Origin of the sequence: Elioraea sp. (genome assembly GCF_022842375.1) — a bacterium.
Classification (GTDB): Bacteria; Pseudomonadota; Alphaproteobacteria; order Acetobacterales; family Acetobacteraceae; genus Elioraea_A.
On the sequence record NZ_JALHPR010000005.1, the window covers coordinates 1 to 56,380 of the forward strand.

The following is a 56,380-nucleotide window of genomic DNA, read 5'->3' on the forward strand; positions in this document are numbered from 1 at the left end:
CGCGCTGGCCGCCGCCGCCGCGGCGCGGGCTGGGGCGTCACCCGCCACGCTGCTCGCCGGCACGATGCCGGCCGGCGGCGCTCTGCCGCCTGCCTTCGGCGCGACGACGGGGCTCTCGGTGGTTGACCGGGACGGACAGGCGGTGACCTGCGCCTTCACCATGAACAACCTCTTCGGCACGGGGCGGATCGCACCGACCTTCGGCCTCGTCCTAGCCGCTGCCCCGGGCATTGGCCAGGTGCCGCCCGCCATGCCCGCCGTGGTGATGGTGACGAACCCGAATGTCCGCGCCTTCCGCCTGGCCGGCACGGCCTCGGGCGGCGAGGTCGCGCCTGTTGCCCTCGGCCGTGCCGCCGCACGCGCGATGGGCGGCGAGGCCGCGCAGGCCGCCGTCGCCGCGCCGCGCACCTTCCGCGGGGGTGAGGACCGCACCGGCCGCGTGAACCTCGTCCACTGCGCCCGCTACCTGCCCGGCAACAACGGCGCCTGTTCCTGGGGCACCGACCCGCGCGGCTTCGGCCTCGCTGTTGGGGCCGATTGAGCGTGCTGAAGGTCGGGCGTGGGGCGGAGGCGCCGCCCTTCATCGTGATGGACGTGATTGCCGCGGCCAACGCGCGCGCCGCCTCCCTTGCGCCCGGCGATCCGCGCGTCATCCGCATGGAGGTGGGCCAGCCCTCGACCGGCGCCCCGGCCGGCGCGGTCGCCGCCGTGACTGCGGCGATGCAGGCGGGCGAGACGCTCGGCTACACCGAGGCCTTCGGCATCCGGCCGTTGCGCGAGCGGATCGCTTCCCTCTATGCGGAACGATACGGGCTCGCACTCGATGCGCGGCGCATCGCCATCACCGTCGGTGCCTCCGGTGCCTTCCCGCTCGCCTTCCTCGCCGCCTTCGACCGGGGTGACCACGTCGCGCTCGCCAGCCCGTTCTACCCGCCCTACGTGAACATCCTCACCGCGCTCGGCCTTCAACCCATCGTCATGGAAGCGGGCGCGGAAAGCCGCTTCCAGCCGACGGTCGCGATGCTCGAACGGCTCGATCCGCGCCCCGCGGGGCTGATCGTTGCAAGCCCGTGCAACCCGGCCGGAACGATGCTGCACCGTGACGAGCTCGCCGCACTTGCCGCGTGGTGCGAGGCCAACGGCGTGCGGCTGATCTCCGACGAGATCTATCACGGCCTCACCTATGGCGAGGCGGCGTCCACCGCCGCCGCGGTGTCATCGTCGGCGATCGTCATCAACAGCTTCTCGAAATACTGGTCGATGACCGGCTGGCGCATCGGCTGGATGGTGCTGCCCGACGATCTCGTCCGCCCGGTCGAGCGGCTGGCGCAGAACATGTTCATTTCCGCCCCCGGCATCGCGCAGGTCGCGGCGCTTGCGGCGATCGACTGCACCGAGGAGCTCGATCGCCACGTCGCGCGGTATCGTGCCAACCGCGTGCTGCTGCTCGAGGCGCTCCCGAAGGCGGGCCTCGACAGGCTCGCCCCTGCCGAGGGCGCGTTCTACCTCTATGCCGATGTCGGCCACCTGACGAACGACAGCGCCGCGTTCTGCACGCGCATGCTTGCGGAGATCGGCGTTGCCGCCACGCCGGGGGTGGATTTCGACCGCACCCGCGGCGCGCGCAGCATCCGCTTCAGCTTCTGCGGCGCGACCGAGGACATGGCCGAGGCCGCCGATCGCCTGACGCGCTGGCTCGCGCGTCAGTAGATCGTCTTCACCGGCAGGCCGAGCGCCATCGCCCCCGCATAGCGCGCCTGCGGCCCCTGGCGCAGCACGTGGAACCGCGCTCCCTGGACATCGCGGAACAGACGCTCGAGTCCCGCCTGCCGCTGGAACGCGACGCCACCCGCCAGTTCCATCGCGAGCTCGACCGTCCTGATCGCATGGTCCGCCACCAGCGTGCGGCCGGTCATGACGTCGTTCACGCTCTCGTCGGAAGGGTCGTTGCGCTCGGCTGCCGCGATCATCCAGCCATGCGCGAGCCGGGCGGCGCGCAGCGCGGTGTCCATCCGCCCGGCGAGGTTCAACGTGTCCTCGCTCGCCGCGCGCCGTTTCGCGAGCGTGATGGCGAGATCGCGCGCCCGTTCCGCCACGCCGAGATAGACGGCGTAGACGAGCGGGAAGGCGATGGTCGCGATGATCTGGAACACCGGGTGCCACTCGCCGGCGCGGCGCTTGAAGGCCACCTGGGCGTCGGGCACGAACAGGTTCTCGATCAGGATGTCGTTCGAACCGGTGCCGCGCATGCCGAGCGCGCGCCAGTTGTCGAGCACCCGCACCTCCGGCGCGTGCATCGGCGCACCGAAATGGATGACGCTGTCGCCCTCCGCCTCGTGCAGGATCGCCCCCGTCATCAGGATGTCGCCGACAGGCGAGCCGGAGGAGAACACCTTCCTCCCGCTGACGCGGTAGCCACCCTCGACGCGCACCGCCTCACCCGATCCGTCGAGCCAGTCTGACCCACCGCTCGAGAGGATGATGATGCGGTCATCGGCGACGCGCCGCAGCAGTTTCTCCGCAGCCTGCACATTGCGGTGCCTCCAGCGCCAGGCAGGCACGGCGACCTGGTGTGTGTGCATCGAGAAGGCGAGCGCGGTCGACGGGCAGCCATGCGCGAGCACGCGCAGCATGCCGGCCAGCGCGCGGATCTCCGCGCCGCCGCCGCCGAGCTCTCGCGGGACGCCCGCCTCGACGAGGCCCGCCTGCTTCAGCAGCGCGTAGTTGTCGCCCACGAAACGATCGGATGCGTCGAACCCGTCGGCACTCCCCGCCAGCGCGGGAACCAGCGCGGTGGCGCTGGCGATGATGTCGGGCAGCGTGGCCTCGCCGGCCGGGGCCGTGGTGACTGCGTCGGGCATGGTGCGTCCCTCCTTCGTTGATCGTTGGGGGAACACTGCTCGCGCGATGGTGCGTGGCGATAGTTCACGATCTGTACTGCGAACGGAACGGTATCGGCGCTATGGTGGGAGATCGGCGATCATCGGCACGACCGGCAGGACCGGGGGAGGGCGCGATGGATGACCGTGGATACGGCCAGTTCTGCCCGGTGGCGATGGCCTCCGAGATCCTCTGCTCGCGCTGGACCGTTCTCGTCCTGCGCGAGTTGCTGGCGGGAACGACGCGGTTCAACGAGCTTCGCCGCGGCGTGCCGCGCATGTCGCCCGCCCTGCTGTCGAAGCGGCTGAAGGAGCTCGAGCGCGCCGGCGTGGTGATCGCGGCCCCGGGGCCCAAGGGCGTTGTCGAGTATCGCCTCTCACAGGCGGGCGAAGATCTTCACCCGATCGTGATGGGAATGGGGATGTGGGGGCAGCGCTGGATCGAGAGCCAGCTGTCGCTCAAGAATCTCGACCCGTCGCTGCTGATGTGGGACATCCGGCGCAACATCGATCCGACGCCGCTGCCGCCGCGCCGATGCACGATTCAGTTTCAGTACCCCGAGCTTCCGCCCGTCAGGCAGAACTGGTGGCTCGTGGTCGATCATGGTGATGTCGATCTCTGCTCGGTCGACCCCGGGTTCGAGGTCGATCTCTTCGTGGTCGGTGCGCTCCGCAGCATGACGGCGGTGTGGATGGGGATCGCGGCGATCGGCCGCGAGGTGGAGGCGGGGCGGCTCGAACTCATCGGCGATGCTGCGGTGGCGCGCAGCATCCAGCAGTGGCTTTGCCTCAGCCCCTTCGCGCGCGAGACGCGGCGCGTACCGTGACGCCTAAGCAGCGCGGCGCAGCAGCTGGTCCATCGCGCGTGCGATCAGCAGCGTATCGGTCTGCTGCGCGAGCGCGGAGATCAGCCCGTCCCGCAGCTGCCACACATGCACGAAGGGTGCGTCGACAGGCGCGCCCGAGGCACGCAGCCTGCCCTCGTAGCGGCCAAGCACCACCACGGCGTCCTCCGCCGCGATCACCTGCTCGGGGATCGCCGACCAGGCCGCGAACAGAGCCTCCATCCGCGGCCACCACAGGCCGAGTACGGCGCGCTTGCCGAGATAGCGCCCGCCGACAGGGAAGCTGCGAGCGAGCGACCAATTGACCGCTTCGTCGAGGAGGGACGGGTCACGCGTCGCGTACCAGCGGCGGATGACGGCACGGTTGCGGTCGGCGATCAATCGCTGCGCTGACTTCCTCGGCATAGAGATGCGGCTCGATCGCCGCGACCACGTTGGCGGTGATCTCGTCCTGCACGGCGAAGATGTCGTCGAGTGACCGGTCGTACTTCTCGGCCCAGATGTGCTTGCCCGTCTCCGCGTCGACCAGATGGCCGGTGATGCGGATGCGCGAACCTGCCGTGCGCACGCTGCCCTCGAGCACGTAGCGAACCCCGAGCTCGCGCGCGACCTGCCGCACATCGACCGCGCGGTCGCGATAGGTGAAGGCCGAGTTGCGCGCGATCACGAAGAGCCAGCGCAAGCGCGACAGGGCGGTGGTGATGTCCTCCACCAGCCCATCGGCGATGAAGCCGCGATCCGGCTCGGCGCTCATCGTCGTGAACGGCAGCACGGCGATCGACGGGCCAGGCGAGGCGGCAGCCTCCGTCGATGCTGCGCGCAGTGCGAGGCCCGTGTGCGCCTCGACGATCGCGAGTGTGCGGTCGGAGTAGAGGCCGACGAAGAGCTTGTCGACCGTCGAGCGGCCGAGCTTTGTCTCGTGCGCGAACCGATCACGCGAGATCCGCTCCCGCGCCAGATGGTCACGCACGAGGCCTGCGATCCGTCTCTTCCCGTCGGTCATCCGGCACGTTCCCGCGCCAGTCTGCCGCAATCCGACCCCCCGCGTCAGGCCCCGATCGCCTGGTCGAAGCCAGCCGCCACCGCCTCCTCCGGCGGGGCGGTGCCGGAAAAGAGGGCAAACCCGTCCACCCCTTGGGCGACCGACATCGCGCGGCCCGGCACGACGCGCGCGCCGGCTGCCTGGGCCGCCGCAAGGAGCGGCGTCAGCGGCGGGTGATACACGGCATCGGCGACAAACATGCCAGGGCGGATCAGCTCAGCTGGTACCGGTGAGCGCGTGTCCGGCAGCATGCCGACGGGCGAGGCGTTGACGATGCCGGCGGCACCGTCCACCGCATCCTCCACGCGCGGAACGATCCGCACGCGATCCGTGCCAAGTGCGGCGGCCAGGGCAGCGCAGCGGGACGGGTCGGGGTCGAACACCGCGAGCGAGGGCGCACCGGCCTCGAGCAGCCCCCAGCCCATCGCCCGCCCCGCCCCGCCGGCACCGATCAACGCCACGGGCCCTGACGCGAGGCGGTTGCCGAGCGAAGCGGCGACGCGGCGAAACCCCGTCGCGTCCGTGTTGTGGCCCGAGAGCCTGCCATCGGCGCCGACGAGGATGACGTTCACCGCCCTGAGCGCCGCAGCTCCCTCCGACAGCGTGTCGATGAAGGGCAGCACCGCCTCCTTGTAGGGGAAGGTGACGTTGATGCCGGCAAAGCCGGTGAGCCTGATCGCGTCGATCATGCGGCCGAGCGTGGCCTGGTCGGCGTTCTCGACCGGCAGCAGCTGGTAGTGGACGCGGATGCCGAGGGCGGCACCTGCGCTCTCCATCATCGCCGGTGCGGCGGAATGCGCGATCGGGTAGCCGAGCAGGCCCAGCAGCAGCGTCCGGCCCGGCCTTGCGTATGGCATCACCCTGTCCTTTGCATTGCGTCGAAGCATTCGCGCGGATGCTGGCCTAGGCTCGCCCGATGTCAACGCCCGCAGCCCTCGCCCGCCTCGCCTCCCTGCTGGCCGATCCTGCCCGCGCGGCGATGGCGCAGGCGCTGATGGCGGGCGAGGCGCTGACGGCGGGAGAGCTTGCCCGCGCCGCCTCCATCACGCCGCCGACGGCTACCGCGCACCTGGCCAGGCTCGTCGATGGCGGGCTCGTGGCGGTGCATGCAGAGGGCCGGCACCGCTTCTTCCGCATCGCCGATGCCGCCGCCGCGGCCGCGCTCGAGGGCATGATGGTCGCGGCCCACAGCCCGCGCGCCGCGTGGCCCCACGGGCGGGGCCTGCGCGATGCGCGCACCTGCTGGGATCATCTCGCCGGCCGCCTCGGTGTCGCGCTGCACGCGGCCCTGGTCGGCCAGGGGGTGATCCGCCCGAGCGCCGGCGGCTGGGAGGCGACGGAGGCGGGAGAAGCACGCCTCGTGGCGCTTGGCGTCGACCTTGCGGGGGCGCGTCGCTCGCCACGCTTCGCGGCCGACTGCATGGACTGGTCCGAGCGTGTCCCGCATCTCGGTGGCGGGCTGGCGCGCGCGCTCTGCGCCCATTGCGTTGCCAAGGGCTGGGTCAGGCGCGGCGGCGGGGAGGGGCTTGCGCGCAGGCTCGCCACCGTCACGCCGGAAGGTGCGCGGGCACTGCGCGAGTCCCTCGGCGTCGCCTGGCCTTTCGAGACGGCCCTGCCTACCTGACGTCGGTGCGGTAGGTCTTGGTCACGATCCGCCAGCCGCCAAAGCCGGCGAGGCCGTCGAAGCGGCAGAGCGTCAGGTAGTCGGTGAAGAACTGCGGCGGGACGGCGCACTCGACCTTGGCGAGCGCCGTCTCCGGCCCCGAGAAATCGACCGTGACGATCCTGTCGTGCCGCGCGGCACCCAGGCTTTTCGGGCTCTGTCGTGCGCGCATCCGGCCGAACACGTCGGCCAGCGGCTCCGAGACTGGCCTGTCGGGACGGTTGGTGTGGAAGCGGCATTCCGGGTGGAACACCGCCTCCCACGCGGCGACATCGCCTTCGTAGAGCCCGTCGAAATAGCGGCCGAGCAGCGCCTCGATGTCTGCCAGCGCCGTCATCGCCTGCTGCTCATCGGCGCCACCAGCCGCGCTTCTTCGGTGCGTCGGAGGCTGGCTCATCGACCACGACCGGCTTGATCTCCATCGAGGCGATCGGGCCGGGTTCGGGAGCAGGAGCCTCGGGTGCTGGGGCCTCGGCAACGGCCGCCGGGACAGGCGGTGGCTCCGGTGCGGCCGGCACTGGTGCGGCCGGCTCTGGCGGGGCTGCTACGGCGCGCGGCTCCACCATCGCCTGCGGCGCCTCGTCGATTGCCTGCGGCAGCGGGGGCTGGGGCTCGGCCGGGGGCTGCGGCACGGTGGCGGCGAGGTCCTGCTCGAGCGCGTCGAAGAGGTCGAAGCTCGCATCATCGCCGAACGGGTTGGCCGGGGTGGCGCCCTGGAACAGCGGGCGTGGCACCGGGGCGGCCACTGGCGTCACCTCCGGGCTTGCTGCCGCTGCCGGCTCCTCCTCGCGGCGGCGGCGGCGGCCACCACGGCGGCCACGGCGGCGGCGGGCGCCGGCCTCCTCCTCGGTCTCGGCCGCACCCTTGGATGACGGTGCCCCGTCGTCGCCCTGTTCGTCGCCCTGTTCTGCCGCGATCGGGGTTGCCGTGGGGGCTGCCGTCGGGGTCATCACGGGGGCAGCGTCGCCGGGCAGTGCGCTGTCGGTGGTAAGGTCGGGTTGGTCGCCGATCCCGGCGGGGTTGGAGCCAGGCGCCGGTGCAACACCATCCTCGCGGCGGCCGCCACGGCGGCGGCGGCGGCGGCGGCGACGACGGTCACCCTCGCTCTCGGGCCCTTCGGCCTTGGCCGCACCCTCCGGTCGCGACTCGGATCTGGTCTCTGACCTTGCCTCCTGCCTTGCCTCCTGCCTCGCCTCTGGGCGCGGCTGACGCTCGCCACGCACGGCGCGCTGCGGCGGGGCCGCGGCTTCCTCCTCGTCCTCGTCCTCGAGGTCGGGGATGTCCTCCTCGTCGTCCTCCTCGACCGGCATGGGCGGGGGCAGCGAGGCGGGGGCGGCCATGGGTGCAGCCACGAGGGATGGTGGCTTGGTCCGCTCGATCTTCAGCGCCGGCGGCAGCAGCGTGTCATCGGCCGCGAACAGGATTCGCATCGCGAAGGCGGTCTCGAGCTCGATGAGGCGATAGCGCTTCATGTTCAGCAGGTAGAGGGCGACCGCCCCGGCGCAGCGGACCACGATCTCGCCCGCGCGGCGCTTGGCCGCCTCATCCTCGATCGCGCGCAGAACCTGCACCGCCGCACTCTCGGTCGAGCGGACGAGGCCCGTGCCGGCGCAGTGCGGGCAGGTGATGAAGGCCGTCTCGGTCAGGCTGGGGCGAAGCCGCTGGCGGCTCATTTCCATCAGGCCGAAATGGCTGATCCGCCCGACCTGGATGCGGGCGCGGTCGTTCTTCAGCGCCTCCTTCAGCCTACGCTCGACGGCGGCGTTGTTGCGCGCCGTCTCCATGTCGATGAAGTCGATCACGATCAGGCCGGCGAGGTCGCGCAGGCGAAGCTGGCGTGCGATCTCGTCAGCTGCCTCGCAATTGGTCTTGAGCGCCGTTTCCTCGATGTTGCGCTCGCGCGTCGCGCGGCCCGAGTTCACGTCGATCGCGACCAGCGCCTCGGTCTGGTTGATCACGATCGACCCGCCGGAGCGGAGCTCGACGCGCGCGTTGTGCATGGCATCGAGCTGCGCCTCGACGCCGGCGCGCGCGAACAGCGGCACGCCCCCGTCGCGGTAGAGCTGGACCTTCTTCGCATGCGAGGGAATCAGCATGCGCATGAAGTCCTTGGTCGTGCGGTAGGCGTCCTCGCCGTCGACCAGCACCTCGTCCACGTCACGCGAGTAGACGTCGCGGATCGCGCGCTTGATGAGGTTCGCTTCCTCATAGATCAGCGAGGGTGCAACGGAGGCGAGCGTGGTCTCGCGGATACTGTCCCACAGCCTGAGGAGGTACTCGCAGTCCCGCTTGATCTCGGCTTTCGGGCGGGCCGCGCCAGCGGTGCGGACGATGATGCCCATGCCCTTCGGCAGGGCGAGCTCCGTCATGACCTCGCGGAGGCGCTTGCGGTCGGTGGCAGAGGAGATCTTGCGGCTGATGCCGCCGCCGCGCGGGGTGTTGGGCATCAGCACGCTGTAGCGGCCGGCGAGCGAGAGATAGGTGGTCAGCGCCGCACCCTTCGTGCCGCGCTCCTCCTTCACCACCTGCACCAGCAGGATCTGCCGGCGCTTGATGACCTCCTGGATCTTGTAGTTGCGCAGGAAGCGCGGGTTGATCCGGCGCGGGCGATCCTCCTCGCCCTGCTCGCCCCCGCCGATCGTCTCCGGCGCGACAGGCTCGGCGACCACTTCGCCGATCTCGGTGGCGGTGCGGGCCGGCACCTCGTCATGGGCATTGTCGGCAACCTCGCCGTCCAGCGCGGCATCGGCCGGCGGGGGCAGCGTGTCAGGGTCCGCCGAGACAGTGTCGGCGTCCATGCGCGCGGGCTGGGCAGTCGGCGGCTTCGTCGTGGGTGTTGCCTCGGTGCCGTCCTCGGCCGGGGGCAGCGGCGGGAGATCGGGCAACGCCTCGGCGCGCGGCGGCTCGGGTGCGTCGAACGGGGGGATGTCGAGCGGGGGGATGTCGAGCGGCGTCGTCGGAAAGGCCTCTGCCTCGGCGGGGGCACCGGCCGCGACCGCGGGCTCGTCGGCCGCGGCCTGGGCGGCAATGGACGGCGCGTCCTCGTCCTCCTCGTCCTCCTCGTCCTCGGCGGCCTCTTCCTCTGCCAGCGCGAGCAGGCGCTGCCGGTCGGCGACGGGGATCTGGTAGTAGTCGGGGTGGATTTCGCCGAAGGCGAGGAAGCCGTGGCGGTTGCCGCCGAACTCGACGAACGCGGCCTGGAGGCTTGGTTCGACCCTCACCACCCGGGCGAGGTAGATGTTCCCCTTGAGGGTCTGCTTGGTTGACGTCTCGACGTCGAATTCCTCGAGACGGTTGCCGTCAAGAACGACGACACGGGTTTCCTCCGGGTGCGTCGCGTCGATCAGCATGCGCTTGGTCATGGATGGGATGTCTCCGCACCACGGCGGCAACAGGGCGCGAGGCCGCTGCCATGCCGTGGCGGCAAGGTGATGGGAGGGGGCCACCGGCGATCGCGGCGGTCCGGAGAGTCTGGGCGGCGCGGCAGTCGCGTCCGGTCATCGTTCCGTTCCGGCGGGCGCTGGTCACGCCCGGTGGCAAGGGCCCGGCGGAACGGGCGGCCCTGGTGCAGGTGCAGCGCGGAACGAAGCCACACGCGGAACCATTCCGGGCGCGGCGTCAGGCGCGGCACCCGCGGGCCACAGCGCCAGCCACGACCCGGTACCCGACATGACATAACCCGACATGAGGGACCAAGCGATGCGGCGGCGCGGCGAAGTCTCCGCGCGGGTGGCGCACAATGGCGCATGCCGGTCGCGATCACAAGAGCCGCGTCTCCTGCCGCAAGACTTCAGCAAAGCGTGGCAAGTCAATGAAATCCCTGATATGCTTTGGCGCTGGTCCGATCCACATGACGAAAGGTCGGCGATGCGGCTCGGTCTCGGGCGCCGCTTTCTGGTTACCGCGGGGCTTCGCGCAACGCTGGTGCTCCCCGCCGGCGTGCTCGCCTCGCGTGTCGCTGCCGCGTCCTCGGCGACCGGAGGTGCGATCGCGCTTGTCGAGGGGGAGACCGTGCTCACCCTCGCCACCAGCCATGCGCCCGCCTACTCCATCTTCACCCTTGGCACCCCGCCGCGCCTGGTGATCGACCTGCCAGGCATCATCTGGTCGGGCGGCACGCCGCCTTCCGGCGCGGGGCTCGTGCGTGGCATGCGCGTCGGCCTCAACCGCCCCGGTGTCACGCGCGTCGTGCTCGACCTCGCCGGCCCGGCAGCGCTCGGGCGTGTCGAGGTCGTGGCGCAGGGCGGCGGCAAGGCGCTGCTGGTCTCGCTCGCGCCGGCCTCGGAGCAGGTATTCCTTCGCCAGACCGCCAGCAGCGTCACGCCGGGGGCTCCAGCGCAACGCGACGAGTTGGCCCAGGCGCCGCCCGCCCGCAAGCCGATGGTGATGCTCGATCCTGGCCATGGCGGCCGCGATCCTGGCGCGATCGGGCCGGGGCGGACGCAGGAGAAGCACATCACGCTCTCAGCCGCGGCGGAACTGCGTCGCGCGCTCGAGCGTGGCGACAAGGTGCGCGTGGCGATGACGCGCACGCGCGACGTATTCGTCCCGCTGCCTGACCGGGTGCGTGCCGCGCAGCGTGCCGGGGCCGACCTGTTCGTCTCGATCCACGCCGATGCGCTCGATGACCGCTCCGTCCGCGGCGCGTCCGTCTACACCCTCTCCGAGCGCGCCTCCGACCCGCTGGCCGAACGTATCGCGCGGAACGAGAACGGGGCTGACCGTTTCGCCGGCCCCGCCTTCACGGGGGTGAGCCCAGAGGCCGCGCGCATCCTCATCGCGCTCGTGCGTCGCGACGCGCTGAACGGCGCTGCACGGATGGCGAAGCTCACGGTCACGAGCCTGTCGCAGGAGGTGGCGATGCTCCCGAACAGCCACCGCTTCGCCGGCTTCGTGGTGTTGAAGGCGCCGGACATTCCCTCGGTGCTGGTCGAGATGGGATTTCTCTCGAACCGGCAGGACGAGCTTCTGCTGCGCCGGCCGGAACATCGCCGCCTTCTCGCCGCGGCAATGGCGCGGTCAATCGAAGGCTGGTTCGGCGAAGTGGGGGCGATCCAGACCGCAGGTTGACCGAATCAACCTCAGGTAGCAATTGGTCGCATGCAGTGGCGCGACGCGCGGGTTTGTGCATCTGCCCTGCTGCCCTTGCCGCTGCCGAACCGGCGCACGACGTGTTATTCGAGCAGCATGCACGCCGACAAACCCCTCGCCGCGCGATCGGGCGGTACGCCGCCCCAGGGAGCGCCGCACGACGCTGCGCCCGAGGGCACCGCGCCGCCTCGCAAGGGCCGCAAGCGACCCCGCCGTGGCCTGTTCGCGCGCTTCGTCTCGGCCGTTCTATGGCTCGGCGTGATCGGCGTCGTCGTGGGCGGTGTCGGTGCCGTCGCTCTCTGGCAGCATTTCTCGCGGGACCTGCCTGACCATGCACGCCTGGCCGATTACGAGCCGCCGGTGATGAGCCGCGTCTACGCCGGCGATTCGCGGCTGCTGGCCGAGCTCGCGTCCGAGCGTCGCGTGTTCGTGCCGATCGTCGCCATCCCCAAGCTCGTACAGGACGGGTTCATCTCGGCCGAGGACCAGAATTTCTGGACCCACCCCGGCATCGACGTGCTGGCCATTGCCCGCGCGGCCGTGACCAACCTCCAGCAGATCGGCCAGGGCCGCCGCCCCGTGGGTGCCTCGACCATCACGCAGCAGGTCGCCAAGAACATGCTGCTGGGCAACGAGGTGAGCATCGAGCGCAAGGCGCGGGAGGCGATCCTCGCGCTCAGGATCGAGCAGGTGCTGCCGAAGGAGCGCATCCTTGAGCTCTACCTCAACGAGATCTTCCTTGGGCAGAGCGCCTATGGGGTGGCTGCTGCCTCGATGGCCTATTTCGGCAAGGCGCTCGATGAGCTGACGGTGGCCGAGGTGGCGTTTCTCGCCGCACTGCCGAAGGCCCCGAACAACTACAATCCCTTCCGCTTTCCCGAGGCCGCGAAGGGCCGCCGCGACTGGGTGATCGAGCGCATGGCCGAGGATGGCGCGATCACCGCCACCGCTGCCGCCAGCGCCAGGGCAGAGCCGATCACCGTCCGCCCCGCCCGCTTCGCCGAACGCGTGCCGGCCGAGTACTTCGCCGAGGAGGTGCGCCGCCAGCTGATCGACCGGTTCGGCCAGGAGGTGACGACGCAGGGTGGGCTGACCGTGCGCACCAGCCTCGATCCCGTGATGCAGGAGGCGGCCGACCGGGCGCTACGCGACGGGCTGATCGCGTATGACCGCCGCCGCGGCGGCTGGCGCGGCCCGGTCGCGCGGGTCGAGATGCCGCCCGAACGGCTTCGCACGGCCTGGACGGAAGCGCTCGCGGCCCAGGCGCGACCGGCCGGTGCGCTTGCCGGCTGGCGCCCCGCGGTGGTGCTCGAGCTCGGCGACCAGGAGGCGCGCGTCGGCCTTCTCGAGCGCGGTGCGCGCCCTGGCGTGCCGCCGCAGCCACGCATCCTCGCGCTGCCGATGTCGGAGATGGCCTGGGCCCGAAGGGCGCTGCCCGAGAACCGCCTCGGCCCCGTGCCGCGCAGGCCAGCCGACGTGCTGAGCCCAGGCGACATCGTGCTGGTCGAGCTGCTTGAGGCCGAGCCGGCCGTTGCCGCCGCGCGCGGGCGGCCGGCGCGCGCCGCGCTGCCCGAGCGCCTCGCCCTGCGCCAGATGCCTGAGGCCGAAGGAGCCCTCGTCGCGCTCGACCCCAACACGGGGCGCGTCCTCGCTCTCGCCGGCGGCTGGAACTTCGAGCGCAGCTGGTTCAACCGCGTGACGCAGGCGAGCCGCCAGCCAGGCTCGAGCTTCAAGCCCTTCGTCTATCTCGCTGCCCTCGAGCGCGGCATGTCGCCGGTGCAGAAGATCCTCGATGCCCCCTTCGTGGTGGACCAGGGACCGGGGCTCGGGCGCTGGCGGCCGACCAACTACACGGCCGGTGAGTTCGGGGGGCCGACGCCGATGCGCGTCGGCATGGAGAAATCGAAGAACCTGATGACGATCAGGCTTGCCGAGATGGTCGGGCTTGGCGCAGTGGCCGACGTCTCCGCACGCACCGGCGTGATCCCGAACCTGCAGCGCAACTACTCCATGGCGCTCGGTGCCGGCGAGACGACGGTCCTGCGCATGGCAGCGGGCTATGCTGCGTTCGTCAATGGCGGCCGGCAGGTGGCGCCGACGCTGATCGACACGGTGCAGGACCGCCAGGGCCGCGTGATCTACCGCGCCGATGGGCGTGAGTGCGCCGGCTGCGTCGCGGATGCACCGGGCGGCGCCCCGCCGGAGGCACCCGACAACCGCCCCCGCGCGACCGACCCCGGCAGCGCGTTCCAGATGGTCTCGATGCTCCAGGGCGTGATCCAGCGCGGCACCGGCGGGCGTGCGGCGATCGACCGCCCGGCGGCCGGCAAGACCGGCACCACCAACGACTTCCTCGATGCCTGGTTCGTCGGCTTCACCCCCGATCTCGTGACGGCGGTGTGGATCGGCTTCGACGAGCCACGCCCGCTCGGCGACAACGAGACGGGCGGCCTGGTCGCTGCCCCCGTGTTCAGCGCCTTCATGCGCGAGGCCCTGCGTGGGCGCCCCGCCCTGCCGTTCCGCACCCCGCCAGGGCTGCGCATGGTGCGTGTGAACGCGGAGACCGGCGAGCCCGCAGGCCCGGGCGAGCGCAACGTGCTGATGGAGGCGTTCAAGCCCGGCACGGAGCCAGGCTCCGCTGGTGCGGCCACCGGCGTGCTTGGCGGCGGGGCGCAGGCCGAGGCAGAGGGTGCGACCACCTCGCGCCGCCCGGCCGCGGCGCTGGACGCCGGCCTCGGCGGGTTGTACTGACGCGACCCGTTTCGTTGATCGTCGGGAGACGCTGAACCATGCGCGCCGAGATTGCCGCGCTGAATGAGCAGATCGCCGCTTCGGTGGGTCTGCTGAGGAGGCATCTTTGACTGGGATGCCGCACTCGTCCGCCTCGAGGAGCTGAACGCCCGCGCCGAGGATCCGGCGCTGTGGGAGAAGCCCGACGTCGCGCAGAAGCTGATGCGCGAGCGCAACCGCCTTGCCGCCGCGATCGAGGGCGTGCAGGCACTCGAGCGCGATGTCGCCGACACGATCGAGCTGATCGAGCTTGCCGACGCCGAGGATGACAGGGCAACCGCTGCGGCGGCAGAGGCCGACCTCAAGCGCCTGGTGGACGAGGCGCGCCGGCGCGAGATCGAGAGCCTGCTGTCGGGCGAGGCGGACGGCAACGATTGCTATGTCGAGATCAACGCCGGTGCGGGCGGCGTCGATGCGCAGGACTGGGCCGAGATGCTCGCGCGCATGTATACGCGCTGGGCCGGCCAGCGCGGCTTCAAGGTCGACGTGATCGAGCGGTCGGACGGCGAGCAGGCGGGCATCAAGTCGATGACGCTGAGGGTGGCCGGCCCGAACGCCTATGGCTGGCTCAAGACCGAGAGCGGCGTGCATCGCCTCGTGCGCATCAGCCCGTTCGACTCGAACGCGCGCCGGCAGACGAGCTTTGCGTCGGTCGGCGTCTCCCCCGTCGTCGACGAGACGATCGCGATCGAGATCCGTGATGCCGACCTCGAGGTCGAGACGATGCGGTCGTCCGGCGCGGGCGGGCAGAACGTGAACAAGGTCGAGAGCAAGGTGCGGATCAAGCACGTGCCCAGCGGCATCGTGATCGAGAGCAGCCAGGAGCGGAGCCAGCACCAGAACCGCGCGATCGCGATGGAAATGCTGCGGGGCCGCCTCTACGAGCTCGAACTGCAGAAGCGCGAGCAGGCGGCGCTGGCCGCCGCGCCGGTCAAGACCGAGATCGGCTGGGGGCACCAGATCCGCAGCTATGTTCTGCAACCGTACCAGATGGTCAAGGACCTGCGCACCGGCGTCGAGAAGGGCACGCCCGATGCGGTGCTCGACGGCGAGATCGACGAGTTCATGTCGGCCGCGCTGGCGCAGCGCGTGAACAGCACACGCTCCGAAGCGAGCGCGCAAGCGGAACGCTGACCCTTACTTTCACGTGTGGTCGCTTCGGTGTGACACTCTCTTTACGAGTGTCGCGCAACAGTCTCCGGTGGTGGGATTGATCCTCTCCGACAAGGGGAAGAAAGTTCCGCCGGCTTCGTTATTCAGCCGGAGGTTCCCCGATGATTCGCCCCGAAGACGATGCCCGCTCCGGGGCGGTGCCGGAGACGCTTGCTGCCTCGCTCGGCCAGGGCATCAACATCCAGGGCTGGTCGCTCTGGGGCGAGAAGGTGTTCTCGCCAGCCGAGATGCAGCGCCTGAAGGCCGATGGCTTCGATCATGTGCGCCTCTACTTCGACGCGCGCTTGACCGACGGCGATCCTGCCTACCCGACCGCGATGGACAAGGACTGGGTGATCGCGAAGGCCGACCAGACCATCGCCAACGCGATGGCGGCGGGGCTGACCGTCGTGATCAACCCGACGCCAGGCATCGCGCCAGAGGACAGCCCGGCCGCGATCGATGCCCATGTCGCCTTCCTCGGCGCCTACACGGCACGGCTCGCCGGCCGTTTCGACATGAGCCGGCTGGTCATCGAGACGACGAACGAGCCGAGCTTTCCGAGCCAGACGAGCTGGGAAGCGGTCGAGTCACGGCTGATCGCTGCCGTTCGCGCCGCGTCGCCCGACGTGACGATCATGACCGCGGCCAACCTCCGCGCCGACGAGGCCTGGTACCAGCTCGGCGGCTTGAGCGACACCGCGCCCTATCGCGACGACAACCTGATCTACTCGGTGCACACCTACTTTCCGCAGGTGTTCACGGGCCAGACGAACGGCGTGGCGCACTGGCCGGCAACGCCCACGCTCGCGGCGACGACAGGCGGCACGCTCGGCTGGTTCTACCGCGAGGGCTACGGCAGCGAGGCAGCACTCGCGACGCGGATCGACGAGTTCGCGCGCACGGCGGATGCACTCGGCGTACCGCTGCATATCGGCGAGTTCGGCGTGCTCGCCTCTGCCCCGGCAGCCTCGCGGCTCGCCTATCTCGCTGCCGCGACGGAGCAGTTCGAGCGCCATGACCTCGGCTGGACGGTGTGGCAGTCGCACGGGCTGCACGGCATCTACACGCGCACCGATGCGGGGCTGCAGCCCGCTCCGGCAGCGACGCTCGCGGCGCTTGGCCTCGGCACGCGGCCTGACCAAAAGCTCACCGTCACCTTCTCCGCAGGCTCGCTGCACGATCTCTGGGCGAAATGGAACGGCACGGCCTTCCTGCCGGCGGAGGGGGCGAGCACGACGCTCTCCGCCGCCAAGCTCGGCGGTGCGGCGGCAGGTTCCACGGCCTCGGTGTCGATGGTCCGCGATGCTGCCGGTGCGCTCACGGTCAAGAGCCTCGGTCCCTGGAAGTCCGTCGCCCATCTCGGCGTCGAGGACGATGAGCCCGGCACCGTCACCGCGAGCGGCTTCGAGCGGAGCTGGATCAGCCTCGGCAACGGCGGAAGCTCGATCGTGTCGGTCGAGACGTTGCATCACCGGATCATGACCGGCAACGGGGCGGACCATGTCACCATTACGACCGTTTCGCCGGGCACGGTCACGCTTGGCGGGACGGGGTATGTGAGCACTGGTGCCGGCGATGACCTGATCGAGATCACCGCGAAGCGGCTTGCCGGCAACACCGGCGCGGTCACGGCCACGACCGAGGTCTGGGCCGGGGCGGGCGACGACAGGATCGTCATCACCGGCGGCACCGGCGGCATGTTCTCGGGCGGCAGCGGCGACGACGTGATCGTCTCCGGTGCCGGCAACGAGGACCTGCGCGGCGATGTGGGCATCGACACGCTCGTTCTGCCCGGCCTCCGCTCGGCCTGGCGGTTCTCGTTGAAGAGCGATGCGACCGGGCAGTTCCTCGAGGCCGTCGGCCCCGGCGGCACCGACCGTCTGCGCGGCTTCGAATGGGTCGAGTTCGCCGATGGAACGACCGCGCGGTTCGGCGAGCTTTGGGGCGACAAGGCCCCCTCCGTACCCTTGCTTGTCACCACCGGGCTTGCGGAGGGCGTCGTCGCGAAGGCAAGGGCGACAGACCCGGAGGGCAAGCCCCTCACATGGTTCCTGAGCGATACGGCGGGTAAACGTTTCGAGATCGATCCATACAGCGGCGAGATCAGCGTCAGGCCGGGCGGGTCGGTCACGGCTGGCGAGCGGTACGCGATCGGCGTCGGGGTCGTCGATGCTGCCGGCAATGTCGCTGGGGCAACCCTCTCGGTCACCGCGCCGGCGACCGTGCTTCCCGCCGGAACAGGGCTTGCCGCCAAGACGGCGGCGATCCTCACCCTCAGCAACGGCGTGGCGGGCGACGGCGTCACGCAATTGCGCAGCACTGCCTGGAATGGCGACATCGTGCAGGGCACGTCGCGCACCCTGACGGGCAGCGAGCTGGCGCTTCCGGGCGTGGCAGCCGATGCGCGCGTCATGCTCGGCGCCGATGCCGCCGGTGCCGTCACCGTCTCGGTGCTGTCGGCGTGGAACAGCGTCAAGAACGTGTTCCTGCGCGATCTCGATGGCGGCACGCTCACCGTCCACAACGCGGTCAGCGTCGACATCGCCGCCGCTGGCCAGCGCCCGGTCACGCTCGCGATCACCGGCGCCAAGCGCGGCGACATCGCCACCGGGGCGGGTGATGACGTGATCACGGTCGCGGCCGTGGCGAACACGCCCGACGCTGCAGCGTTCACGATCGATGCCGGTGGCGGCAACGATCGCATCACCCTCACCTCGTCGTCGGCCTGGACGCGCGGGGTCATCGATGCCGGCAGCGGCGACGACCTGATCACCGGAGGGCCAGGTGACGACACGATCCGCGGCGGCGCGGGCATCGACACGGTGCGGCTGGCCGGCGCGCGTGCCGACACGCGCTTTTCCGGCGTGATGCTGGGCGACGGCCTTGCAATCATCGCCGAGGGCCCCGGCGGCAGGGACGTGCTGCGCGGCATCGAGTATGTCGAGTTCGCCGCCGGCGGCCGCCACCGGCTTGGCGAGCTGATCGGCAACGCTGCGCCGACCGCGATCACGCTCGCCGCACTCAGGGAACACGGGGCCACGGCGCCAGGCGTTCTCGCCGTCGCACGCGCGACGGACGCTGATGACATCGCTGGCCTCACCTGGGCGATCAGGGGTGCTGCCGCGTCGCTGTTCGCGATTGATGGCGCGACGGGCGAGATCACCGCCCTGCCGGGCACGACGCCCGGCACGCGCTATACGCTCGAGCTTGCCGTGACCGACCCGTGGGGCAACGTCCTCGTCGCTCCGGTTGCCCTCACCACGCCCGGCATCGGCGCACTCGTGACGATCAGCAACGCGACGACGGCGAGCCTCAAGCCCCTCTACGACAACGCCTGGGTCGGCGGCGTGGCGGGCACGGTGCTGCTCGGCGCCGCCGAGCTCGTTCCGACGGGTGCCCCCTCCACGGCCCGCGTCTCCATCACCGAGGCGGACGGGACGGTGGACGTGCGCGTCTCCTCCGCGTGGAATAGCGTGAAGAACGTACTGGTCGAGGATGCCGATGGCGGAATGGTTCATATCGGCAACGTCGTGCATGCCGGGTTCGTCGGCACCGGCACCGCGGCGAGCACGCTTGCCGTGACCGATGCGAAGCGCGCCGACCTCGTCACCGGCGGAGGTGACGACACGATCCTCGTGAAGGCGTTCAGCAACATCGGGGGTGACGGCAACCGCATCGCCGTCGATGCAGGGGCAGGCGACGATACGGTGACGGTGACCGGCCATGGCAGCTGGACGACGGCGCTGCTGAAGGGTGGTGCCGGCGACGATGTGCTCGGCTTCACCGGCGGTGGCGCCGCGGTCCTCGATGGCGGCGCGGGGGCTGACGTGATGCGCGGCGGGGCGGGGCGCGACCAGTTCGTGCTGCGGCCGGGCGAGGTCGCCGGCGACAGGATCGACGGTTTCGCCGGCGCTGCGGCATCGGGCGGTGACTGGCTCGTGATGCAGGGGTTCGGCGCCGGTGCCGCGCTCACCCACCAGGCCGGAGGGCTCTGGCGGGTGAGCTATGTGTCGGCTGGCGTAACGGTGTCCGAGAGTTTCACGATCACCGGCGTCACGACTCTCGCGATCGCCGATGACGTGATCTGGATGTGAGGCTCAGCCGAGGGCCTTTGCCGCGGCGAGCACCGCGGCGGCGTGGCCCTCGACCTTCACCTTCTTCCACGCCTTGGCGATGCGGCCCTTGCCGTCGACGAGGAAGGTCGAGCGCAGGAGGCCGATCGACCGCCGGCCCATGAACACCTTCTCGCCCCAGGCGCCATAGGCCTGGGCCGTGGCGTTCTCGGGGTCGGAGGCGAGCGGGAAGGTGATCGTGTACTTCGCTGCGAACTTCTCGAGCGCCGGCATCGCGTCCTTCGAGATGCCGATGACGTCGAGGCCGAGGCCCTTGAACTGCGTCAGCGACTCGTTGAAATCGCAGGCCTCGGTGGTGCAGCCGGGCGTGTCTGCCTTCGGGTAGAAGTAGACGATGAACGGCTTGCCCTTCAGCGCCGCGGTGCTGGCGGTGCGGCCGCCCGTCGCGGGAAGCGAGAAGGCTGGCGCGGCATCGCCCTCTGTCGGCCCTGCCGCGCCGGCGGCTTGCGCTCCCGGCTTGGATGCTGCCTTGGCAGGCTTGGCGGCGGGCTTCGGTGCTGCGTTCCTCGGCGCCACGGTGACCGTGGGCTTCACTGCGCCTGCCATCTTCGCCCCAGGCTTTTTTGCTGCCGCCGGCTTTGCTGCCTTCGCCGCCGCCTTGGCCGGTGCCTTTGCCATCGCGGGCGCCTTCACCTTCGTCGCCATCGTGGAGATCCCCTGTCCGCTTTTTCGTTCCGCCGCGGTCACGCCGCCGCCGGGTCCCCGACATGGCGGATGAAGGCAGCACGCACGTCGCCTGCGCATGCGGTGATCTGGGCGGTGACCCCGGCGAGGTCAACCACGCCCACCGCGCGCGCGATCGCGCTGGCCACAGGCGCGGGAAGGTCGGCCTCCGCGCGCGGCTTGCCCACGGTCAGGCGCAGCAGGCCCTGGACGGTGCGAAAGAGCTGTGATGCACGCGCGAGGGCTGCCCGCTCGCTTACGTCGAGAACGCCGGCGTGGGCCAGCCGGTCGAGCGCCTCTGTCGTTCCGGTGGCGAGCACGGCGGGGGTGGCGTGGGCGTGTACGAGTTGCAGCACCTGGGCGATGAATTCGAGCTCGAGCAGGCCGCCCGGGCGATACTTCACGTCGAGCGGGCCGAAGGGCGGCAGGTCGCGCGCGATGCGACCGCGCAACGCAGCCGCATCGGCGCGCAGCTTCCCGGCATCGCGCTCGGCTGTCAGCACGGCGTGGATCGCGGCACCAACCCGCCTGGCGAGTGCCGGCGGGCCGGCGACCACGCGCGCCCGCGTCAACGCCATGTGCTCCCACGCCCAGGCTTCCTGCGCCTGGTAGCGCGCGAAGCCTTCGAGGCTCACCGCCAGCGGCCCCTTGTTGCCCGACGGCCTCAACCGCATGTCGACATCGAACAGCTTGCCCGCTCCCGAGGGCGCACTGATCGCGGCGACGAAGCCGGTCGCGAGCCTGCCGAAATATTCCGGCGGCGTCAGCGCCCGGCTGGAGCCGCCCTTGGCTGCCACCGCGCCGCCCGGGTGGTCGTACACCATGATGATGTCGAGGTCGGAGGCCGCCATCATCTCGCGCCCGCCGAGCTTGCCGAGTGCGACCGCGACCATGCCGCCGCGCGCGATCCTGCCGTGCCGCGCGGCGAAATCCTCCGCCACGCGCGGCAGCAGGGCGGCGAGCGCGGCATCGGCGAGGTCGGCACGGGCATGGCCTGCCTGGTCGACGTCGAGCGACCCGTCGAGCGTCGCGGCACCGATCAGGAAGGCGCGCTCGTGCACCACGCGGCGCACGGCATCCATCGCCTCCTCGAGATAGCGGCAATCGGCGAGGGCAGCATCGAGCCCGCTGTCGAGTGCCGGCGCATCGCCCCGCAGCAATCCCTCGATCACATCGGGGTGGCTCGCGAGATGGTCGGCGAGCAGGGGGGCGGCGCCGAACACGGCGGCAATCCGGTCAAGCAGGGCGGGGTTGCGCTGGAACAGGCTCAGCAGCTGCACGCCGGCAGGAAGGCGATTGAGGAACGCATCGAACCGGCCGAACGCCGCATCGGGGTCCTGCTGTCGCGACAGCGCGGCGAGCAGGCCGGGCATCAGCTCGGTGAGCAATTCGCGGGCCCGTTCGCTCCGCGTCGCACGGGGGCGGCCACTGTGCCAGGCGCGGACGGCCGAGGCGACGCCGGTGGCGTTGCGAAAGCCCATCGAGTTCAGCGTCGCGATCGTCGCCGGATCGTCGGCGGCGCCGGTGAAGACGAGGCTCCCCGGCCCCGCGAGGTCTGGCGCTTCCTCGAACAGCGCCGCATAGGCGGCCTCGACGTCGCGCAGCGTGCCGAGCACCGCGTCGGAGAACGTTGCGCTATCGGGGTAGCCCGAGAAGGTGGCGATCGCGGCAAGCGCGGCAGCGTCGTCGGGCAGCGCGTGGGTCTGGCGATCGTCCTGCATCTGCAGCCGGTGCTCGATGCGGCGGAGCATGTTGTAGGCGCGCGCGAGCACGGCCTCGGTCTCGGCGCCGAGCAGGCCCGCGCGCCTGATGGCGGCGAGCGCATCGAGGGTGCGCGGGGTGCGCAGCTTCGGGTCACGCCCGCCCCAGATCAGCTGCTGCACCTGCGCGAAGAACTCGATCTCGCGGATGCCGCCGCGGCCGAGCTTGAGGTTGTGTCCGGCGACCGCGATCTCCCCGCCGCCGCGATGCGCCTGGATCTGCCGCTTGATGGCGTGGATGTCCTGGATCGCGGCGAAGTCGAGATGTTTGCGCCAGATGAAGGGGCGGAGCTCTGCGAGGAAATCCTGTCCTGCATCAAGGTCGCCGGCCACGGGGCGGGCCTTGATCATCGCCGCCCTTTCCCAGTTCTGACCGAGGCTTGCATAATAGGCGTGCGCCGCGCCGACCGAGACGGCGAGCGGTGTCGCTGCCGGGTCTGGACGGAGGCGGAGATCGGTGCGGAACACGTAGCCATCGGCGTTGCGCTCCTCCATCAGCCGTACGAGGTCACGCGCGATCCTGACGAAGAACGCCGTCGGATTGTCACCGTGGTAGGCTCTGGAAGCGTCGAACAGGATCACGAGGTCGACATCGCTCGAGTAGTTGAGTTCCCGCGCCCCGAGCTTTCCCATGCCGAGCACGATGAGCCCGCTGCCGCGGCCTGGGTCGCGGCTGTCGCGCACCCTGAGCGTGCCGCCGGCGTTCGACCTGCCATGCGGGGCGAGCAGATGGCGAACGGCGGCCGCGAGCGTCGCGTCGGCGAGATCCGACAGTGCGGTGGTCACCTGGCCGACGTCCCAGGTGCCGGCGATGTCGGCAGCACCCGCGACCAATGCTCCCTGCCGCTTGGCGCGGCGGAGTGCGGCTGCGACCTCGGTACGGCCGGCCGAGGGTGGCGCCTCTTCCGCCAGTGCGGCGAGCACGCCGCGGAAGGCAGCATCGGGACCTTCGGCCAACACCGCTGCCATCGTCGCCGGTTCGCGCACCGCAAGTCCTGCGAGGAAGGGGGAGTTCCCGAACAGCGCGTCGAGCAGCGCCGAGGCTTCTCTGGGGGCAGCGGGTCCAGAACCTGGGTCGGGACCGGGGTCGGCTTTCGCTTCGTCCCGCAGGTCGGCCCACGCACCCTGCCAGCGCTCGCGCCAGCGCGAGGCGGCGTCACGGTCGTGTGGGAGGGGGGGGCTCACAGGGAGCATGGCCGGCCAGAGAAGCGCCAGCTTCCGTGGCCGGTCAAGCGGGACCGCGCGGGGCGTTCCGGATCGCAACCATGATCGTTCGGTCGCTCCACCTCTCCGGTCACTTCCTCCGCTGGCTCGGCGTCATCACGCTCACCCTCTTGATGCTGGGCGCTGCCGCGATCGGCGGCCTTGCCTGGCGGCTGTCGCAGGGCCCGCTGCCGCTCGACCCCCTGGCGCGGATGATGGAGGCCCATGTCAACCGCGAGGGCGGTGACACGACGATCCTGATCGGCGGTGCCTCGCTGGTGTGGGAGGGATTCGACGCAGCACTCGACCGCCCACTCGACATCAGGCTTGCCGATGTGCGCCTGATCGACCCGGCCGGGGTCGAGATTGCGGCGCTGCCCGAGGGCCAGGTCTCGCTCGGCCTCCGCGCGCTGTTGCTCGGGCGGTTCGAGCCGCGGGCGATCGACCTCACCGGCGTGCGCATCGCCGTGTTTCGGCGCGAGGACGGTTCGGTCGCACTCGATCTCGGCCCGCGCAGCCAAGGGCCGCCGCCGACCGAGCAGGAGGTCTCTGCCTCGCCGATCGCACGCGCTGGCGCGATTCTCGAGGAGCTCGGCTTGGCACCCGGCCGCGCGGGCGCGGCCCCGCCGCGCTTCGCGAGACTGCAACTGGTCAGGGTCCGCGGCGCGGAGCTCGACGTGGATGACCGCCAGCTCGGCGCGCGCTGGGCGGTGCCCGATCTCGCCGTGCTGCTCCGCCGCGAGCCGGATGGCGCCGGCACCGCGCTCGCGATCGAGGCGTCGGGCAGGGCACAGGCGCAAGGGGTGGCAATCGCGCTCAGGCTGCGTGGCAGGATCGGCGCGGATGGCGCGGCCGAAGCGGAGCTTGGCTTCGACCCGGTCGTGCCGTCAGCCATCGCCAGCGCCCTGCCCGGGCTCGGCGTGCTCGCGGCGGTCTCGGCTCCCATCTCGGGCACGGTGAACGTGGCGCGGGCGGAGGACGGCACGATCACCGCGGGGGGCCTCCGCGCAATACTGGGTGCGGGTGGCATCCATATCCCCGATGGCGGAGTCGTGCCTGTCAGGTCAGCCACGATCACGGCGCGCTACACGCAGGCGGGCCTGACGGTGGATGAGGCGCGGATCGTGCTTCCCGGCACCGACGGCCCATCGCCCACGGTGCGCGCCACCGCCCGTGCCGTGCCGCGCGATGATGGCTCCTGGGCGCTGACGGCGGAAGCCACGGTCGATGCGCTCGCCGCCTCCGACCTACCGCGCCTCTGGGCCGAGGGCATCGGCGGCAATGAGCGGGAGTGGATCACGCGGAACATCACCGCTGGCCTCGCGCGCGATGCGCGCTTCACGCTGCGCGCCACGGTGCCGGCGACGCTGGACAGCATCGCCCCCGAGGCTGTCGACGGCACGGTGAATGCCGAGGGGCTGACGGTGCACTATCTCCGCCCGATGCCGCCGGTCGAAGGCGTTTCGGCGCGGATGCGGCTTGGGCTCGCACAGATCGATATCGCGACGAGGGGCGGCAGGCTTGGCGCCATCACGGTGCCCGAGGGCACCATCCGCCTGCATGACCTCGATCGCCGGCCGAACATGGCCGATATCAGGCTCAGGATCGCAACACCGGTCGCCGATGCGCTTGCGCTGCTCGGCCACCCGAAGCTCGACCTGATCGGACGCCGCGGCGCGCCACCGCCCGGCATCACCGGCACAGGCGAGGTGACGCTTGCGATCGGTTTTCCGCTCATCGCCGAGCTGACGATGGACCAGCTCGCCGTCACGGTCGCGGCCAGGGCGCAGGAGGTGAAGGTCCCCGCCATCCTCGCCGGGCGGGACCTGGACCGCGGCGTGTTCGAGCTCTCGGCCGACCCAGCCGGGCTCCGCCTCTCCGGCACCGGGGCGTTCGGGGCGATCGCGGCCGATATCCGCGGCGAGCTCGATTTCCGCGGCGGCCCCGCAACGCAGGTGGTGGAGCGCTTCTCGGTGAAGGTCGCGCCGCAGGAGCGGATCGACGCGCTGTTCGACCTCGACCTCGCACCCTATCTCACCGGCCCCGTCGCCGCCGAGGCGGTGCTCGAGACGCGGCGCAACGGCCAGGGCACGGCGACGGTGAGGGCCGATCTCGCCACCGCGCGCCTCGCGGTGCCGGAGCTTGGCCTCGAGAAGTCTCCCGGTTCGCCGGGCTCCGCCGACGCGCGCCTCACCCTCGTGCGGGGGCGTCTGACGGCGGCGGAGGTGACGCGCCTGGAGGCTGGCGACATTACCGGCAGGGCGCGGTTCGGCATCGCCCGCGACGGCAGGCTCGATCGGATCGAGGTGCCGGACGCGCGGCTCGGCGCCTCGCGCGTGTCCGGCACCGTGCGGCTACCGCAGGGCCCATCCGGCAACTATGCGGTGACCCTGCGTGCGCCCCTGATCGACGTGTCGCGCCGCCGCGAGACGGCGACGGCGCAGATGCCCTCGCAGGCGCAGGAACAGGGGCCGGGCCGCGTGCGGCCCGTCGCGGTCGAGGCGGTGATCGACAGGCTGATCGTCTCGCCCGGCCATGAGCTCGCCGAGCTCCGCGGCAACGGCATCTATGCGCGCGGCGTGATTGCCCGCGCCGAGATTACGGGCAAGGCCGGCGAGCGCGGCAGCTTCCGCGCGAGCGTGACGCCGGAAGGAACGAAGCGCGCCCTCTCGATGACCGCCGATGATGCGGGCGCACTGCTCAACGGCATCGATGTCATCACCACCATGGCCGGCGGCAGGCTCACCGTGCACGGCAGCTTCGACGATGCGGTCGCCGGCAGCCCCTTGACCGGGGAGGCGGAGATCCTGGATTTCCGCATGCGCGAGGCGCCAGCGGCAGCGCGGGTGCTGCAGGCGATGACGCTCTACGGCGTGCTCGACCTCGCGCGCGGGCCCGGTCTCTCGTTCAATCGCGCGGTCGCCTCGTTCACATTGACCGATGGCGCACTCGACCTGCGCGACGCGCGTGCGTTCGGCGCCTCGCTCGGCTTCACGGCCAAGGGCAGGATCGATCGGCGGCAGGAACGGATCGACCTCGAGGGAACGATCGTGCCCGCTTATTTCTTCAATTCGCTGCTCGGCAGCATCCCGCTGATCGGGCGGATCTTCAGCCCCGAGCAGGGCGGCGGGCTGTTCGCCGCGACCTATCGCGTGCGCGGGCCGCTGAACGACCCGGAGGCCTCCGTGAACCCGCTCGCGGCATTGACGCCCGGCTTCCTGCGCGGCCTCTTCGGCATCTTCGAGGGAAGCCAGACGCCTTCGCAGGCGCCTTCCCAGGCGCCCGGCCAACCACCGGCCCAGCTGCCGCCCGTTGACATTCCGGATTCGCAACGTGGGGGATAGTCCGGTCCCCTCCGTGGCGACGTCGGCCGGCAACACCGTCGCGATCGCGCAGGAGGCGCGCCGGCGCCGTGCCGCGCTGCGATCTCTCCTGATCGCGTCCGCCGCGGCCTTTGCTGGTGGCGTCGCCGTGGTCCTCGTCCAGCTCGGCGTCGGCCTTGTCAGCGCGGGCTATCCGCCGGCGGTGCAGGCTCTCGTCTGCACCCCCCTCGAAGCGCCGCCGGCAGCACCACCCTCGCTCGCCGTCGAAGGCGACGTGATCCTTCCGCTGGTGCAGTTCTTCGCCGGCACGCGCGTCGAATGCCGGATCGATGCGCCTGGCGCCGACTATGCGACCTGGAGCGTCGTCGGCCCGGTCGCCTGGGTCCTGTCCGGCCCGCTCGACACGACGCTGCCGTGCCAGACGCGCGAGGAATTCGCGCGCCAGGACGCGGCGCATCTCCGCCTCGCGAGCTGTCTTCACCTCCGCGCGACCCAGCCTGGGCTCTTCCTCGTCTCGGTCACGGTGATGCAGCGCGGCATCCACGGCTTCGACCGCGCGCGGCTGGCCGTGCGCGTGGTGCCGGCACCGGAGGCTGCGCCTGACGCAGGCCCCGCCAACGCACGGCTCGAAGCGACGCTTCGCATTCCGGCAGCGACCGTGGCGGTGACGCGCAATGCCGATCTCTCGGCGAGCTTCCGCGAGCATGGCCTACTGCCGGAGAGCAGGAGCTTCCTGCGCACCGTGCATCAGCTCGCGCCGGAGGAGAGCTTCGTCTCCGCGACCTTCCACGCCCGCAGCGCCGCCAATGCCTCGCCGGTCACGATCGCCTACGTGCCGGAGCAACGCGCCGTGACAGCCCGCTTCACGCTTCGCAGCGGGCCTTTCGTGGATCGCTGGAGCGGCTGGGTCTCGGGCACCGTCTCGATCGAACTGACGCGGCAGGAACCCGCCCGCGAGATCGCCCTGCCGGAGGCGAGCCTTGCCGTGCCAGGCACGGCCGTGCTGCCGCTGCCGGAGGGTGTGTCGGCCGAGCATGCCGAGATCGTGCTGCGCCGGCCGGAAACGGGCACGGCGGTGACGCTGAAGCCGGGAGAGAAGGCCCTGCTCGACAGCGTGCGGGTGACGGCGCGGTTGGTCGACGGTGGCCTCGCCATCGAGGCGGCGCGCTGACCGAGGCGATCGCCCGGGCAAAAGCCGGCACTTAACCCCGGATTAGATCTCTCCCCGCATTGTCGGGCGCAAGGTCAGGTTGAGGAGCACGAAATGATGGCCAGCATTGCGGCTTTGCCGGCAGCGCTCGCGCGCGCCGGCGGCAGGATGGGGCTGACGGCCCGCGTCGTCGCCACCGGCGTGGTCGCGACCGCGCTCACGATTGCAGCGATGGCCACCTGGGCCGTCAGGTCGTTCGAACAGGCTGCCTTCTCCCAGGCGCAGGACAGCCTCGAGGCCAATCTGCGCCTGCTGAAGCACGAAACGGGCAAGCTCGGCCAGGGCTTCGCGGTCGATGGCGACAAGCTCACCATCGGCGGCCAGTCACTGAACGGCCGCAACGAGGTGGTCGATGCGGTCAGGACCGTCACGGGCGGTGTCGCGACCTTCTTCCTCGGCGATGTTCGCGTGGCGACCAACGTCACACGCCCCGATGGCACGCGCGGCGTCGGCACCAAGCTCGCCGCTGGCCCTGCCTATGACGCATCGATCACGCGCGGGCAGACCTATCGCGGCCGCAACGTCATCCTCGGCCGTGACCACCTGACCATCTATGAGCCGATCCGCGATGCGAACGGCCGGCAGATCGGCCTCTTGTTCGTCGGCGTGCCGGTCGACGGCATCGCGGCCCGGGTGAACGAGAAGTTGGCCGAGGCGCTGATCACCGGCGGCATCGCGCTCGTCATCGCCGCCCTGCTCGTGGGGTTTGCCGTGCGCGGCTCGCTCGGGCCGCTGCGCCATCTCGCCTCCGCCACGCGCAAGGTGTCGGAGGGTGATTTCGGTGCCGCCGTGCCAGGCCAGGCGCGACGGGACCAGGTGGGCGAGCTTGCCCGGGCGGTCGCAACGCTGCAGGCCCAGGCCTCTGCGGCGGCCGAGGCCCGTGCGGAAGCCGACGCGGCCCGCGCCCGCGCGGCGGCGGAGCGGCGCGAGGCGCGGCTGAGCACCGCGGATGGGTTCGAGGCGCAGGTCATGGGCGTGGTGCGCCAGATGGCGGACGCCGTCGGCATGCTCGAGGGCACGGCCGTGCGCATCGCCGACAACGCGCGGCGGAACGTGTCGCTCTCGACCGCGGTCTCCGATGCCGCCGGCGAGGCTGCCGGCAGCGTCAATGGTGCTGCGGCGGCGGCTGAGGAGCTTTCGGCCAGCATCGCCGAGATCTCACGCCAGGTGGCGCAGGCAGCCTCCGTTGCCTCCGCCGCCGTGGCCGAGGCAACGCGGACCAATGCGTCGGTCGACGAGCTCTCGGGTGCCGCGAACCGGATCGGCGACGTGGTGAGGCTGATCGGCGACATTGCCGGGCAGACGAACCTTCTCGCGCTGAACGCGACGATCGAGGCCGCGCGCGCCGGCGAGGCCGGCAAGGGCTTCGCGGTGGTGGCGTCGGAGGTGAAGAACCTCGCCGGCCAGACGGCAAAGGCTACCGAGGAGATCGGCGCGCAGATCACCTCCATGCAGTCGGCCACCGAGGGTGCCGTCACGGCGATCAAGATGATCGCGGGGCGGATCGACGAGATTTCCGGTCTCGCCTCCTCGATTGCTGCCGCGGTCGAGCAGCAGGGCGCGGCGACGTCGGAGATCGCACGCTCGGTGCAGCAGGCGGCATCCGGCACGAGCCGCGTGTCGGGCCAGATCGCGGAGGTGAATGGCAACGCGTCGGAGGCTGCCCAGGGCAGCGAGATGGTGCGCGAGGCAGCGGCGGCGTTGCAGCAGCAGAACCGCGCGCTCGGCGGCGCCGTCGAGACCTTCCTCGGCGAGCTGCGCGCGGCGTAGTGGGTTGGGTCAGGCGGCGGCGCGGATGAAGCCGCCGCCGAGCACCCGGGCGCCGTCGTAGAAGACGGCGGCCTGGCCGGGTGCGGCAGTCGCCGGCTTCTCCATGGTCACGTGGGCGATCCGCCCGTCCCAGCGCACCTCCGCCGGGCTGGGCGTTTCGCGTGCACGCAGCTTCGCGGTGCAGGCGAGCGGCGCTTGAGGCGGGGCGATCAGCCAGTTCACTTCGCCTGCGGTCAGCGCCTGCTGGCCGAGCGACGCCCGGGGCCCGACGACGATGCGCCGCGTGCCCGCCTCGAGCCGCAGCACGTGCATCCGTTCATCACCGTCACGGCTCGCGGCACCAAGCCCCTTGGCCTGGCCGACCGTGTAGCGCGCCAGTCCGCGATGGGTGCCGAGCACGCGGCCATCCTCCGTCACGAACTCGCCCTCGCGCGCGGCCTCCGGGCGGAGCTTCGCCACTAGGTCGGCGTAGGAGCCGGAGGGCACGAAGCAGATGTCCTGGCTGTCCGGCTTGGCGGCGACGGGCAGCGCGAGCCGGGCGGCATTCGCGCGCACCGCGTCCTTGGTCATGTCACCGAGCGGGAAGCGGAGGAAGCCGAGATCCTCGCGCCGCGTGGCGAACAGGAAGTAGGACTGGTCGCGCGCGCGGTCCTCGGCAACGGCGAGTGCAGGCCCATCCTTCGCGTCGATGAGGCGCGCGTAATGACCGGTGGCGAGCGCTTCGGCGCCGAGGTCGCGCGCGACATCGAGCAGGTCGGCGAACTTCAGGCGCTGGTTGCAGCGGACGCACGGGATCGGCGTCTCGCCGCGGGCGTAGCTGTCGGCGAAATCCTGGATCACGGCGGCGCGGAACCGCGCTTCCATGTCGAGCACGTAATGGGCGATGCCGAGCGTGTCGGCGACGCGGCGCGCATCGTGGATGTCCTGCCCGGCGCAGCACGCGCCCTTCTTCCCGACGGCAGCGCCATGGTCGTAGAGCTGCAGCGTGATGCCGATGACCTCGTGTCCGGCCTCCGCCATCAGCGCGGCAACGACCGAACTGTCGACGCCGCCCGACATGGCGACGACCACCTTCATCTGGCGTCCAGCCCCATCTGCCAGAACCGCGCCTCGAGCCGGCACGCCTCGTCGAAGGTGCGCGCGAGCAGCGGGAACCGCGCCTCCGCCCCGCGCGCCGCACCGAGCCTGTCGAGCCGCGCGATCGCCTCGGCGGCGATGCCCTGGAACTCCTCGCCCGCATACATCGCCCGCCAGGCATCGTAGCGGTTGCCCTCGCGCCTGAGGGCCGGGTCGGCCGTCATGCGCGCACTTATCTCGGCATAGCCGATCACGCAGGGCGCAAGCGCCACTTCAAGGTCGAGCACGTCGCCGGCCAGCCCCCGCTCGAGAACGTAGCGGGTGTAGGCCATCGTCTCCTCGGCCTCGGCTTCTGCCTCCATCGCCGCTTCCGTGATGCCCCAGTCGGCGCAGAACTGCACGTGCAGGCGCATCTCATGGTTCAGCAGTGCATCGAGCGTCGCTGCCGCCCCGCGCATGTCGGCGAGCGTGGCGTGCTTCACCACCGCGAGCCCATAGGCGCGCGCGAAATGGATGAGGAAGAGGTAGTCCTGCGTCAGGTAGCGGCGGAAGGCCAGTTCAGGGAGAGAGCCGTCGGTGAGGCCACGCACGAAGGGATGGGCGACATAGGCCTCCCACGACGGGCGCGCGGCATCGCGCAGCCGCGCGAACAGCGTTCCCGGGGCGGCGACAGCGTCCATCCCCTCGCTCAGGCCCCCTGCGCGTTGCGGGTGGCCTTGGGCAGCTTCACCGTGAGCCCGTCGAGCTCCTCGGTCATCACGATCTGGCACCCGAGCCGCGAGGTCTCCTCGAGGCCGAAGGCGAGGTCGAGCATGTCCTCCTCGTCCTCGGTGGGGGAGTGGAGGAGCTCGAACCACTTCTGGTCGACGATCACGTGGCAGGTCGAGCAGGCGAGGCTGCCCTCGCACGCCCCCTCGATGTCGACGCCGTGGCGGTGCGCGATCTCGAGCACGGACAAGCCAAGCGGGGCATCGACCTCGCGCCGCGTTCCGTCGCGCTCGATGAAAGTCATCTTCGGCATTCTCGAAAAACCCTCTTGTTCAGGTCCTGGCGCGGTCAGCGTGCGGTGGTAGCAGTGCCAGGGTGCGCGATGCTGCCATGCGCGGCGGAAAGTGCGGCCACCGCATAGTCCACATCCGCCTCCGAGGTAAAGCGCCCGAGGCCGAGGCGCAGCGTGCGCGAGGCTTCCTCGGGCGTGAGCCCAAGCGCGGTCAGTACATAGGAGGGCTCGACCGCCGCGGAAGAGCAGGCAGAGCCGGTGGAGACGCAGAGATCGGGCAGCGCCCGCATCAGCGCGTCGGCCGTGGCACCGGGGAAGGTGAGGTTGAGGTTGCCGGGAATGCGCGCCCCGTCGCTGCCGTTGGCGGCAAGGCCAGGGATGGCGCGACCGAGACCCTCGATCAACCGCGCGCGGAGCAGCGTGAGCCGCGCTGCCTCCTCCGCCATCTCGGCCGCGGCGATGCGGCAGGCCTCGCCAAGCCCAACGATCAGCGGTGTCGCGAGCGTGCCTGAGCGGAGGCCGCGTTCCTGCCCGCCGCCCGAGAACAACGGGCTGAGCCGCGCGCGTGGGCGGCGGCGGACGTAGAGGGCGCCAACGCCCTTGGGACCGTAGAGCTTGTGGCCGCTGATCGACATGAGGTCGATGCCGGCTGCGTTCACGTCGAGCGGGATCTTGCCAGCCGCCTGCGCCGCATCGGTGTGGAACAGCGCGCCTGCCGCGCGCGCGATGCCGCCGATCGCGGCCAGGTCCTGGATCACGCCGATCTCGTTGTTCACGGCCATGACGGAAACGAGCAGCGTCGTATCGTCGACGGCGGCTTCAAGTGCTGCGAGGTCGAGCAGCCCGTCGCGGTTCACCGGGAGCACGACGGGCGCGAACCCCTCGGCCGCCAGGTCGGCCACGCTTTCGAGCACGCATTTATGCTCAGTCGCGACCGTCACGATGCGCCGGCGCGGGTTGTCGTGCGCGGCGGCGAAGCGGGCAGCACCCTTGATGGCGATGTTGTTGCTCTCGGTGGCACCGGAGGTCAGCACGATCTCGCGCGCCTCCGCCCCGATCAGGGCGGCGATGGCAGCGCGCGCCTCCTCGACGGCCGCCTCGGCTTCCGTCCCCATCCGGTGCTCGGCGCTGTGGGGGTTGCCGAACTTCTCGGTGAACCAGGGCAGCATGGCGGTGACGACGCGCGGGTCGCACGGCGTGGTCGCCTGGTTGTCGAGATAGACGGGGCGGTTGCGCGGCGGGATCGCGTTCATGGGCGAGAGATGGGGGTCAGGCGGCCTTTCGCGCAAGCCGTGCCGCCATCGCGGCGTAGGCCGCCAGGAATGCGTCCACCTCCGCCTCGGTCGCCGTCCAGGGCAGGCTGACGCGGATCGCCTGGCCGGCGAGGGGGCCGAGACCCATCGCGGCGAGGACATGGCTCTCACCCACCTTGCCGGAGGAACAGGCCGCCCCGGCGGAGACGGCGATGCCGGCGAGGTCGAGCGCCATCACCTGGGTCGCGGCAGCAGCACCTGTCAGCGCGAGGGAGAGGGTGTTCGGCAGCGTCCCGGCGCCCGCGGCGATGATCGTCACGCCAGGGATGGCAGCGACCCCGGCAGCGATCCGCGCCTTCAGCCGGCCCAGGCGTTCCGCCCCGCCTGTTTGGCGCCAGGCCTCTGCCGCAGCGATCGCGGCGGCCATGGCGGCGATCGCGGGCAGCGGCTCGGTGCCGCCGCGAAGCCCGCGCTCCTGCCCGCCGCCGCGGACCAGCGGCGCCGGCACGGCCTCGCCGAGCACCAGCAGCGCGCCTGCCCCCTTCGCCCCGCCTGCCTTGTGGGCGGACAGCGCCATCGTGTCGGCCACGGCCAGCGCTGGCCCGAGGGGGATGCGCCCAGGGCCCTGCACGGCATCGACGTGCAGCAGCGCACCATGTCGGCGGCAGAGTGCGGCGGCCTCGGCGATCGGCTGGATCGTGCCGGTCTCGTTGTTGGCGAGCATGAGGCAGACGAGTGCGGGTGACGCGCCGTCCGCCAGTGCCTCGGCCAGCGCGGCGAGGCTGAGCCGGCCCTCGCCATCGACGGGCAGGATCGTCGCATCGGCCACCGCGCGGCGGACGGCATCATGCTCGGTTGCCGACACGAGGACGCGCCGGCCGTGGGCGAGGCCGGCAATGGCGGTGGCGTTCGCTTCCGTTCCGCCTGCGGTGAAATGCACCTGCGCTGGCCGGATGCCGAGCGCGGCGGCCATGTGCTCCCGCGCGCCCTCGAGCAGGTGCCGCGCTGCCCTGCCCTCGGCATGGACCGAGGAGGGGTTGCCCGCGAGGTCGAGCGCGGCGATCGCCGCCGCCCGCGCCTCGGGGCGGAGCGGTTCCGTGGCGTTGGCGTCGAGATCGGCGAGGCGCTGGGGCATGGCGCTCGTCAGTCCGCCGCGAGGTCGTCCTCGGGAGGGGCGTCGTCGTTGCCGGCGTCGTCGTTGTCGTCGTCCGGCATCACGATGGTCAGCGTCGGCTGGTTCCGCACATGCAGCGCCCCGGCGCGGCCGAGCACGCGGCGGCGGATCACGTCGTCGAGCGTGACGGAGGTCAGGAACATGTGGATCTGGTTGCCGAGTTCTTCCCAGAGATCGTGGGTGAGGCAGCGCGAGCGCCCGCCCTGGCAGCCCTTGGGGCTGCCGACCTCGCAGCGCGTCGCCTTGATCGGCTCGTCGACCGCGAGGATGACGTCGGCGATCCGCGTTTCCGCCGCGGGGAAGGCGAGGCGATAGCCGCCGCCGGGGCCGCGCGCGGAGAGAACGAGGCCGGCGCGCCGCAGCTTGCCGAAGAGCTGTTCGAGATAGCTGAGCGAGATGCCCTGGCGCCTGGCGATGTCGGCCAGCGCGATCGGCTTGCCGCTGCCGTTGGCGGCCGTCTGTGCGGCAAGGTCTGCCATCGCCATGACGGCGTAGCGACCGCGTGTGGAAAGCTTCATCGCTGCCCCGCCCCCGTCCTGCCGGCCTCGGCTGCGGCTTCGGCCGCGCCGCCACGTTCGCGCAGCCGCTCCTCCTCGAGCACGGCGAGACGGGCCGAGAGCGAGGCGATCTGTTGCCGAAGCAGCTCTGCGGATTTCAACCCGGGGTCGAGCGCTTCGTCACAGGGCGTGCCGTAGGGCAGAAGGTCGGCGCCGGCGGGGCGGCGGTCAACCTGCCGGGCTGGAATGCCGACGACGGTCGCCCCCGCCGGAACGTCGGACACGACGACGGCATTGGCGCCGACGCGCGCCCCATCGCCGAGCATGATGGGGCCCAGCACCTTCGCCCCGGCCCCAAGGATGACGCCATTTCCGATGGTCGGGTGCCGCTTTCCACCGACCAGCGAGGTGCCACCGAGGGTCACCTGGTGGTAGATCAGGATGTCGTCGCCGAGCTCGGCGGTCTCGCCGATCACCACCCCGTCGCCATGGTCGATGACGATGCGGCGGCCGATGCGCGCGCCTGGGTGAATCTCGATGCCGGTGAGCATTCGCGCGATGTGGGACAATAGTCGTGCGGGGAGCCTGAGACCCCAGTGCCACAACTTATGCGCGAGCCGGTGGAAGGCGATCGCATGCAGGCCCGGGTAGCACAGCACGACTTCCAGGCGCGACCGCGCAGCCGGGTCGCGGGCCCTGATCGCATCAATTCCCTCAACCCAGGTGCGCAACATCATGGTCACGTTTTCGGTGTCATTTCCGCGCGCTGGTCCCTATAGTCCGCCCTTCCTTGCGGGCAGGGAGTGACCGCAAGGTGTCGTTCAAGGTACCGCACATGCACGCGCAGGGTGGCGCTGTGAGAAGGCTAGGGAAACCGAGTCTGGCAGTCAACCATGGCTGTCCACCACGATCTCCCGCCCTCCGCGCCCCACCGTGTCGTCCTGCATGCGCTCCTGCGGGTGTTGCCGTACAAAACGGCACGAGGTTAAGGGGGCCGTAGACCAGATGCCTGAGGTAATGTTCCAGGGGCCTGACGGGCGCCTGGAGGCGCGCTACCATCATGCGAAGCAGCCTGGCGCCCCGGTCGCGCTGCTGCTTCACCCGCATCCGCTGCACGGCGGCACGATGAACAATCGTGTTGTCTACACGCTCTATGGCGTGTTCCAGCGCCTTGGTTTTTCCGTGATGCGCGTGAACCTTCGCGGCGTCGGCAAAAGCCAGGGCCGTTATGACGGTGGTGTGGGCGAGCTCGCCGACGCTGCAGGTGCACTGGACTGGATGCAGGCCGTGAACCCCTCCTCAGGCCCCGTCTGGGTTGCCGGCTACCAGTGGGGTGCCTGGATCGGCATGCAACTGCTGATGCGCCGGCCAGAGGTGGGCGGGTTCATCTCGGTCGCCCCGCCGGCGAACCACTTCGATTTCGGCTTCCTTGCCCCTTGCCCCCAGTCAGGCCTGATCGTTCAGGGCGGTCGCGACGAGATCGTGCCCGAGCCTGCGGTGGGCAAGCTCGTGGCCAAGCTCAACACCCAGAAGGGCATCCGCATCGACTACCGGGTGTTCGATGACTGCGATCACTTCTTCGTCGAGCATTGCGACAGGCTCGAGGAAGCTGCCGAGGAACACCTGACCCTCGCGCTGGGGCGCGACGACAGGCTGAAGCTCGCGGCGGATTGAACGCGCCCCCCCGCGGGGTGTGACGCTCAGGGCTCCCGCAGGCGCAACCTCGCGCGTGCGGGAGCCTTTTCGTTTCAGGAGCCGCGGGCACGCCGACTTGATCCATCTCATGTCATGCTGCCACGACTCCGCGCTAGGCTGCGCTAATCGCCGTTCCGCCGGTCCTGGAACGCGACCAGAGACACGACAAGAAACAAACAAGGGAACCATCATGCGCGCCGCCCTCACTGCCGCCGCCCTGCTGCTCTGCCTCTCCCCCGTCGCCCAGGCACAGCGCGACTCGCCCGTCGTCAGCCGCACCGAACGCGTGACCGCGATCGTGGAATCGGTCGACCAGGGCAGCCGTACCGTCCTGTTGCGGCGCGAGGACGGGTCGTTCGTCTCGATGAAGCTCGGGGCCGAGGTGCGCAACTTCGCCCAGATCAAGGCTGGTGACCGTGTCGTCGTCGAACACACCGAGGCGGTGGCGGCCGCGATGGCCAAGCCGGGCCAGCCTCCCGTGGTGGCGGCGGAAGCCGACACGCGGCGCCCCGTCGGCGCGCGGCCCGGTGCGGCGACAGCCGATGTGCTTCGCGTGCGCGTGACGATCGATCAGGTGTTCAGCGGCGGCCAGATGGTCAGCTTCACCGGCCCCGCCGGGAACAAGCGCACGATTGCCGTGCGGAACCCCGACATGCAGAACTTCGTGCGCGGCCTGCGCACCGGTGATCAGGTCGAGGTGACGTTCATCGACGTCGTGGCGATCAAGGTCGAGCCAGCGCAGTAGCGCCAGCGGCTCACGCAGCCTTCGGCACCGCCAGCCTGCCGCCTGGCATCGGGCGTGGAACGCCCGTCGTCTCCGGTAGGCTGAGCGGCAGGCCGCGGATGCTGCGCGCCGCGAGGAAGCCAAAGGCCTGCGCCTCAATCGCATCCCCGTCCCAGCCGGCATCCTCCGCGGTGGTGACGGCGACGCCGAGGGCAGCGCGGAGGGAGGCCATCAGCGCCGGGTTGTGACGCCCGCCGCCGCAGGCAATCCACCCCGTCGGCGGGGCTGGCAGGTGCGGCACAGCGGCAGCGACAGCGCCGGCGGTGAAGGCCACCAGCGTCGCCGCCCCATCTGCCGGCAGCAGGGCATCGAGGCCGGCGGCCCGCGCGGCGCGGTGGAAATCCAGCCGGTCGAGCGATTTCGGCGGTGGTGCAGCGAAATAGGGGTGTGCCATCAGCCGCGCCAGAACGTCGGCATCGACGCTGCCTGAGGCCGCGAGCGCACCGCCCTCGTCGATCGGCCTGCCGGTGTGGGTCAGCGCCCAGTCATCCAGCATCGCGTTGGCCGGGCCTGTGTCGAACGCGAGGATCTCGCCTTTCGCGCCAAGCCAGGTGAGGTTCGCGACCCCGCCGAGATTGAGGGCTGCCACCGGCCTGGGGCTGCCGGCGAGGAGGGCTGCGTGGAATAGCGGCACGAAAGGCGCGCCCTGTCCGCCCGCAGCCACGTCGGCCGAGCGGAAATCGTGCACCACGGCGATGCCCGTCGCTGCCGCAAGTTCTGGCCCGTCGCCGATCTGCCAGGTTCGCCGCGCCTCGGGGCGGTGCAGCACCGTCTGGCCGTGGAAGCCGATCGCAGCGACCTCGGCCGCCGCCACGCCGTCGCGGGCAAGCAGGGCGCGGACGGCCTCGGCGTGCAGCGAGGTCAGCGCCGCCTCCGCCGCACGCACGGCAGGGTCGTCGAGTGCCAGGCCCGCCGCCTCGTCCATGATGGCGCGCAGCGTCGCGCGCAGCCGCGGCGGAACGGGCAGGGTGAGAACGCGGCCGCAGGCGCCGAGGCGCTCGCCATCGGTCTCGACCAGTGCCGCGTCGACACCGTCGAGCGAGGTGCCGCTCATCATCCCGAGATAGAGGCCGGGTCCGCCCGGTTTTGCTGCCATGCGACGACCGTGCTACGCCACCCGCCCGCTTCGCAAGAGCTGATGACATGAGCACCGTCCTGCCCCGTTCCGACTTCCTGCGCATCGCGTCAGAGCGCGGCTTCGTGCACCAGTGCACCGACATGGCCGCACTGGACGAGAAGCTTCGCGCCGGGCCGCTCGCGGCCTATGTCGGGTATGACTGCACGGCCGACAGCCTCCATGTCGGGCACCTGATCTCGATCATGCTGCTCAGGCTCTGGCAGAACACCGGCAACCGCCCCGTTGTGCTGCTCGGCGGCGGAACGACGCGCATCGGCGACCCCTCGTTCCGCGACGAGAGCCGCCCGCTGCTGACGGACGCGCAGATCGAGGCGAACAAGCGCGGCATCCGCGGCGTGTTCGAGCAGTTCCTCGCATTTGGCGATTCAGGGCCTGGTGCGATCGAGGTCGACAACGCGTCCTGGCTCGACGAGCTCCGCTACATCCCGCTGCTGCGCGAGGTGGGGGTGCATTTCTCGGTCAACCGCATGCTGACGCTCGACAGCGTGAAGCAGCGGCTCGAGCGCGAGCATTCGCTCACCTTTCTCGAGTTCAACTACATGATCCTGCAGTCCTACGACTTCCGGGAGCTCAACCGCCGCCACGGCGTGGCGGTGCAGATGGGCGGCTCGGACCAGTGGGGCAACATCGTCATGGGGGCTGACCTCATCCGCCGGATGGATGGGGCCGAGGCGTTCGGGCTGACGGTGCCGCTGCTGACCACCGCGTCGGGCCAGAAGATGGGCAAGACCGCCTCGGGCGCGGTGTGGCTGAACGCCGACCGGCTTGCGCCCTTCGGCTACTGGCAGTTCTGGCGCAACACCGAGGACCCTGACGTCGGCAAGTTCCTGCGCCTGTTCACCGACCTGCCGATGGCAGAGATCGCGCGGCTCGAGGTTCTCCAGGGCGCCGAGCTGAATGCCGCCAAGGCGGTGCTGGCGACGGAGGCGACGGCGCTGCTGCACGGCCGCGCCGCGGCGGAGGAGGCAGCGAAGGCGGCGTCGGGTGACAGTGCCGCAGGGTTGCCGGTCATCGTCGTTCCCGAGATCGCGGACGGGATCGCTGCCTTCGCGCTGGTGCAGCGTGCCTTCGGCCTTGCCTCGAACGCCGAGGCACGGCGGCAGATCCGCGGCGGCGGCGTCAGGCTCAACGATGCGCCGGTGACCGACGAGGCACTGGTGATCGGTGCGGCGTCGCTCGCCGAGGACGGGGCCGCGCGCCTCTCGCTCGGCCGCAAGCGCCAGGTACTGGTGCGCGCCGCCTAGATGACGGCGACGCGGCCGACTGCCTCGATGCCGGCCACCGCGCAGGCCTCGTCATTGTCGCTGGTGTCGCCGGAGATGCCGACGGCGCCGATGACAGCACCGCCGTCGCTGATGAGCGCGGCGCCGGCCACCGGCACGAACGGGCCGCCATAGGAGGCCATCACGCCCTGGACGAAGGCGGGGCGGCGCTCGGCCATCTCGCCGATCTTCCGCGAGGATACGCCGAGCGCGAGCGATGCCCGCGCCTTGCCGATCGCCACGTCCGGCCGCGCGAGGCCTGACGGCGCCTGGCGCTGGAAGGCCAGCAGCGTTCCCGTGCCGTCCAGCACCGCCACCGTCAGCGGCTTGCAGCCGAGCGCGGCACCCTTGGCGAGAGCGGCCGCGATCAGGCGGTTGGCGTCGTCGAGCGTCAGGTCCGGCATGGCACATCCCCTGCTGTGATCGGCCGCCGTGGTAGGCGATCGGGCTGCCCCGGTCCATCCGCGCTGGCCATGCATCTTAGCGGACATGCGGCAGGTTGGATTGACACCATCGGCACGGCGGGGCTATGCCGCGCGCCTTGGTGGCGGCGTAGCTCAGCGGTAGAGCAGGGGAATCATAATCCCTTGGTCGGCGGTTCAAATCCGTCCGCCGCTACCAAACACGGTTCGCCCGGCGTGATCGACGGAAGCGGCCCAACCCGGGATGGACAGCATGCAGACGAAGCACCTCGGCCGCTCAGGCCTCGTCGTGCCGCCCGTGGTGTTCGGCGGCAACGTGTTCGGCTGGACGGCCGACAAGGCGATGTCGTTCCGCCTGCTCGACGCCCTTGTCGATGCGGGGCTGACCGCGATCGACACCGCCGACGTCTACTCCACCTGGGTGCCAGGCCACACGGGCGGGGAGTCGGAGGCGATCATCGGCGAGTGGCTCGCCGCCCGCCCCGGTTACCGCCAGAGGGTGCTGATCCTCACCAAGGTGGGGATGGAGATGCCGGAACAGGGCAAGGGCCTCTCGCCCGCCTGGATCGCGCGCGCTGCTGACGCGAGCCTGCGCCGCCTCGGCACCGAGGTGATCGACCTCTACCAGACGCACATGGATGACGAGGCGACGCCGCTCGCCGACACGCTGGGCGCTCTCGCCACGCTGATGCAGGCAGGCAAGGTGCGCGCGATCGGCGCCTCGAACTACAGCGCCGCGCGGTTCGCAGAAGCACTCGCGGTGAGCGCGCGCGATGGCCTGCCGCGGTTCGAGGCGATGCAGCCGCACTACAACCTGATGGAACGCGCGATCGAGGCTGACCTGCTGCCGCTGTGCCAGGCTGAAGGGGTTGGCGTGATCCCCTTTTTCGCGCTCGCGGCAGGGTTCCTCACGGGCAAGTATCGTTCCGAGGGCGATCTGGGCAAGAGTGTGCGCGGCGCGCGCGCGGCGGCGAAGTACCTCACGCCACGCGGCATGCGCGTCCTCGCTGCGCTCGATGCGGTCGCGGCCGAGGTGAAGGCAACGCCGGCGCAGGTGGCCCTTGCCTGGCAGATCGCCAAGCCCGCGATCACCGCGCCGATCGCGTCGGCCACCTCGCCAGAACAGCTCGCCGAACTCACCCGCGCGGCGACGCTCACGCTCGGTGGCGCCGCCGTCGCCGCCCTCGATGCGGCGAGTGCGGGGGACTAATCCTCGTTGAGCCCGCGTCCCGGATAGGGGTGCGTGGCGATCCAGTGCCGCGCGATGTCGATGCGGCGGCAGATCCACACATCCTTCCGCGCCATCATGTGGTCGAGCAGGCGTGCGAGCCCCGCGGCGCGCGCCGGGTGGCCGATCAGCCGCATGTGCAGGCCGACGGACATCATCTTCGGCTGCGTCGCCCCCTCCTCGTACAGCATGTCGAACCCGTCGCGGACGAAGGAGAACCACTGCTCCGACGTCGCCACGCCAGCAGCGAACTTCGTGTCGTTGTGCGTCAGCGAATAGGGCACCACGAGATGGCCGCTTCCCGCCACCGTCACCCAGAAGGGGAGCTCCTCGCCGTAATAGTCGCTGTCGTAGAGGAAGCCACCTGCCTCGGCGAGCAGCCGGCGCGTGTTCTCCGAGGGCCCGTAGCGGCAATACCACCCTTCCGGTCGCGTACCGATCGTTGACTGGAATGAGGCGATGGCACGGCGAATATGCTCACGCTCCTCTGCCTCGCCGAGCTCCCAGTGCTTGATCCAGCGCCAGCCATGGCTGCACATGTCGAAGCCGCTCCCGCGGATCGCGGCGGCGGCTTCGGGGTTGCGCTCGAGCGCCTGTGCGCAGCCGAACACGGTGAGCGGAAGGTTCCGCTCCTGGAACAGGCGCATCAGCCGCCAGAACCCGACCCTGCTGCCGTACTCGAACATGCCTTCGGCGGCGAGATCGCGCCCGTTGGCCACCTGGTTGCGGCCATGCGCCTCGGTCAGCCCCGTCTCGGTGAAGCCGTCGCCATCGGCGATCGAGGGTTCGGAGCCCTCCTCGTAGTTCATCACGAAATTGACCGCGATCCGCGCGCCGTTCGGCCAGCGCGGATCGGGCGTATTGCGGCCATAGCCGACGAAGTCGCGGCGAACCTGGTAGGTCATTGCTGTCCGCTCCGCTCAGGCAATACGTTCCGCTCCGCTCAGGGGATCGCGATCTCGGTCGGCGTGATGTCGACGAACTCCTCGTCGCCCGCCGTGCCGTCGCGCCACATGAACACGCCGAACGCCAGCGGCGCGTCGAGCACGGTGAGCTCGTGGTGCCAGACATCGGCCCCGTAGGTGACACCCTGGCCAGGCCCTGCGATGAAGGCGCGCGCGGCCGCCATGTCAGGCCCGCCGGAGACCGCGTGGGGAGCGACCATGACGATGAAGCGCCCAGGGCCCATCGGCACGAAGCTCTGCGACGAAAACTGGTGACGCTCCATCCGCCGCGCGATCACGGGCAGGGAGGCGACTGGCGGTCGCAGGATGACGGAGAAGCTCGGCCGTGCACCGGGCCGCGCATTGGCCAGCGCCCCCTCAGCATAGTGCCGGATCGGTGTCGCGGGGGCCTCGAACGCATCACCGAACGGGGCAAAACGCCCGGCATCCAGGGGTATCGCGGCCAGAACCATTCCGTCCCTCCTCAGCCGCGCATCGGGCGCGTGAGCCCGGCCAGGATCACGCGCGGCAACGCTCTCAGCGCCCCCAGCGTAGCACGAGCGGATCGAGCCGCCGCGCCGCCTCGATCAGGCCTGCCCGCACCTCCGGCGAGAGCGGGGGGAGAGGCGCGCGCGGCGCATCGGAGGCGATGATGCCGCCAGCCTTCATCAGCGCCTTGGCCGCCAGCAGCCCGCATTGGCGGTTCTCGACGTTGATGAGCGGCAGCCAGCGCCCGTACTGCGCCACCGCCTCCTCGCGATTGCCGGCGTGGAACGGGTCGAAGATCATGCGCATGCCATCGGGAAAGCCGCCGCCGGTCATCGAGCCCGTGGCACCCGCATCGAGGTCGGCGAGCAGGGTGATGCCCTCCTCGCCATCCCACGGCCCCTCGATCGCATCGCCGCCGAGGCGGATGAGCTCACGCAGCTTCGAGGCGGCGCCCGCCGTCTCGATCTTGAAGTAGGACACCTGCGCGATCTCGCGCGCCATCTGTGCCAGCAGCGGTGCGGAGAGCGGCGTGCCGGCGACGGGCGCGTCCTGGATCATGATCGGGATCGAGATCGCGTCGGACACGGCCTGGTAGAAGCCCCTGATCGCCGCCTCGCCGACGCGGATCGTCGCGCCATGATAGGGCGGCATGACCATCACCATCGCCGCACCCTCGCCCTCGGCGCGGCGGCTCCGCTCGGCGCAGACATGGGTCGAGAAATGCGTCGTCGTCACGATCACCGGCACGCGGCCGGCGACGTGCTTCAGGATCGCCCGCGTCAGCACCTCGCGCTCCTCGTCGGACAGCACGAACTGCTCGGAGAAATTGGCGAGGATGGCAAGACCGTTCGAGCCCGCATCGATCATGAAATCGATCGCGCGCATCTGGCTCGCGAGGTCGAGCGCGCCCGTGTCGGTGAAGATGGTCGGAACGACGGGGAAGATGCCCGTATATCGGCGGTTCATGGCGTGCCTCAGTGGTTGTCGCGCGCGACGGGTGCGCCGGATGAGCCCTGGAGGAAGTCGAAATCCGCACCCTTGTCGGCCTGCAGCACGTGGTCGATGTAGAGCTTCGTGTAGCCGCGGTCGGCTGCCGGCGGCGGCGCGACCCAGGCCGCGCGGCGGGCGGAGAGCGTTGCGTCATCGACATGGAGGACGAGCGACCGCGCGGGAACGTCGAGCGTGATCATGTCGCCGTTCTCGACGAGCGCGAGCGGCCCGCCTGCCGCTGCCTCAGGCACCACGTGCAGCACCACGGTGCCATAGGCGGTGCCCGACATGCGTGCATCGGAGATGCGGATCATGTCCTTCACCCCGGCGCGCAGCAGCTTGGGCGGCAGCGGCATGTTGCCGACCTCCGCCATGCCGGGATAGCCCTTCGGGCCGCAGTTCTTCAGCACCATGATGCACGCTTCGTCGATGTCGAGCGCGTCGTCGTTGATGCGCTCGTGCAGGTCCTCGATGCTCTCGAACACGACGGTCCGGCCGGTGTGCTTCATCAGGTGCGGTGAGGCGGCGGATGGCTTGATCACCGCGCCGCCGGGGCAGAGATTGCCGCGCAGGATGGCGATGCCCGCCTCAGGCTTGAACGGCGCGTCATAGGTACGGATGACGTCGCGATTGTAGCACTCGGCCTTGGCGACATTCTCGGCGAGCGTCCGGCCGTTCGCTGTCGGCACGTCGCCGTGCAGCAGGCCGCGTTCGATCAGCTCGCGCATCACCACGGGCAACCCACCCGCATAGTAGAAATCCTCCATCAGGTGTTCGCCCGAGGGCCGGAGATTGACGAGGCAGTGGATGCCGCTGGCCAGGTGATCGAAATCCTCAAGCGTGAGCGGCACGCCGATGCGGCCGGCGATCGCAAGAAGGTGGACAACCGCGTTCGTACTGCCGCCGATCGCCGCCAGCGTGCGGATGGCATTCTCGATCGATTTCCGCGTGAGGATCGAGGAGAGGCGGATATCGTCCTTCACCATCTGCACGATCCGCCGCCCGGCAAGCCGCGCGAGCTCGTTGCGCCGGGCATCGGGGGCGGGGATTGCTGCGTTCTGCGGCAGGCCGACGCCGAGTGCTTCCACCATCGAGGCCATGGTCGAGGCCGTTCCCATCGTCATGCAATGCCCGGCCGAGCGGGACATGGCACCCTCGGCCTCGTAGAACTCCTCGATCGTGATCTCGCCGGCGCGCAGCTGCTCGCTCATCGAGATCGTGTTCGTTCCGGAGCCGATCTTCTGCCCCTTGTACCAGCCGTTCAGCATCGGCCCGCCGGAGACGCCGATGGTCGGAAGGTCGACGCTCGACGCGCCCATCAGCAGCGCGGGAGTCGTCTTGTCGCAGCCCATCAGCAGCACGACGCCATCGAGCGGGTTGGCGCGCAGCGCCTCCTCGACATCCATCGAGGCGAGGTTGCGGTAGAGCATCGCGGTCGGGCGAAGCTGGGTCTCGCCAAGGGAGAACACGGGGAATTCGAGCGGGTATCCTCCGGCCTCGAGGATGCCGTGGCGCACATGCTCGGCAATCACGCGGAAATGCCCGTTGCAGGGCGTGAGCTCCGACCAGGTGTTGCAGATGCCGATGACGGGGCGGCCATCGAACTGGTCGTTCGGCAGGCCGCGGTTGCGCAGCCAGGAGCGGTAGTAGAAGCCCATCTTGTCGTTGCGTGCGAACCAGGCACGGCTGCGCAACGTTCCTTTTGGCGGCGTATGGTCGGTCACGTCAAATGGCCTCCTTGCGGCAGTGCGAGGCGGTAGACCCGCACTGCGTTGTCATGGAACAGGGCGAGGCGGTCGTCGTGCGAGAGATCCGCCGTCGCCGCCTTGAAGCCGGCATAGATCGTGTCGAAGCTGCCGCAGAGAGCATCGACCGGGAAGTTCGAGGCGAACATGCACCGGGAGGGACCGACGATCTCGATCGTCTCGCGGATGATGCCGCGGTTGTCCTCCAGCCGCCACGGGCGGCCGCGCAGGCCGAGGCCCGAGATCTTGACCGCGATCCGCGGCGCTGCGGCGAAGCGGCGGAGTGCGGCGCGCCAGCCGGCGAGCCCCTCGGCGCTGCGCTCGGCCGGCAGGCCCGTGTGGTTGAGAACGATCGGCACGTCGGGGTACGCCGCGATGAGGTCGAGTGCCTCGTCGAGATGCCACCACGGGGCCTGGAGTTCGAAATGCAGCCCATACCGGGCGAGCAGCGCGAAGCCGGCGCGCCAGCGCGGATCGCCCATGCCGCCGGCCGCACCACGCTCCACACGGTCGGGCGAGGGGGCGGCGCGGGGCTTGTGGCGGATGCCGCGCACCAGCGGGATCGCCGCCGTGGCCGCGAGAACCGTCTCGGCATCGTCACGGTCGAGCCAGGCCTGCGCGACATGGGCCGCAGGGCGGCCGGTGCTGTGGGTGAGTGCTGCCATCCAGCGCGCCTCGCCGAGCGGGTCTGACGGGTCCCACTCCCCCTCCATCGTCACGGTCGCGACGACGCGGTGGCCGGCCGAAACCTCGTCATAGTCCTCGGGAAGGAAGTTGCGGCCCCGTAACGGGCTGTAGTCGCCGTAGCGGAAGGGGATGGGCGGGTCGTCGCGCAGCCACGGGTGGGGGTTGCGCGCGAGGTCCCAGAAATGGTGATGCGCGTCGATGATCGGCAGCGTGTCGTCGCGCATCACCATCGGAAGCGCGGCCCCTCAGCTCCGCACGAGGCCGAGGTCGCGCAGCAGGCCGCCCGCGGTGTCGGAGGTGCGCGAGGCGAAGGATGCAAACGCCTCCGAGCTCTCCCAGATCGGCACGATGCCGCGGTCGGTCATCGCCTTGCGCACCTCTGGCCGCGCGTGCGCCTTCTCCAGCGCCTCGACGAGCCGGGCCCGCACGGGAGCCGGGATGTTCCGCGGTGCGAGGAACGCGAACCAGTTCTCGAACGTCCAATCGATGCCGAGTTCCTTCAGGGTCGGCGCGTTCGGGTAGGCGGCCATGCGCTCCGAGCCCATGACGGCTGCGACACGCACCTGGTTCGCATCCGCCAGCGCCTTCGCCTCCACCGGTGAGCCGGTGAACACGCTCACCCCGCCAGCAACGAGGTCCTGGAGCGCCGGCGCGCCACCCTGGCTGGGGATCCAGCGGATGCGGTCCGCCTCGAGGCCCATCGCCTTCGTCATGCCGGCGGCGGCGAGGTGCCACGCGCCACCCGTGCCGACGCCCGAGCCCGTGTATTGGCCTTTGCGACCTTCCTTCAGTGCCGCGGCGAAGGCGGCGAAGTCGCGCCAGGGACCATCGGCCTTGACTGTCACGCCGGCGGGGATGAGGGAGATTCGCGAGATCAGGTCGAAGCTGTTGGCACCGAGATCGGCCTGGCCGAGGAGGCGGAAGTTCACGAACTCCGAGGTGCCGGTACCGATCGTGTGGCCGTCGGCGGCGGCCGTGGCGATCGCGGAGTGGCCGACCACGCCGTTGCCCCCCGTTCGGTTCACCACGTTCACCGTCTGCCGGATCTCCTGCTCGATGCCCGCAGCGATCATGCGCGTGACGGTATCGGCGCCACCACCGGCCGCCCAGGGGACGATGACGGTGAGCGGGCGCGTCGGCCACGCTTGCGCGCGGACGATCGATGGCATCGCCAGCGTGGGTGCGGCGAGGCCGGCGGCAAGAACGTTACGGCGGTTGAGCGTCATGGTCTTTCCTCCTGGCGAACGGGCATTGAGCTGCCCCTTGGTTGGCGTGAGGGTCGCATCATTCCTGTGCTGGCGGGAGTTGCTCTCGCGCGCGCAGGCTTCGCCGCAGGGCGGCGATGAAGGGGGAGGCGAGCAGCACGAGGGCGAGCGTCGAGATCGTCCCGACCAGGGGCTTCGACCACAGCACGGTGATCGAGCCGTGCGACATGATCATCGACTGGCGGAACGCATCCTCGGCACGGTCGCCGATCACCATCGCGAGGATCAGCGGCGCGATCGGATAGTCGAGCTTCTTCATCGCCCAGCCGGCAAGGCCGAACACCACGGCGAGCCAGAGGTCGAACGGCGCGCCCGCGACCGTCCACGCCCCCACGATGCAGACCGTGACGATCACCGGCCCGATGATGGTGAAGGGGATCGACAGCATCGCGGCGAAGAGCGGCACGGTGGCGAGGACGAGGATCACGCCGATGACGTTGCCGAGATACATCGAGGCGATCATGCCCCAGACGAAATCCGCGCGCTCGATGAACAGCATCGGGCCGGGGTTCAGGCCCCAGATCATCAAACCGCCCAGCATCACGGCTGCCGTGGCGGAGCCGGGAATGCCGAGCGCGAGCATCGGCAGCATCGCGGCGGTGCCTGCCGCGTGGTCGGCCGTCTCCGGCGCGATCACGCCCTCTGGCTCGCCCTTGCCGAAATGCGCGCCGCGCTTGGACATGCGCTTGGCGAGCCCGTAGGACATGAACGACGCAGCCGTCGGCCCGCCAGGGGTGATGCCCATCCAGATGCCGACGGCGCTGCCGCGCAGCATCGTCACCCAGTAGCGCGGCAGGCGGGCGATCGCCGACAGCACGGCGCGCGGCCGGATGCGCGCATCCGCGCTCTTGAACGAGACGCCTTCCTCGAGCGTCAGCAGCATCTCGCCGATGCCGAACAGGCCGATGACGACCACGAGGAAGCTGATGCCGCGGATCATGTCGTTGAAGTCGAAGGTCAGCCGCATCGCGCCGGAGACGCTGTCCATTCCCACCGTCGCGAAGGAGAAGCCGAGCGCGATCGAGACGATTGTCTTCAGCGGCGGGCCGCTGCCGAAGGCGATGAAGGAGCAGAAGGCGAGCAGATAGACGGAGAAGTACTCGGCCGGGCCGAAGCGCAGCGCGAAGCCCGTGACGAAGCCCGACAGCAGCGTGATGACGACGACGCCGAGCAGCGCGCCGAAGCCGGCCGACATGAAGGCGAAGGTCAGCGCCTCCGTTGCCCGCCCGTCACGCGCCATCGGATAACCGTCGAACGTTGTCGCGACGGAGGATGGCTCACCAGGGATGTTGAAGAGGATCGAGGTGGTGGAGCCGCCGAACAGCGCGCCCCAGTAGGTGCTGGTGAGCAGGATGATCGCCGAGACGGGGTCCATCGAGAAGGTGATGGGCAGCAGCAGCGTCACCCCGTTCGGGGCACCGAGGCCGGGCAGCACGCCGACGAGGATGCCGAGCAGGACGCCGAGCACCATGAGTGTGACGTGATGGACCGTCAGCGCGACGGCGAAGCCATGCATCAGCGCATCGAAATTGGCCATGCTCAGGCGAGCCCCAGCCAGCGCTCGAGCGGACCCTTCAGCAGCGGCACCGTGAACCAGACCTCGAACAGCATCCAGGAGGCGAGGGGAACGCCGAGCGCGACGCCGGCCGTTGCCTGCCAGCCATGGCGGCCCATCGCCCGCAGCACAAAGCCGAGATAGAGGGCCGTCGCCACGTAGAGGCCGAGCACCTGCGCGATGGCGACGTAGCCGACCAGCGGCAGGAAGAAGCCGATCATGCGGCGCCCGCTCTCGCGTGACAGGACGAGCTCCCGCCCCCTCGCACCGGATGCGAGGGCCTGCGCGCCGATCACCAGGCTCGCGACGATCAGGATGATGCCGAGGCGGAATGGGAAGTACCCCGCCTGCGGCCCGTCCGACGCCCATCCGATCTCGTGCTCAAGCGCGCCGATGACAGCGAGGGAGCCGAGCACGAACACCACCGCGACCGCCGCGAGTTCGAGCTGCATGCGCGAGAGCATAACTCCCCCTCCGTCCCCAGCCCTGTTCCTGGATGTGGCGTCAGTTGATCAACCAGCCCTCGGCCTCGAAGATGTCACGCGAGGCGGTGATGTCCTTCCGGATATGGTCGGCGAAGGCCTCGCCCGTCAGGAACCGCGTGCTCTGGCTCGTGCGGGTGATGTACTCCTGCCACTCCGGCGTCTCGGTCACCCGGCGCATTACGCCGACCCAGAAGGCCTGCTGCGCGGCGGTGGTGCCGGGCGGGAGGAACGTCGTGCGCGGCATGTTGAATTCCTCGATGGGAATCCCCTGGCTCGCGCAGGTCGGGATGTCGTGCCAGCCCTGGGTTGTCGTCACGAGGTTGCCCCTGGCCATCGGCTCGCGCCGGAAGACGCAGACCGGCCGCACCTGGCCGCCGCGCCAGCCGCCGATGCTCTCCGACGGGTTGTTCGTGTTCGCGTCGATGTGGCCGCCGGCGAGCTGCACGCCCGCCTCGCCGCCGCCGCGGAAAGGAACGTAGGTGAAGCGGACATTCGCTGCGCGCTGGATCAGGCTGGTCAGCGTCTGGTCGGTGTCCTTTGGCTGGCTGCCGCCCATGCGCAGCGGCGGGTTGGCCGCGCGTGCCGCGGCGAGGAAGTCGGCTGCCGTCTTGTGGGGGCTGTCGTACTTCACCCACAGCATGAACTCATCGAACGCCAGCGCGCCGATGGGCGTGAAATCATCCGCCTTGAAGGCGACGCGCGAGACGAGCGGCAGCAGCCAGGTGTTGTTGGTGGCGAACACCACCTTGTGGGCGTCGCCCTGTGCGCTGCGGGCATAGACGAAGCCCTCGGCGCCGGCGCCAGCGCCCTTGTTCGTCACGATTACCGACACTGGCAGCAGGTTGTGCTTGGTGATGGCCGCCTGCACGGTGCGGGCGAACACGTCGGTGCCCCCGCCCGCACCTGATGTGACGACGAATTCGACGTTGCGCGTCGGCCGCCATTCGCCCTGTGCCTGGGCATAGCCAGGGGCAAGGGCGGCGATGGCGCCCGCGGCGAGTGCGGCGCGGACGAAGGTATTGCGTTGCATGGTCGTTTTCCTCCTCGGCTTCGGATGTCGTACGGCCCTTGTGGTCTGGCCGATTGGTCGCGGAACAGGTGGTGGGGAGAGGCAGCTCAGGCTGCCTTGCGGGCGCTCCTGATCGCATGGACGGATTGTGGCGCTGCCGGGCGTTCGCGGGGTGCGGCGGTCGCCATGCGTGCGGCGAGCAGAAGTGCGGCGCGCGTCGCACCCGTGTTCGCCTTACCGGTGCCGGCAATGTCGTGTGCCGTGCCGTGCGCCGGCGTGCAGATCGGGAACGGGAAGCCGCCGAGCAGCGTCACGCCCTTGTCGAAGCCGATCAGCTTCATCGCGATCTGGCCCTGGTCGTGGTACATTGTCAGAACGGCATCGAAATCACCGCGCGTGGCGCGCAGGAACACCGTGTCGGCCGGGAAGGGCCCGTCACAGCCGATGCCGCGCGCCTTCGCCGCCTCGACCGCGGGGGCGATCACGTCGATCTCCTCGCGCCCGAAATTGCCGCCGTCACCGGCATGCGGATTGAGCCCGGCGACGGCGATTCGCGGTGTGGCGATGCCGGCATTGCGCAGCGCATCCTCGGTCAGCCCCAGGTTGTCGATGATCTCCTCGGCGGTGATCAGCGCAGCGACGTCCTTCAGCGGGACATGCGAGGTGACGCGCGCGTTCCACAGGCCTTCGAGGATGTTGAATTCCTTTGCCGTGCCGTCGAAGCCGAGCACGTCGGCGGTGAAGCCGATCTCGTCTTCATAGGGGGGGTGGGCAAGCCGCATCGCCGCCTTGTTGAACGGCGTGAAGGCCACCGCATCGGCTTCTCCCGCAGCGGCGAGCAGCAGCGCGGTACGGAAATTCTCGAGCGCGAAGCGGCCGCTCGCGAGGTTCACGGTGCCGACGGGGGCATCGGCCGGGTCGAGATGGCCGACATCGACGAACACGGAACGGTCAGCCGGCAGCGTCGCGTCAGGCCCGACGACGGGAAGGGTCACGGTTTGACCCGTGGCGGCCTCGCCGCGGGCAAGCACGCGGCGATCGCCGATGACGATGTAGCGTGCTGCACCGGCCACCTCAGGATCGTTCAGCACCCGCGCCATGAGCTCGGCGCCGACGCCTGAGGCATCGCCCATGGCGAAGGCGATCGTGGCTTGGGCATGGTGAGTGGCCATGGCGTTCCCTCTCGTCTGTTACGGTCGACATAGCAGGCGGCATACGGTCACGCAACATGCTGTGCACTGTATACAGCATTGTTCCGACTCGATGAACGCGCTATGTTGTAACGATGGCGACGACACTGATGCTGGATACCAAGATCGACCGTGACCGTGAGGCCGTCGTGCCCATCGCGCGGCGCACGCTGCACGACGAGGTCGCGAGCCGCGTGCGCGACATGATCATCGAGGGGCGTCTCGAGGCGGGAAAACGCGTGAACGAGGTGGCACTCGGCGCGCAACTCGGCGTTTCCCGGACACCGTTGCGCGAGGCCATCAAGACGCTGGCAAGCGAGGGGCTGGTCGAGATCGTGCCCGCCCGCGGCGCCGTCGTGCGCACGCTCACGCTGAGGGATCTCTCGGAGAGCCTCGCGGTTCTCAAGGCGCTGGAGCAGCTCGCTGGTCGCCAGATCTGCCGCGAAGGCTCACCCGCCGCGCTGGCCGAGCTTGCCGCGCTGCATGCGGCGATGATGGAGCGCTACGCGGTACGCGACCGCCTGGCCTATTTCAAGCTGAACCAGGAGATCCATTCCGCGATCGCCAGGCTCTCCGGCAACGCGATCCTCGCCACGCTGCACACCCAGATTCAGTCGCGCATGCGCAGGGTGCGCTTCATCGGCCATGAAGGGCCGGAGAAATGGGCAGCGGCGGTGGCCGAGCACGAGGAGATGGCGGCAGCACTTGCGAAGCGTGACGCCGAGGCGCTGGCCGAGGTGATCGGCCGGCACCTCGATGCCGCGATCGAGCGGGTGCGGGATAGTCTCTGATCCTGCGCACGAAGGTTGAACTTTCGTGCCCCTCAGACGCCGGGCGGGCCGCGTCCGCGGCCCTTGGCTTCGCGGCATAGGCCGCGGCGCCCGTTCGGGCGCTTGGGCCTGCGGGCCTTTAGGCCGCTCAGCGCAGCCAGCGCAGCGGCACCGTCACGAGCTCAGGCACCAGGACGAGCGCGAACAGCACCACCACCTGCGAGGCCAGGAACGGCAGCACCGCGACCGTCACCCGCCCGAGCGGCACGCGCCCGATCGCCGAGGCGACATTCAGCACCGTGCCGACCGGCGGGGTGATGAGCCCGATGGCGTTGTTCATGATGAAGATGACGCCGAAATACACAGGGTCGATCCCCGATGAGCGCACGATCGGCATCAGCACCGGTGTCAGGATCAGTATCGTCGGGATGAAATCGAGTGCGGTGCCGGCGACGAGCACCAGCACCATCATCGCGAGCAGGAGCGTCGTGCGGTTGCCGGCGAAGGGCGCGAGCAGCCCGCGCACCTCGTTCGGGATGTCGGCGATTGCGATCAGGAAGGCCGAGACGGAGGCTGCCGCGACCAGCAGCATCACCGCCGCCGTGGTACGCACCGCCGACAGCAGCACGTGCGGCAGGGCGGCGGGCGAGAGCTCGCGATAGAACACCATGCCGACCACGAGCGCGTAGACGGCAGCGACGACGCCAGCCTCCGTCGGCGTGAAGATGCCGAACTTGAGGCCGAGCACGATGATCACCGGCAGGCCGAGCGCGAGCAGCCCGTCCTTCAGCGCCTCCGCCGTCTCTGCCCAGGTCGCGCGTGGCAGCGTCTCGACATTCTCGTTGCGCGCGACGATGAACCAGGTGACGGCAAGGGCAGCTGCCATCATCAGCCCCGGTGCGACGCCCGCGAGGAACAGCGAGGTGATCGACACGTTGCCCGCGACGCCGAACACGATGAAGCCGATCGACGGCGGGATGACCGGCCCGATGATGCCGCCCGTGGCCATCAGCCCCGCGGCGCGGCCGGTGTCGTAGCCGGCACGTCGCATCATCGGCATCAGCACCGAGGCGAGCGCGGCCGTGTCGGCCACGGCCGAGCCCGAGAGGCTCGAGAGCAGCACCGCGGCGATGATCGCGACATAGCCGAGGCCGCCGCGACGATGCCCGACCAGCGCCATGGCGAAGGCGACGAGGCGGCGCGAGAGCCCGCCCGCGCTCATCGCCTCTCCCGCCAGCAGGAAGAACGGGATCGCCAGCAGCGCGAAGCTGTCGGCGGCGTTGATCATCTGCAGCGCCATCGCCTGCGGGTCGATGCCGCCCAGCATCGTCATCATCACGAGCGAGGCTGCCATCAGCGCGAAGGCCACGGGCATGCCGAGGCTCATCGCGCCCAGCAGCGACACGACGAAGACGACGAGCGTCATGCCCCCGGTTCCGCCCCGTCATGCTGCGGCGGCGGTTCGTGGCCCGCGATGGCGCGGAGGAGATCGCGGATCACGACGAGCCCCATGCCGGCGGCACCCACGACGGCCGCCGCGTAGGCGTAGCCGAGCGGCAGGCCGGTGATGGGGGCTGCGTTCGACATGTTCATCGCTGTCTGCACCCACGCACCCCAGAGGAACACGCCGCAGCAGAGGAGCATGACCAGGCAGGCGAGAATGCGCGTCACGCGCCGGCCCGCGGGCGGCAGAGCGCGCATCAGCAGGTCGAAGCCGAGATGCCCGCCGCGGTGCATCACCGCGACGGCGCCGAGGAACGTCACCCATACGAACAGGACGCGCGAGAGTTCCTCGCTCACGGTGATGCCGCTGTCGAAGCCGTAGCGCAGCACGACATTGCCGAACACCATGCCGAGCATGACGAGCAAGGCCAGCGCGAGCAGCCACTCCGCCCCGCGCAGCAGGCCCGCGGCGAGCCTGTCGATCACGGCAGCGCCATCACGGCAGGGACAGGCCTTCGATGGCGTAGACGCGCGCCGGGGCGCCATCGGCGCCCGGGATCTTCAGCGGTGCGGCGGACAGCAGCACGCGGCGTTCGGTGAGCGCGCTCGTGTTGACCACGTACTCGATCAGCGTCACGCCGCCGCGCAGCAGCGTGTCATGCGTCACGTGCTGGTCGAACGGCACGGTGATGCCGTCGAGCAGGAGGCGGATCGGGTAGTCCTGCGGGAAGTCGAACGCGACGGCGCACGGCTTACGCGACACGAGCCACTCGGCGGCAGCACGCGAGAGGAAGGGCGCGCGACGCCAGAAGCCGGGCGTGGTCCAGTCCTCGTGGCGGTCCCAGCCGCTGGCGAGCAGCAGCATCTCGCCCTCCGCCCCGCCCGGGTCGGCGGCGGCAAGCCGCTCCGGCCCGATCTCCTCCTCCGCCACCACGTCGCGGAGGTCGAGCACGCGGCAGGGGCCGACGACGCGCTCGAGCGGCGTGGCCTCGATCGTCGGCGCATTGGCGAGGATGTGCGCCTGTGCATCCACGTGGCTGAAGCCGTGGCAGGCGGCATCGAGGCGCGAGACCCGGAACTGGTCACCGGCCGCGATGTCGCCCGTCACGCTGAGCGTGGTGCGCCAGCGGAAATGCGCAGCGATCGGCATCGTCAGGTCGACGATCCGCATGGTCAGGCCGACGTCGCCGCGGCAGCGATCGCGTCGGGCAGCTCGGCCCCGAAGCGGGCGACATAGTCGGCTCGCGTCTCGGCGGCGACGATGCGTGCCATCGCCTCGCGGTCGGGTGCCTCGACGATCTCCATCCCGCGCTGCCTGAGCTGCGTGACCGAGCTGCCCTCGGCATCCTCGTTCATCTGCCGCTGCCTCGGCGTGATCGCGGTGGCGGCTGCCAGCACGATTTCCTGCTGGTTGCCGGGAAGCGCCGCGAGGCGCTGCTTCGACATCGCGAGAATGCCGGCCGTGTAGGCGTGGCGGGTGAGCGAGAGATGCTTCTGCACCTCGAAGAAGCGGGCGTTGAGGATCAGCGTCGTCGGGTTCTCCTGCCCGTCCACCGCGCGGGTCTCGAGCGCGGTGAAGAGCTCGGTGAACGGCATCGGCGCCGGGTTCGCGCCGAGCAGCTGGAACGCCTTGATGTGGGCCGGGTTCGGCGTCGTGCGGATCTTGAGGCCGCGGATGTCGGCGGGCCCCCGCACGGGGCGGCGGGAATTGGTGAGGTTGCGGAAGCCGATGTCCCAGAACCCGAGCACGATCAGGTTCGACGGCTCGAGCTCCTTCTTCAGCCCCTGGCCGATCGGGCCGTCGAGCACGCGCGTCACATGCGCGCGGTCACGGAACAGGAAGGGCAGGTCGAGTGCGTTCAGCTTCGGCGCGAGCCCGGTGAAGAACGGGTTGCCGGTGAGCGTGATGTCGAGCGTGCCGCCGCGCGTGGCACTGATCGTCGTCGGGTCGCTGCCGGCGGCACCGGAGCCGATCACCTGCACGGTCAGCGCGCCGCCGCTCTTCGCCCGCACATCCTCGGCGAAGGCCAGGGCAGCGACATGCCAGCTGTCGCTTTCCGGGTGCGGATGGGCGAAGCGGAGCCGCGTGGCCTGCGCGCGCGCGGTGCCGCCGATCCAGGGTGTGGCCAGGAGGGGGGCGGTAAGCAGGGTGGCGGCGAGCGTGCGCCGGGGCAGCGTGGTCATGGCGTTCCTCCGGATTGTGCCTTTCATCGGCCTTCTGTGCACTGTATGCAGAACGACGGCGGAAACGCAATGACCGGAGGAAACGCGCCAATGCAGTTCGAGACCCTGTTCCGTGCCGCGGCTGACCGCCCCGTCCGCGCTGCCCTCCTTGGCGCCGGCGAGTTCGGCCTCTCCCTGATCGCCCAGGCGCTGCGCATGCGGGGGCTTCGCATCACCGCCGCGCTCGACCGTGATCCGGCCCGCGTCGCCGCGACGCTCGCCGCCGCCGGCATCGCGCATCGCCGCTGCGCCAGCGCGGCGGAGGCGCGCGCAGCGGAAGCGGCGGGAGAGCTCGCCCTCTGCGAGCGCCTCGACGACCTCCTGACGCTCCCGCTCGACATCGTCGTCGAGGCCACGGGGGACGCCGAGGCTGCCACCGTGCACTCGCTCGCCGCCCTCGCTGCCGGCATCGGTGTCGCGATGGTGTCGAAGGAGGCCGAGTGCGTTGTCGGCCCCGCGCTCGCCGCCAAGGCGCGCAAGGCCGGCCTGCCCTGGACTCTGGTGGACGGTGACCAGCCCTCGCTGCTG

At 70.4% G+C, this 56,380-nt stretch carries 47 protein-coding genes, 1 tRNA gene and 1 pseudogene (1 of these 49 cut by a window edge); 18 read left to right on the forward strand and 31 right to left on the reverse strand.

What is annotated here, in order from left to right; translation table 11 throughout:
- Both Q0C38_RS06075 and Q0C38_RS06080 read left to right on the forward strand, forming a co-directional pair.
- Nucleotides 1-541 (forward strand): annotated as a pseudogene (locus tag Q0C38_RS06075) (gamma-glutamyltransferase); the annotation flags it as partial.
- Nucleotides 542-588: 47 nt separating this feature from the next.
- Nucleotides 589-1,710: a pyridoxal phosphate-dependent aminotransferase gene (locus tag Q0C38_RS06080; RefSeq protein WP_291296375.1), complete on the forward strand. Its 1,122-nt coding sequence runs from the start codon at nt 589-591 to the stop codon at nt 1,708-1,710.
- Here Q0C38_RS06080 and Q0C38_RS06085 read toward each other — a convergent pair.
- Entirely contained in the window at nt 1,704-2,861 is a 1,158-nt protein-coding gene (locus Q0C38_RS06085; RefSeq protein ID WP_291296181.1) for an acyl-CoA dehydrogenase family protein, read from the reverse strand. The genes Q0C38_RS06080 and Q0C38_RS06085 overlap by 7 nt on opposite strands.
- A gap of 155 nt (nt 2,862-3,016) precedes the next feature.
- On the opposite strand from Q0C38_RS06085, the gene Q0C38_RS06090 reads away from it, so the two are divergent.
- Nucleotides 3,017-3,706 carry a helix-turn-helix domain-containing protein gene (locus Q0C38_RS06090; protein WP_291296182.1) on the forward strand — a complete coding sequence of 230 codons (690 nt, stop codon included), beginning with the start codon at nt 3,017-3,019 and terminating at the stop codon, nt 3,704-3,706.
- 3 nt (nt 3,707-3,709) lie between these two features.
- Here Q0C38_RS06090 and Q0C38_RS06095 read toward each other — a convergent pair whose 3' ends face one another.
- The 3 genes from Q0C38_RS06095 to Q0C38_RS06105 are packed head-to-tail and all read right to left on the reverse strand — an operon-like array spanning nt 3,710 to nt 5,623.
- A complete protein-coding gene (locus tag Q0C38_RS06095) occupies nt 3,710-4,105 on the reverse strand; it encodes a nuclear transport factor 2 family protein (RefSeq protein ID WP_291296183.1) in 396 nt (131 codons plus the stop codon).
- Complete coding sequence (locus Q0C38_RS06100) at nt 4,053-4,727, reverse strand: hypothetical protein (protein WP_291296184.1); 675 nt, start codon at nt 4,725-4,727, stop codon at nt 4,053-4,055. Before Q0C38_RS06100 ends, Q0C38_RS06095 begins: the two co-directional genes overlap by 53 nt.
- A 44-nt stretch (nt 4,728-4,771) precedes the next feature.
- Nucleotides 4,772-5,623, reverse strand: a complete 852-nt coding sequence (locus Q0C38_RS06105; RefSeq protein ID WP_291296185.1) for a shikimate dehydrogenase — start codon at nt 5,621-5,623, stop codon at nt 4,772-4,774.
- A 59-nt stretch (nt 5,624-5,682) separates the two neighbouring features.
- On the opposite strand from Q0C38_RS06105, the gene Q0C38_RS06110 reads away from it, so the two are divergent.
- Complete coding sequence (locus tag Q0C38_RS06110; RefSeq protein ID WP_291296186.1) at nt 5,683-6,390, forward strand: helix-turn-helix transcriptional regulator; 708 nt, start codon at nt 5,683-5,685, stop codon at nt 6,388-6,390.
- Here Q0C38_RS06110 and Q0C38_RS06115 read toward each other — a convergent pair.
- On the reverse strand, nt 6,383-6,766 hold the full coding sequence (locus Q0C38_RS06115; protein WP_291296187.1) for a nuclear transport factor 2 family protein: 384 nt from the start codon (nt 6,764-6,766) through the stop codon (nt 6,383-6,385). The genes Q0C38_RS06110 and Q0C38_RS06115 overlap by 8 nt on opposite strands.
- A gap of 10 nt (nt 6,767-6,776) precedes the next feature.
- Complete coding sequence (locus Q0C38_RS06120; protein ID WP_291296188.1) at nt 6,777-9,791, reverse strand: ribonuclease E/G; 3,015 nt, start codon at nt 9,789-9,791, stop codon at nt 6,777-6,779.
- 505 nt (nt 9,792-10,296) lie between these two features.
- Between Q0C38_RS06120 and Q0C38_RS06125 the strand changes: the two genes are divergently transcribed.
- The 4 genes from Q0C38_RS06125 to Q0C38_RS06140 all read left to right on the forward strand — a co-directional run bounded on the left by Q0C38_RS06125 (nt 10,297) and on the right by Q0C38_RS06140 (nt 19,559).
- Nucleotides 10,297-11,499: an N-acetylmuramoyl-L-alanine amidase gene (locus Q0C38_RS06125; RefSeq protein ID WP_291296189.1), complete on the forward strand. Its 1,203-nt coding sequence runs from the start codon at nt 10,297-10,299 to the stop codon at nt 11,497-11,499.
- 117 nt (nt 11,500-11,616) lie between these two features.
- A complete protein-coding gene (locus Q0C38_RS06130; protein ID WP_291296190.1) occupies nt 11,617-14,271 on the forward strand; it encodes a penicillin-binding protein 1A in 2,655 nt (884 codons plus the stop codon).
- 38 nt (nt 14,272-14,309) lie between these two features.
- Nucleotides 14,310-15,444, forward strand: a protein-coding gene (prfB, locus tag Q0C38_RS06135; RefSeq protein ID WP_291296191.1) for a peptide chain release factor 2 whose coding sequence is annotated in 2 segments (ribosomal slippage) — nt 14,310-14,378 and nt 14,380-15,444 — 1,134 coding nt in all. Because the reading frame shifts where the segments join, the coding sequence is not laid out codon by codon here.
- A gap of 140 nt (nt 15,445-15,584) precedes the next feature.
- The gene (locus Q0C38_RS06140) at nt 15,585-19,559 is read left to right on the forward strand and encodes a cellulase family glycosylhydrolase (protein WP_291296192.1); all 3,975 of its coding nucleotides are present in this window, start codon (nt 15,585-15,587) and stop codon (nt 19,557-19,559) included.
- Between the two features lie 3 nt (nt 19,560-19,562).
- On the opposite strand, the gene Q0C38_RS06145 is transcribed toward Q0C38_RS06140, so the two are convergent.
- The gene (locus tag Q0C38_RS06145; protein ID WP_408870013.1) at nt 19,563-20,144 is read right to left on the reverse strand and encodes a peroxiredoxin; all 582 of its coding nucleotides are present in this window, start codon (nt 20,142-20,144) and stop codon (nt 19,563-19,565) included.
- A 137-nt stretch (nt 20,145-20,281) separates the two neighbouring features.
- Entirely contained in the window at nt 20,282-23,215 is a 2,934-nt protein-coding gene (locus Q0C38_RS06150; RefSeq protein ID WP_408870011.1) for a bifunctional [glutamine synthetase] adenylyltransferase/[glutamine synthetase]-adenylyl-L-tyrosine phosphorylase, read from the reverse strand.
- A gap of 71 nt (nt 23,216-23,286) precedes the next feature.
- On the opposite strand from Q0C38_RS06150, the gene Q0C38_RS06155 reads away from it, so the two are divergent.
- The 3 genes from Q0C38_RS06155 to Q0C38_RS06165 all read left to right on the forward strand — a co-directional run bounded on the left by Q0C38_RS06155 (nt 23,287) and on the right by Q0C38_RS06165 (nt 29,527).
- Entirely contained in the window at nt 23,287-26,568 is a 3,282-nt protein-coding gene (locus Q0C38_RS06155; RefSeq protein WP_291296194.1) for an AsmA-like C-terminal region-containing protein, read from the forward strand.
- 13 nt (nt 26,569-26,581) lie between these two features.
- The gene (locus Q0C38_RS06160; protein WP_291296195.1) at nt 26,582-27,718 is read left to right on the forward strand and encodes a hypothetical protein; all 1,137 of its coding nucleotides are present in this window, start codon (nt 26,582-26,584) and stop codon (nt 27,716-27,718) included.
- 96 nt (nt 27,719-27,814) lie between these two features.
- Nucleotides 27,815-29,527, forward strand: a complete 1,713-nt coding sequence (locus Q0C38_RS06165) for a methyl-accepting chemotaxis protein (RefSeq protein WP_291296196.1) — start codon at nt 27,815-27,817, stop codon at nt 29,525-29,527.
- A 9-nt stretch (nt 29,528-29,536) separates the two neighbouring features.
- Here Q0C38_RS06165 and mnmA read toward each other — a convergent pair whose 3' ends face one another.
- The 7 genes from mnmA to cysE are packed head-to-tail and all read right to left on the reverse strand — an operon-like array spanning nt 29,537 to nt 35,262.
- Nucleotides 29,537-30,604, reverse strand: a complete 1,068-nt coding sequence (mnmA, locus tag Q0C38_RS06170; RefSeq protein WP_291296197.1) for a tRNA 2-thiouridine(34) synthase MnmA — start codon at nt 30,602-30,604, stop codon at nt 29,537-29,539.
- Entirely contained in the window at nt 30,601-31,284 is a 684-nt protein-coding gene (tenA, locus tag Q0C38_RS06175; RefSeq protein WP_291296198.1) for a thiaminase II, read from the reverse strand. The genes mnmA and tenA overlap by 4 nt, the downstream gene beginning before the upstream one ends.
- Nucleotides 31,285-31,292: 8 nt before the next feature.
- Entirely contained in the window at nt 31,293-31,625 is a 333-nt protein-coding gene (locus tag Q0C38_RS06180) for a ferredoxin family 2Fe-2S iron-sulfur cluster binding protein (protein WP_291296199.1), read from the reverse strand.
- A gap of 35 nt (nt 31,626-31,660) precedes the next feature.
- The gene (locus tag Q0C38_RS06185; RefSeq protein WP_291296200.1) at nt 31,661-32,857 is read right to left on the reverse strand and encodes a cysteine desulfurase family protein; all 1,197 of its coding nucleotides are present in this window, start codon (nt 32,855-32,857) and stop codon (nt 31,661-31,663) included.
- A gap of 16 nt (nt 32,858-32,873) precedes the next feature.
- The gene (locus Q0C38_RS06190; protein ID WP_291296201.1) at nt 32,874-33,992 is read right to left on the reverse strand and encodes a cysteine desulfurase family protein; all 1,119 of its coding nucleotides are present in this window, start codon (nt 33,990-33,992) and stop codon (nt 32,874-32,876) included.
- An 8-nt stretch (nt 33,993-34,000) separates the two neighbouring features.
- Complete coding sequence (locus tag Q0C38_RS06195) at nt 34,001-34,549, reverse strand: Rrf2 family transcriptional regulator (RefSeq protein ID WP_291296202.1); 549 nt, start codon at nt 34,547-34,549, stop codon at nt 34,001-34,003.
- Entirely contained in the window at nt 34,546-35,262 is a 717-nt protein-coding gene (gene cysE, locus Q0C38_RS06200) for a serine O-acetyltransferase (protein WP_291296376.1), read from the reverse strand. The genes Q0C38_RS06195 and cysE overlap by 4 nt, the downstream gene beginning before the upstream one ends.
- Nucleotides 35,263-35,533: 271 nt before the next feature.
- Between cysE and Q0C38_RS06205 the strand changes: the two genes are divergently transcribed.
- A complete protein-coding gene (locus tag Q0C38_RS06205) occupies nt 35,534-36,202 on the forward strand; it encodes an alpha/beta hydrolase (RefSeq protein WP_291296203.1) in 669 nt (222 codons plus the stop codon).
- Between the two features lie 211 nt (nt 36,203-36,413).
- Nucleotides 36,414-36,968 carry a hypothetical protein gene (locus tag Q0C38_RS06210; protein WP_291296204.1) on the forward strand — a complete coding sequence of 185 codons (555 nt, stop codon included), beginning with the start codon at nt 36,414-36,416 and terminating at the stop codon, nt 36,966-36,968.
- A 10-nt stretch (nt 36,969-36,978) separates the two neighbouring features.
- Here Q0C38_RS06210 and Q0C38_RS06215 read toward each other — a convergent pair whose 3' ends face one another.
- Nucleotides 36,979-38,103, reverse strand: a complete 1,125-nt coding sequence (locus Q0C38_RS06215) for an anhydro-N-acetylmuramic acid kinase (RefSeq protein ID WP_291296205.1) — start codon at nt 38,101-38,103, stop codon at nt 36,979-36,981.
- A 47-nt stretch (nt 38,104-38,150) separates the two neighbouring features.
- On the opposite strand from Q0C38_RS06215, the gene tyrS reads away from it, so the two are divergent.
- A complete protein-coding gene (tyrS, locus tag Q0C38_RS06220; RefSeq protein ID WP_291296206.1) occupies nt 38,151-39,389 on the forward strand; it encodes a tyrosine--tRNA ligase in 1,239 nt (412 codons plus the stop codon).
- Here the strand turns inward: tyrS and Q0C38_RS06225 are convergent.
- Nucleotides 39,386-39,811 carry a heme-binding protein gene (locus Q0C38_RS06225; protein ID WP_291296207.1) on the reverse strand — a complete coding sequence of 142 codons (426 nt, stop codon included), beginning with the start codon at nt 39,809-39,811 and terminating at the stop codon, nt 39,386-39,388. The two genes, tyrS and Q0C38_RS06225, sit on opposite strands and share 4 nt — an antisense overlap.
- Nucleotides 39,812-39,953: 142 nt before the next feature.
- Between Q0C38_RS06225 and Q0C38_RS06230 the strand changes: the two genes are divergently transcribed.
- A tRNA-Met gene (locus Q0C38_RS06230) sits at nt 39,954-40,028 on the forward strand.
- A 54-nt stretch (nt 40,029-40,082) separates the two neighbouring features.
- Complete coding sequence (locus Q0C38_RS06235; RefSeq protein ID WP_291296208.1) at nt 40,083-41,039, forward strand: aldo/keto reductase; 957 nt, start codon at nt 40,083-40,085, stop codon at nt 41,037-41,039.
- On the opposite strand, the gene Q0C38_RS06240 is transcribed toward Q0C38_RS06235, so the two are convergent.
- From Q0C38_RS06240 to Q0C38_RS06285, 10 genes are all read right to left on the reverse strand, one after another.
- The gene (locus Q0C38_RS06240; protein WP_291296209.1) at nt 41,036-41,962 is read right to left on the reverse strand and encodes a polysaccharide deacetylase family protein; all 927 of its coding nucleotides are present in this window, start codon (nt 41,960-41,962) and stop codon (nt 41,036-41,038) included. The genes Q0C38_RS06235 and Q0C38_RS06240 overlap by 4 nt on opposite strands.
- Nucleotides 41,963-42,000: 38 nt before the next feature.
- Nucleotides 42,001-42,474: an ureidoglycolate lyase gene (locus Q0C38_RS06245; protein ID WP_291296210.1), complete on the reverse strand. Its 474-nt coding sequence runs from the start codon at nt 42,472-42,474 to the stop codon at nt 42,001-42,003.
- Between the two features lie 64 nt (nt 42,475-42,538).
- Nucleotides 42,539-43,456, reverse strand: coding sequence for a dihydrodipicolinate synthase family protein (locus tag Q0C38_RS06250; RefSeq protein ID WP_291296211.1), 918 nt, complete (start codon nt 43,454-43,456; stop codon nt 42,539-42,541).
- Between the two features lie 8 nt (nt 43,457-43,464).
- Nucleotides 43,465-45,204, reverse strand: a complete 1,740-nt coding sequence (locus tag Q0C38_RS06255) for an IlvD/Edd family dehydratase (RefSeq protein WP_291296212.1) — start codon at nt 45,202-45,204, stop codon at nt 43,465-43,467.
- Nucleotides 45,201-46,142 (reverse strand): amidohydrolase, encoded by a 942-nt coding sequence (locus Q0C38_RS06260; protein ID WP_291296213.1) that lies wholly within the window; start codon nt 46,140-46,142, stop codon nt 45,201-45,203. The genes Q0C38_RS06255 and Q0C38_RS06260 overlap by 4 nt, the downstream gene beginning before the upstream one ends.
- A 15-nt stretch (nt 46,143-46,157) precedes the next feature.
- Nucleotides 46,158-47,138: a tripartite tricarboxylate transporter substrate binding protein gene (locus tag Q0C38_RS06265; protein ID WP_291296214.1), complete on the reverse strand. Its 981-nt coding sequence runs from the start codon at nt 47,136-47,138 to the stop codon at nt 46,158-46,160.
- 58 nt (nt 47,139-47,196) lie between these two features.
- On the reverse strand, nt 47,197-48,714 hold the full coding sequence (locus Q0C38_RS06270) for a tripartite tricarboxylate transporter permease (RefSeq protein WP_291296215.1): 1,518 nt from the start codon (nt 48,712-48,714) through the stop codon (nt 47,197-47,199).
- A gap of 2 nt (nt 48,715-48,716) precedes the next feature.
- Nucleotides 48,717-49,196, reverse strand: coding sequence for a tripartite tricarboxylate transporter TctB family protein (locus tag Q0C38_RS06275; RefSeq protein ID WP_291296216.1), 480 nt, complete (start codon nt 49,194-49,196; stop codon nt 48,717-48,719).
- A 40-nt stretch (nt 49,197-49,236) separates the two neighbouring features.
- On the reverse strand, nt 49,237-50,247 hold the full coding sequence (locus Q0C38_RS06280) for a tripartite tricarboxylate transporter substrate binding protein (protein WP_291296217.1): 1,011 nt from the start codon (nt 50,245-50,247) through the stop codon (nt 49,237-49,239).
- Between the two features lie 86 nt (nt 50,248-50,333).
- A complete protein-coding gene (locus tag Q0C38_RS06285; RefSeq protein ID WP_291296218.1) occupies nt 50,334-51,398 on the reverse strand; it encodes a 4-hydroxythreonine-4-phosphate dehydrogenase PdxA in 1,065 nt (354 codons plus the stop codon).
- A gap of 113 nt (nt 51,399-51,511) precedes the next feature.
- On the opposite strand from Q0C38_RS06285, the gene Q0C38_RS06290 reads away from it, so the two are divergent.
- Nucleotides 51,512-52,207, forward strand: a complete 696-nt coding sequence (locus tag Q0C38_RS06290; RefSeq protein ID WP_291296219.1) for a GntR family transcriptional regulator — start codon at nt 51,512-51,514, stop codon at nt 52,205-52,207.
- Between the two features lie 127 nt (nt 52,208-52,334).
- Here Q0C38_RS06290 and Q0C38_RS06295 read toward each other — a convergent pair whose 3' ends face one another.
- Genes Q0C38_RS06295 through Q0C38_RS06310 form a run of 4 tightly spaced genes read right to left on the reverse strand, consistent with a single transcriptional unit; the run spans nt 52,335 to nt 55,813 of the window.
- The gene (locus Q0C38_RS06295) at nt 52,335-53,612 is read right to left on the reverse strand and encodes a TRAP transporter large permease (RefSeq protein WP_291296220.1); all 1,278 of its coding nucleotides are present in this window, start codon (nt 53,610-53,612) and stop codon (nt 52,335-52,337) included.
- On the reverse strand, nt 53,609-54,115 hold the full coding sequence (locus Q0C38_RS06300; protein WP_291296221.1) for a TRAP transporter small permease: 507 nt from the start codon (nt 54,113-54,115) through the stop codon (nt 53,609-53,611). Before Q0C38_RS06300 ends, Q0C38_RS06295 begins: the two co-directional genes overlap by 4 nt.
- Before the next feature lie 10 nt (nt 54,116-54,125).
- The gene (locus tag Q0C38_RS06305; protein WP_291296222.1) at nt 54,126-54,800 is read right to left on the reverse strand and encodes a cyclase family protein; all 675 of its coding nucleotides are present in this window, start codon (nt 54,798-54,800) and stop codon (nt 54,126-54,128) included.
- 2 nt (nt 54,801-54,802) lie between these two features.
- Nucleotides 54,803-55,813 (reverse strand): DctP family TRAP transporter solute-binding subunit, encoded by a 1,011-nt coding sequence (locus Q0C38_RS06310; RefSeq protein ID WP_291296223.1) that lies wholly within the window; start codon nt 55,811-55,813, stop codon nt 54,803-54,805.
- A 90-nt stretch (nt 55,814-55,903) separates the two neighbouring features.
- Between Q0C38_RS06310 and Q0C38_RS06315 the strand changes: the two genes are divergently transcribed.
- Nucleotides 55,904-56,380, forward strand: partial view of a homoserine dehydrogenase gene (locus tag Q0C38_RS06315; RefSeq protein WP_291296224.1) — the start only. The gene runs 906 nt beyond the window's last position; the window shows 477 of its 1,383 coding nt (coding positions 1-477); the start codon lies at nt 55,904-55,906; its stop codon lies off the right edge, out of view.

What these genes read in the sequence shown, in the direction of transcription:
- Q0C38_RS06080 (WP_291296375.1), top strand. Translation starts at nt 589, where the DNA reads ATGGACGTGATTGCCGCGGCCAACGCGCGCGCCGCCTCCCTTGCGCCC.
- Q0C38_RS06085 (WP_291296181.1), bottom strand. Translation starts at nt 2,861, where the DNA reads ATGCCCGACGCAGTCACCACGGCCCCGGCCGGCGAGGCCACGCTGCCC.
- Q0C38_RS06090 (WP_291296182.1), top strand. Translation starts at nt 3,017, where the DNA reads ATGGATGACCGTGGATACGGCCAGTTCTGCCCGGTGGCGATGGCCTCC.
- Q0C38_RS06100 (WP_291296184.1), bottom strand. Translation starts at nt 4,727, where the DNA reads ATGACCGACGGGAAGAGACGGATCGCAGGCCTCGTGCGTGACCATCTG.
- Q0C38_RS06105 (WP_291296185.1), bottom strand. Translation starts at nt 5,623, where the DNA reads ATGCCATACGCAAGGCCGGGCCGGACGCTGCTGCTGGGCCTGCTCGGC.
- Q0C38_RS06110 (WP_291296186.1), top strand. Translation starts at nt 5,683, where the DNA reads ATGTCAACGCCCGCAGCCCTCGCCCGCCTCGCCTCCCTGCTGGCCGAT.
- Q0C38_RS06115 (WP_291296187.1), bottom strand. Translation starts at nt 6,766, where the DNA reads ATGACGGCGCTGGCAGACATCGAGGCGCTGCTCGGCCGCTATTTCGAC.
- Q0C38_RS06120 (WP_291296188.1), bottom strand. Translation starts at nt 9,791, where the DNA reads ATGACCAAGCGCATGCTGATCGACGCGACGCACCCGGAGGAAACCCGT.
- Q0C38_RS06125 (WP_291296189.1), top strand. Translation starts at nt 10,297, where the DNA reads ATGCGGCTCGGTCTCGGGCGCCGCTTTCTGGTTACCGCGGGGCTTCGC.
- Q0C38_RS06130 (WP_291296190.1), top strand. Translation starts at nt 11,617, where the DNA reads ATGCACGCCGACAAACCCCTCGCCGCGCGATCGGGCGGTACGCCGCCC.
- Q0C38_RS06140 (WP_291296192.1), top strand. Translation starts at nt 15,585, where the DNA reads ATGATTCGCCCCGAAGACGATGCCCGCTCCGGGGCGGTGCCGGAGACG.
- Q0C38_RS06145 (WP_408870013.1), bottom strand. Translation starts at nt 20,144, where the DNA reads ATGGCAGGCGCAGTGAAGCCCACGGTCACCGTGGCGCCGAGGAACGCA.
- Q0C38_RS06150 (WP_408870011.1), bottom strand. Translation starts at nt 23,215, where the DNA reads ATGCTCCCTGTGAGCCCCCCCCTCCCACACGACCGTGACGCCGCCTCG.
- Q0C38_RS06155 (WP_291296194.1), top strand. Translation starts at nt 23,287, where the DNA reads ATGATCGTTCGGTCGCTCCACCTCTCCGGTCACTTCCTCCGCTGGCTC.
- Q0C38_RS06165 (WP_291296196.1), top strand. Translation starts at nt 27,815, where the DNA reads ATGGCCAGCATTGCGGCTTTGCCGGCAGCGCTCGCGCGCGCCGGCGGC.
- mnmA (WP_291296197.1), bottom strand. Translation starts at nt 30,604, where the DNA reads ATGAAGGTGGTCGTCGCCATGTCGGGCGGCGTCGACAGTTCGGTCGTT.
- tenA (WP_291296198.1), bottom strand. Translation starts at nt 31,284, where the DNA reads ATGGACGCTGTCGCCGCCCCGGGAACGCTGTTCGCGCGGCTGCGCGAT.
- Q0C38_RS06180 (WP_291296199.1), bottom strand. Translation starts at nt 31,625, where the DNA reads ATGCCGAAGATGACTTTCATCGAGCGCGACGGAACGCGGCGCGAGGTC.
- Q0C38_RS06185 (WP_291296200.1), bottom strand. Translation starts at nt 32,857, where the DNA reads ATGAACGCGATCCCGCCGCGCAACCGCCCCGTCTATCTCGACAACCAG.
- Q0C38_RS06190 (WP_291296201.1), bottom strand. Translation starts at nt 33,992, where the DNA reads ATGCCCCAGCGCCTCGCCGATCTCGACGCCAACGCCACGGAACCGCTC.
- Q0C38_RS06195 (WP_291296202.1), bottom strand. Translation starts at nt 34,549, where the DNA reads ATGAAGCTTTCCACACGCGGTCGCTACGCCGTCATGGCGATGGCAGAC.
- cysE (WP_291296376.1), bottom strand. Translation starts at nt 35,262, where the DNA reads ATGTTGCGCACCTGGGTTGAGGGAATTGATGCGATCAGGGCCCGCGAC.
- Q0C38_RS06205 (WP_291296203.1), top strand. Translation starts at nt 35,534, where the DNA reads ATGCCTGAGGTAATGTTCCAGGGGCCTGACGGGCGCCTGGAGGCGCGC.
- Q0C38_RS06210 (WP_291296204.1), top strand. Translation starts at nt 36,414, where the DNA reads ATGCGCGCCGCCCTCACTGCCGCCGCCCTGCTGCTCTGCCTCTCCCCC.
- Q0C38_RS06215 (WP_291296205.1), bottom strand. Translation starts at nt 38,103, where the DNA reads ATGGCAGCAAAACCGGGCGGACCCGGCCTCTATCTCGGGATGATGAGC.
- tyrS (WP_291296206.1), top strand. Translation starts at nt 38,151, where the DNA reads ATGAGCACCGTCCTGCCCCGTTCCGACTTCCTGCGCATCGCGTCAGAG.
- Q0C38_RS06225 (WP_291296207.1), bottom strand. Translation starts at nt 39,811, where the DNA reads ATGCCGGACCTGACGCTCGACGACGCCAACCGCCTGATCGCGGCCGCT.
- Q0C38_RS06235 (WP_291296208.1), top strand. Translation starts at nt 40,083, where the DNA reads ATGCAGACGAAGCACCTCGGCCGCTCAGGCCTCGTCGTGCCGCCCGTG.
- Q0C38_RS06240 (WP_291296209.1), bottom strand. Translation starts at nt 41,962, where the DNA reads ATGACCTACCAGGTTCGCCGCGACTTCGTCGGCTATGGCCGCAATACG.
- Q0C38_RS06245 (WP_291296210.1), bottom strand. Translation starts at nt 42,474, where the DNA reads ATGGTTCTGGCCGCGATACCCCTGGATGCCGGGCGTTTTGCCCCGTTC.
- Q0C38_RS06250 (WP_291296211.1), bottom strand. Translation starts at nt 43,456, where the DNA reads ATGAACCGCCGATATACGGGCATCTTCCCCGTCGTTCCGACCATCTTC.
- Q0C38_RS06260 (WP_291296213.1), bottom strand. Translation starts at nt 46,142, where the DNA reads ATGGTGATGCGCGACGACACGCTGCCGATCATCGACGCGCATCACCAT.
- Q0C38_RS06265 (WP_291296214.1), bottom strand. Translation starts at nt 47,138, where the DNA reads ATGACGCTCAACCGCCGTAACGTTCTTGCCGCCGGCCTCGCCGCACCC.
- Q0C38_RS06270 (WP_291296215.1), bottom strand. Translation starts at nt 48,714, where the DNA reads ATGGCCAATTTCGATGCGCTGATGCATGGCTTCGCCGTCGCGCTGACG.
- Q0C38_RS06275 (WP_291296216.1), bottom strand. Translation starts at nt 49,196, where the DNA reads ATGCTCTCGCGCATGCAGCTCGAACTCGCGGCGGTCGCGGTGGTGTTC.
- Q0C38_RS06280 (WP_291296217.1), bottom strand. Translation starts at nt 50,247, where the DNA reads ATGCAACGCAATACCTTCGTCCGCGCCGCACTCGCCGCGGGCGCCATC.
- Q0C38_RS06285 (WP_291296218.1), bottom strand. Translation starts at nt 51,398, where the DNA reads ATGGCCACTCACCATGCCCAAGCCACGATCGCCTTCGCCATGGGCGAT.
- Q0C38_RS06290 (WP_291296219.1), top strand. Translation starts at nt 51,512, where the DNA reads ATGGCGACGACACTGATGCTGGATACCAAGATCGACCGTGACCGTGAG.
- Q0C38_RS06295 (WP_291296220.1), bottom strand. Translation starts at nt 53,612, where the DNA reads ATGACGCTCGTCGTCTTCGTCGTGTCGCTGCTGGGCGCGATGAGCCTC.
- Q0C38_RS06305 (WP_291296222.1), bottom strand. Translation starts at nt 54,800, where the DNA reads ATGCGGATCGTCGACCTGACGATGCCGATCGCTGCGCATTTCCGCTGG.
- Q0C38_RS06310 (WP_291296223.1), bottom strand. Translation starts at nt 55,813, where the DNA reads ATGACCACGCTGCCCCGGCGCACGCTCGCCGCCACCCTGCTTACCGCC.